Source organism: Pseudovibrio ascidiaceicola, from assembly GCF_900114245.1.
GTDB classification, from domain to species: domain Bacteria; phylum Pseudomonadota; class Alphaproteobacteria; order Rhizobiales; family Stappiaceae; genus Pseudovibrio; species Pseudovibrio ascidiaceicola.
On the sequence record NZ_FOSK01000008.1, the window covers coordinates 227,004 to 283,857 of the forward strand.

Sequence of the window (56,854 nt, forward strand, 5' to 3'; positions counted from 1 at the left end):
AGCGGGTGTAGCTCAGTTGGTTAGAGTGCCGGCCTGTCACGCCGGAGGTCGCGGGTTCGAGTCCCGTCACTCGCGCCACTTTTTCTTAGGAAGAGTGGTGCAGGAAAGCAAAGTGTTGTTGAAGGTAGTTTGGATTGAGCGGGTGTAGCTCAGTTGGTTAGAGTGCCGGCCTGTCACGCCGGAGGTCGCGGGTTCGAGTCCCGTCACTCGCGCCACTTTTTCTTAGGAAGAGTGGTGCAGGAAAGCAAAGTGTTGTTGAAGGTAGTTTGGATTGAGCGGGTGTAGCTCAGTTGGTTAGAGTGCCGGCCTGTCACGCCGGAGGTCGCGGGTTCGAGTCCCGTCACTCGCGCCACTTCCCTTGGGAAGAGGTGTTCAGTCCAAGCAAACTGTTATAGCTGCGGGTGTAGCTCAGTTGGTTAGAGTGCCGGCCTGTCACGCCGGAGGTCGCGGGTTCGAGTCCCGTCACTCGCGCCACTTTCATTTTACTTACGAAAAGCACGGTGTTCGCTTTAAATAGCGCGCCGTGCTTTCGTGTATTCTGGCTCATCTTCTCTGGATTTTATTGCATTATCTACCCATGTTTTCTGCTGAAGCTTTGTTGTCTTATATTTAGGGTAGGGGAGCTGCCGAATATGGCAGATTTAGCGGACAAGCTTTAGTGGGCAGGGGCTTAAAACAAAGCGCATTATGGTGGCCTATGGGTATTGCCCTGCGACTCTTCAATTGAGACGTTTTGACTATTTACGCAGAACTACGCAGGAAAATGCACCAATTTTATTGTCCGATTTTAAGTCTTGAGTAGTTTTCCCAAGCAATTGTTAGAAAACGTCATTTTTCTATTTTAATATGAGTATTTTACTCATAATATATATCTCTAGGTTTTTAGCGGCTTTTTAGTGCCCGCCTCTCGAGAATGTGATCTTCTCGTGGCGTAAGGCACTCTTTCCGATCCGATTTACTCCGTTGTAAGGTCTTGCGCAGATGGTGGGGCTAAGCTAATCGTGCGTTGCGGTGCGACTAGATACACCGGATCCTAGGGTGTCCTTCCAAATCTTACGCCCTACTTTCTGCCGTGTGTGCAGTGCACCAAGAGTTTTATTGGTCGCATGACCTGTTACGTCCAGGGACGGATATACAAATGGAAGACCTCCTCAGGGAGTACATCCCGATTGTCGTCTTTATCGGTGTTGCCCTCGTTATTGGCCTCGCGCTTCTCATTGCCCCGTTTATCGTTGCTTTCAAGAATCCAGATTCTGAGAAGCTTTCTGCTTACGAGTGTGGCTTTAACGCCTTTGATGACGCGCGTATGAAATTCGACATCCGGTTTTATCTGGTATCGATCCTTTTCATCATCTTTGATCTCGAAGTTGCTTTCCTCTTCCCATGGGCTGTTGCTTATGGTGGGCTGGGCTGGTTTGGCTTCGTCTCCATGATGATCTTCCTTGGCGTGCTCACGATTGGGTTCATCTATGAATGGAAGAAGGGAGCGCTGGAATGGGATTGATCTCTGACGGCTCCAAGCCTCTTGTCTCTGAAGCTCCAAAAGGGATCATTGATCCCAACACAGGTCGCCCAGTGGGCGAGAATGATCCGTTCTTCATGAATGTGAACAACGAGCTTTCTGATAAAGGTTTTCTGGTTACTTCCAGTGAAAGCTTGATTCAGTGGGCACGTACCGGTTCGCTTATGTGGATGACGTTTGGTCTTGCCTGTTGTGCAGTGGAAATGATGCAGATGTCGATGCCGCGTTATGACGCAGAGCGTTTCGGCTTTGCTCCTCGTGGCTCCCCACGTCAGTCTGACGTGATGATTGTTGCGGGTACGCTGACCAACAAAATGGCGCCTGCACTGCGCAAGGTTTACGACCAGATGCCTGAGCCTCGCTATGTGATCTCTATGGGATCGTGTGCGAATGGCGGCGGTTACTACCACTATTCCTATTCTGTTGTACGCGGTTGTGACCGGGTTGTTCCCGTTGACATCTATGTGCCGGGTTGTCCTCCAACTGCTGAAGCGCTGCTTTACGGTGTGCTGCTGCTGCAGAAGAAGATCCGCCGCACGGGTACGATTGAGAGATAATTTACAGGTCGTGCATCTTCGCGGTGCGCGGCCTTATCGACATTGCTGGCATGGGGTTCCCTTGCCATTTGTGAGATGTCCAACCTATAGGAAACAAGGTAATGGACGAGACGCTTAGCGAACTCGGTGAATTTATCGAGCTAACGCTTGGAGACAAAGTTAAGAGCTGGTCGGTTGCTTATGGCGATCTTGCTCTTAATGTGTCCCATGATCAGATTATCAATGTTTTGCGTTTCCTGCGCGATGACGCGCGGTGCGGCTTTGTGGCATTGGTTGATATTTGCGGTGTGGACTGGCCAGCTCGGGAAAAACGTTTCGACGTTGTGTACCACCTGCTTTCCCCCGTTCAGAACTTGCGCGTTCGCGTGAAGGTTCAGACAGATGAGGCCACTCCGGTTCCTTCTGTCATCTCCATTTTCAAGGGTGCTGAATGGTTTGAACGTGAAGCCTACGACATGTACGGCATTCTGTTCACCGGTAACCCGGATCTGCGGCGTTTGCTGACTGACTACGGTTTTGACGGTTTCCCGCTTCGCAAGGATTTTCCTCTAACAGGTTATGTAGAGGTTCGTTACGACGACACCAAGAAGCGTGTTGTTTATGAGCCTGTGCAGCTTACTCAGGAATTCCGTAGTTTTGACTTCCTCTCACCATGGGAAGGTACTGACTATGTGCTTCCTGGTGATGAAAAAGCATCGAACTGAGGCACGGGTAGAGAATGGCTGAGGCTCAGGTACGAAACTTTAATATTAACTTTGGTCCGCAGCACCCTGCGGCGCACGGTGTGCTTCGTCTGGTTCTTGAACTGGACGGTGAGGTGGTCACGCGCGTTGACCCGCATATCGGTTTGTTGCACCGGGGTACTGAGAAGCTGATCGAGCACAAAACCTATCTTCAGGCTGTGCCTTACTTCGATCGGTTGGACTATGTAGCACCAATGAACCAGGAGCATGCTTATGCTCTTGCTGTTGAACGTTTGCTGGGCATTGAAGTGCCTAAGCGCGGTCAGCTGATCCGTGTGCTTTACTCCGAAATCGGACGCTTGCTGTCACACCTTCTGAACGTGACCACGCAGGCGATGGATGTTGGTGCGTTGACACCGCCGCTTTGGGGCTTTGAGCCTCGCGAAGAGCTCATGGGCTTTTATGAGCGCGGTTGTGGTGCACGTATGCACGCGGCTTATGTGCGTCCGGGCGGCGTGCATCAGGATCTTCCTGCTCAGTTGCTTGAGGATATGTGGAACTGGTGTGATCCGTTCCTCAAAACCCTCGACGACATTGAAGGCCTTCTGACTGACAACCGTATCTTCAAACAGCGTAACGTTGATATCGGCGTTGTTGATCTTGATGAAGCCTGGGCTATGGGCTTCTCCGGTGTGATGGTTCGTGGTTCCGGTGCGAAGTGGGATTTGCGCAAGTCGCAGCCTTATGAGTGCTACGATGAGATGGAATTCGACATTGCAATCGGTAAGAACGGTGACTGTTATGACCGTTACCTGATCCGCATGTTTGAGATGCATCAGTCTGTTCGCATCATTAAGCAGTGTCTGGAGATGCTGGGTAAGGAAACTGGCCCTGTTTCTTCAACCGATGGTAAAGTGGTTCCACCAAAGCGCGGTGAAATGAAGCGCTCTATGGAAGCTCTGATCCATCACTTCAAGCTTTACACCGAGGGTTATAAAGTCCCTGAAGGCGAGATTTATGCAGCCGTTGAGGCGCCAAAAGGCGAATTCGGCGTGTATCTCGTTTCTGATGGAACCAATAAGCCTTACCGCTGCAAGATCAAGGCTCCTGGCTTTGCTCACCTGCAGGCGTTGGATTACCTGTGCCGCGGCCATATGTTGGCTGACGTTGCCGCTGTCATCGGTTCCATCGATATCGTATTTGGGGAGATTGACCGGTAATGTCAGTGCGTCGTCTTCATCACGAACAGCCAGAGTCTTTTGAGTTCTCTCCAGAAAATCTGGAATGGGCGAATAAAGTTATCGCGCGTTATCCAGAAGGGCGTCAGGCATCTGCTGTCGTACCAATTCTGTGGCGTGCGCAGGAGCAGGTTGGTTGGGTGACCGAGCCAGCGATCCGCGTGATCTCTGAAATGCTCGATATGCCTCGCATCCGTGTTCTGGAAGTGGCAACCTTCTACACCATGTTCCAGCTGCAGCCGGTCGGTAAAAAAGCACACATTCAGGTGTGTGGCACGACCCCTTGTCAGCTGCGTGGTTCTGAAGAGCTCATCAAAGTTTGTAAAAGCAAGATTTCCGAGACCCCTCATACCATTTCCGAAGACGGAAACTTCTCTTGGGAAGAGGTTGAGTGCCTTGGTGCATGTGTAAATGCGCCGATGGTGCAGATCTTCAAAGACTTCTATGAGGATCTGGATGTTGAGAAGTTTGAAAAGCTTCTTGATGACATTGCAGGCGGAAAGCCGGTTCTACCGGGTCCTCAGGGTGTTGACCGCATCTTCGCGGCACCGGAGGGCGGTCCAACCACATTGCTGAACATTGAGGACACCACAAAAGGTGCGCCTCAGGAAGCTATCGTTGTTGACGGTTCCGATGCAGCGTCACGGCACCATGCAGGTGCTGCTCTGAATACTGGCGGTGCTGGTTATACTGGTGTTCCTCGTCCAGCTGAGGCTGGTGTTGCGGAGTTCTTGGAGAGCCACCGCAAAGCGCAAGAAGCCAAAGCAAAGGGTGAGGGGTAAGCGATGCTGAACGATTCCGATCGTATCTTCACCAATATCTATGGTCTGCATGACTGGGGGCTCGAAGGAGCTCGTCAGCGCGGATCATGGTCTGGTACCAAAGACATTATTGAAAAAGGTCGCAGCTGGATCATCGACGAAATGAAGACTTCCGGTCTTCGTGGTCGTGGTGGTGCGGGCTTTCCGACTGGCCTGAAGTGGTCCTTCATGCCGAAGGAAAGCGACGGCCGTCCAGCTTATCTCGTGGTCAATGCAGATGAGTCCGAGCCGGGCACCTGTAAAGACCGTGAAATCATGCGTCATGATCCTCACCATCTGGTTGAGGGCTGCTTGCTTGCTGGTTTCGCGATGGGTGCGATTGCGGCGTACATTTACGTGCGCGGCGAGTTCATTCGTGAACGTGAGCGTCTGCAGGCTGCGATTGATCAGGCTTATGATGCTGGCCTGATCGGCAAGAACAACAAGAACGGCTACGACTTTGATATCTACGTGCACCACGGTGCAGGGGCTTACATCTGCGGTGAAGAAACTGCACTGCTGGAAAGCCTTGAAGGTAAAAAAGGTCAGCCGCGTCTGAAGCCTCCGTTCCCTGCGAACATGGGTATCTATGGCTGCCCAACCACAGTGAACAATGTGGAGTCCATTGCTGTTGCCCCGACCATCTTGCGTCGCGGTGGTGCATGGTTCTCCGGTATTGGCCGCGAAAACAACGCTGGCACAAAGCTGTTCTGTGTTTCCGGACACGTGAATAAGCCTTGTACCGTTGAAGAATCCATGGGTATTCCGTTCAAAGAGCTGATTGAAAAGCACTGCGGTGGCATCCGCGGCGGCTGGGACAATCTGCTGGCGGTTATTCCGGGTGGTTCCTCTGTTCCTTGTGTGAAGGGCGAAGAGATCCGCGACGCCAAAATGGACTTTGACGGTCTGCGCGAAGTTGGCTCTTCCCTGGGTACTGCTGCTGTGATCGTGATGGACAACTCCACGGACATCATCAAAGCGATTGCGCGTCTGTCCTACTTCTACAAACACGAAAGCTGCGGTCAGTGTACGCCGTGCCGTGAAGGTACGGGCTGGATGTGGCGCGTGATGGAGCGGATGGTCAAGGGCGAGAGTTCTTATGAGGAAATCGACATGCTGTTCAAAGTAACCAAGCAGGTGGAAGGTCATACGATCTGCGCGCTTGGTGATGCGGCGGCATGGCCTATTCAGGGTTTGATCAAAAACTTCCGCCCTGTGATTGAAGACCGGATCGATCAGTACGTTGCTACGCAGCGCACACCGACCGACAAGATTGCAGCGGAGTAGGGGATATGAAGATCAGCAATGAGAAAAAGCGTCTGAATGTGAGCGAAAGCGACCTTTCCGGTTCTTTGTTTGTGGATTGCAATCTGTCTGGTTGCTCTTTCACGAATGTGAATCTGTCCGGTGGCCGCATCAACGACGTTAATCTCTCAGGCTGGTCTATCCTTGATGCAAACCTTTCTGGTTGGTCAGTCGAGAAAGTCAATCTTTCTGGGCTGATCCTTGAAAATGCCAATCTGGCTGGCGCTAAACTCAAAAGCTGCCGGCTTGAGGGCATGACCATCGATGGAATTGAAGTGACTGAGCTTCTTGAAGCTTATCGGGCTAAAGAAGCTAAGGGTGAGGATGCCAACGCATGACCAAGCTTGTCGTCGACGGCAAAGAAATTGAAGTTCCTGCGGAATATACCGTTATGCAGGCCTGTGAAGAGGCCGGCGCGGAAATTCCTCGGTTCTGTTTTCATGACCGGCTTTCAGTAGCCGGCAACTGCCGCATGTGCCTTGTAGAAGTAAAAGGCGGACCGCCAAAACCGGTTGCCTCTTGTGCAATGGGCGTGCGCGATCTACGTCCGGGACCAGAAGGCCAGCCACCAGAGATTTTTACAAAATCTCCTATGGTGAAAAAGGCGCGTGAAGGTGTGATGGAGTTTCTCCTGATCAACCACCCGCTGGACTGCCCTATCTGTGACCAAGGCGGTGAGTGTGATCTTCAAGATCAGGCCATGGCTTACGGTGTAGATAGTTCCCGTTATGCGGAAAACAAGCGCGCAGTTGAAAATAAATATGTCGGTCCGCTTGTTAAGACGATCATGACACGCTGCATTCACTGCACGCGCTGTGTTCGCTTTACGACCGAGGTTGCCGGTGTTTCCGAACTGGGCCTGATTGGCCGTGGTGAAGACGCCGAGATTACCACTTATCTTGAAGAGGCGCTTTCCTCCGAGCTGCAGGGCAACGTGATTGACCTTTGCCCGGTTGGTGCTCTGACTTCTAGGCCCTACGAGTTCAATGCTCGCCCATGGGAACTGGTGAAGACAGAAAGCGTCGACGTGATGGACGCTCTTGGCTCCGCTATCCGTGTGGATACACGCGGTAAAGAAGTCATGCGCATCATGCCTCGCCTCAATGAAGAGGTGAACGAGGAATGGATCTCCGACAAAACCCGCTTTATCTGGGATGGTCTGAAGACACAGCGTCTGGATCGCCCATATGTGAAGCAGAACGGCAAGCTGGCTCCTGCGAGCTGGACTGACGCGCTGAATGCGGTTGCGTCAAAGGTGAAAGCGGCTGGTGGCGCGAAGACTGCTGCGATTGCTGGTGACCTTGCTACTGTTGAAGAGATGTTCGCTCTGAAGGCTCTGATGGAGAGTGTTGGTTCAGCCAACATGGATTGCCGTCAGGATGGTGCTCAGCTCGATCCGTCTCTTGGTCGGACAACCTATCTGTTTAACTCTTCCGTGGAAGGTATTGAAGACGCTGATGCAATTCTGCTCGTGGGTGCTAATCCACGTGTTGAAGCGCCAGTTCTCAATGCGCGCATCCGTAAGGTTTGGCGTCATGGCGGTGCAAAAGTTGGTTTGATTGGCCAGCCTGCGGATCTGACCTACGACGTGGACTACCTCGGTGCCGGCCCGGACACTCTAGCGGATGTTGCTTCTGGTAAGAACGCTTTTGCAGACGTGCTGAAAAACGCGAAAAACCCAATGATCATCGTTGGTGAAGGCGCGATTGCCCGTGAAGACGGCGCTGCTGTGCTCGCTGCTGCTGCCAAGCTTGCTGAAAGCGTTGGTGCTGTGAGCGATGAGTGGAACGGCTTTAACGTTCTGCACACCGCTGCTAGCCGCGTTGGTGGTCTGGATATCGGACTTGTTCCGGGTGAGGGTGGTCTGGATACCGGTGGTATTCAGGATGCAGCTGCTAAAGGCGACCTTGATGTTGTGTTCCTGCTTGGTGCAGATGAACTGGACATGTCTGCCTTTGGTGATGCGTTCGTTGTTTATATCGGTACCCATGGTGACCGCGGCGCACACCGCGCTGACGTTATTCTGCCAGGTGCTGCTTACACCGAAAAGCCAGGGACCTTTGTGAACCTGGAAGGCCGTGTACAGCTGGCAAACCGCGCTGCATTCCCTCCTGGTGATGCACGTGAGGACTGGGCGATCATTCGTGCGCTTTCTGGTGCACTTGGTAAGCCGCTTTCCTTCAACAGTTTTGCGCAGTTGCGCGGTGCTGTTGTCGAGGCAGTTCCTCATATGGCGAATGTAAATTGCATCGCGACCGGTGTTGCTTCGGATGTTTCCAAGCTTGCCGCACGCGGTGGTGACATGAATGGTGCCGGTTTCGCACAGGCATTCAGTGATTTTTATCTAACCAACCCGATTGCCCGAGCTTCAGCGGTGATGGCCGAGTGTTCTGCACTTGCCATGCAGCGCCGAGCTGAGGCGGCGGAATAAGGGGACGGTGAGCATGGAAGCTTTTTTCTGGGATTATGGCTGGCCGCTGATCATCATGCTCTTCCAGAGCGTGCTCTTGATGGTCGTGCTGCTGCTGATCGTTGCTTACATTCTATACGCTGACCGTAAGATCTGGGCTGCTGTCCAGATCCGTCGTGGTCCTAACGTTGTTGGCCCCTGGGGCTTGCTGCAGAGTTTTGCGGATCTTTTGAAATTTGTTTTGAAAGAGCCAGTGATCCCATCGGGATCTGATAAGTTCCTGTTTTTGTTTGCGCCGCTGATTACAGTGGTTCTTTCTCTCGCTGCATGGGTGGTTATGCCTGTTGCGGATGGCTGGGTGATTGCAAACATCAACGTGGGTATTTTGTATGTGTTCGCGATCAGCTCCCTTGGAGTTTACGGCGTGATCATCGGTGGTTGGGCATCCAACTCCAAATATCCGTTCCTGTCAGCTCTGCGTTCTGCAGCTCAGATGGTTTCTTACGAAGTGTCTATCGGCTTCGTGATCGTGACTGTTCTGCTCTGTGTTGGCTCGTTGAATCTGACTGAGATCGTTTATGCGCAGCAGGCTCGCGGGCTTGCTCACGTGCTGGGCGTTCCATGGTTGTCCATTTTGAACTGGTACTGGTTGCCGCTGTTCCCGATGTTCGTGGTGTTCTTTGTTTCTGCACTTGCTGAAACAAACCGTCCTCCATTCGATCTGGCAGAAGCGGAATCCGAACTGGTTGCGGGCTTCATGGTTGAGTACGGCTCCACCCCTTACATGATGTTCATGTTGGGTGAGTATGTGGCGATCTCCTTGATGTGTGGTCTGATGACCATCCTCTTCATGGGTGGCTGGTTGCCTCCATTGGATATCGCACCGTTCACATGGGTGCCTGGCATCATCTGGTTCCTGCTTAAGTGTCTGTTGGTGTTCTTCTTCATCTCCATGGCGAAAGCAATGGTTCCACGGTACCGCTATGACCAGCTGATGCGTCTGGGTTGGAAAGTCTTCCTGCCGCTGTCACTGGCAATGGTGTTCATCGTGGCCTTCGTGCTGATGTTCATGGGCTGGACCCCACCAGTGGGTGGGTTCGGAGCATGATTTCCATCGCCGGGTTAATCGGCGGTGTAATGGGAATTTACCTTGGATGGCTGAACTACCGTCTCCTTCTTGGATTTATGGAGGCAGCCATCAACAAAGGAAAAGAGCGCAACCCAGCTGAAAAAGGTTGGGTTGAGCTGGCGGAACCGACGATCCGCAAAGTCATTTTTACCCTGACGATAATCGGGATTCCGATTATCGGATATCTCGCCGGAGCTAGCATTGCTCCTTAATTCGAGAGGAAAGGGTAACGAGAACCTAGTATGACTTCTTAGAAGTGCTCATAGGTTCTCTTGGATTGTAATCGATCTTCCATGCCGGTGGCATGTTCGATCAAGAAAGGGCTGTAAAGGCTATGGGACTGGGACAGGCCGCAAAGTCGTTGCTTTTGAAGGAGTTCGTATCGGCGTTTTTTCTTGCCATGCGTTACTTCTTCAAGCCAAAGCCGACGATTAACTATCCCTTTGAGAAGGGTGCTGTAAGCCCGCGTTTTCGCGGTGAACACGCCTTGCGCCGGTATCCGAATGGAGAAGAGCGCTGCATTGCTTGTAAGCTGTGTGAAGCGATCTGCCCTGCGCAAGCCATTACGATTGAAGCTGGACCTCGTCGTAATGACGGAACACGCCGTACCACTCGCTACGATATTGACATGACCAAGTGCATTTACTGCGGGTTCTGTCAGGAAGCGTGTCCAGTGGATGCGATCGTGGAAGGCCCGAACTTTGAATTTGCTACCGAGACGCGGGAAGAGCTGTTCTACGACAAGGACAAGCTGCTTGCGAATGGGGAGCGTTGGGAGCGTGAAATTGCTCGCAACATCGAATTGGATGCTCCGTACCGTTAAGGTAACGGGAGTGGATTGTGTCCGGTTGGGGTTTTGCACTGACCGGGCGAGACAATAGGACAAAGGCAACCTAAAAATGGTTTTGCAGGCCCTGTTTTTCTATCTGTTTGCCGCACTTGCGGTGGCCTCTGCCTTCATGGTGATTGCTTCTCGCAATCCGGTTCACTCAGTGCTGTTCCTCATCCTGTGCTTCTTTAATGCAGCCGGGTTGTTTGTGCTGATTGGTGCCGAGTATCTGGCGATGCTTCTGGTTGTTGTCTACGTGGGTGCGGTCATGGTGCTGTTCCTGTTCGTGGTCATGATGCTGGATGTTGACTTCGCCGAAATGCGTCAGGGGTTTTTGCAGTATTTGCCGATCGGCGCGCTGATTGGTGCAATTCTGCTGGCTGAACTTTTGATGGTTGCCAGTGGCTGGTACATCGCTCCTGGCATGCTAGGTGAAGGGTCCGCCCCGACACCTCCTGTTGAGCAGACACAAAATATCGCCGCTATCGGTGAATTGCTTTACACCCGCTACATTTACTGGTTCCAGGTTTCTGGTCTGGTGCTGCTGGTTGCAATGATCGGTGCGATTGTATTGACCCTCCGCCATAAGCCGGGCGTACGCCGTCAGAACATCTCTGAGCAGGTTGCCCGTCGTCCTGAAACTTCGATCGAAGTGGTCAAAGTTGAAAGAGGCAAGGGGTTGTAAGGCGCGTTTGTAACGGGTCTTCATCATTAATTCGTGCCGGAGAAAAGACCTTCCTCCTGAAGGTTCCTTCTCCGGAATTTGAATAGAACACGGGGAGCACTGAGAGGCGCCCATGGAAATTGGCATAGCGCACTATCTCGGGGTCGCAGCGATCCTATTCACCATCGGGATCTTTGGCATCTTTCTCAACCGGAAGAACGTCATCGTGATCCTGATGTCTATCGAGCTCTTATTGCTCGCAGTTAATATCAACCTGGTGGCATTTTCCTACTTCATGCAGGACATGGTTGGTCAGATCTTTGCGCTCCTGGTTCTTACCGTTGCAGCAGCAGAGGCGGCCATTGGTCTTGCTATTCTGGTTGTTTACTTCCGTAACCGCGGCTCTATTGCCGTGGAAGACATCAATATGATGAAAGGCTGAGGGGCGGATGTTTTCAGCAATCGTTTTTCTGCCGTTGCTTGGCTTCCTGATTGTCGGAATGTTCGGCAATCGGCTTGGGGTCAAAGCCAGCGAGTACATCACCAGCGGCTTTATGATTGTCGCAGCCCTTTTGTCATGGGTGGTGTTTTTTCAATACGGCCTTGGGTCGGAGAGCACGCAGATTGTGACAATTTTCCGCTGGATCACCTCTGGGGATCTGTCGGTTAACTGGACAATTCGTGTTGATACACTCACCGCAGTGATGCTGGTGGTTGTGAACTCCGTTTCCTGTCTGGTTCACATCTACTCTATCGGGTACATGCACCACGATCCGCATCGTCCGCGGTTCTTTGCCTACCTGTCCTTCTTTACCTTCTCAATGTTGGCACTGGTCACCTCTGATGACTTGCTGCAAATGTTCTTTGGTTGGGAAGGCGTTGGTCTGGCATCCTACCTGTTGATCGGGTTCTGGTACAAAAAACCTTCTGCCAATGCGGCTGCGATGAAAGCCTTCATCGTCAACCGTGTCGGTGACTTTGGTTTTGCTCTGGGTATCTTCGGTGTTTTCTACCTTTATGGTTCCATCGACTTCACAACGATTTTCAGCAGCGGTCCTTCTCTTCTTGAGAATAAAGAGCCTGTCCTGAACTTCCTTGGCTATGAGTTGATGCCTGAAGCAGCGCTGACAGTTGTCTGCCTGTTGCTCTTCATGGGTGCCATGGGTAAATCAGCTCAGTTCCTGCTTCACACCTGGTTGCCGGATGCGATGGAAGGCCCAACGCCTGTTTCCGCGCTGATCCACGCAGCGACCATGGTGACGGCTGGTGTGTTCATGGTTGCGCGTCTTGCGCCAATCTTTGAACTTGCGCCAACGGCCCTGACTGTTGTGACCTTCTTTGGTGCGACGACTGCCTTCTTTGCAGCGACCATTGGCTGTGTGCAGAACGATATCAAGCGCGTGATTGCATACTCCACCTGTTCTCAGTTGGGTTACATGTTCGTGGCGCTGGGTGTTGGTGCGTTCGGTGTTGGTATCTTCCACCTGTTCACACACGCATTCTTTAAAGCACTGCTGTTCTTATGCGCTGGCTCCGTCATTCACTCTGTGTCTGATGAGCAGGACATGCGTAAGATGGGTGGTCTGCGTAAGCACATTCCATGGACCTACTGGACCATGATGATTGGTACGCTGGCACTGACTGGTTTCGGTATTCCGTTTACCTACATCGGTACAGCTGGCTTCATCTCCAAAGATGCGATCATTGAAGCTGCTTATGTTGGTCACAACATGTTTGCTTCCTATGCCTTCTGGGCAACTGTGCTTGCAGCCGCGCTGACCAGTTTCTACAGCTGGCGCCTGGTGTTCATGACCTTCCACGGCAAGACCCGTGCTTCTGTTGATGTGATGAAACACATCCACGAGAGCCCATGGGTTATGCTTGTGCCGCTGCTGTTGCTTGCACTTGGTGCAGCTTTTGCCGGTATGGTGTTCAAGGAAGCGTTCATCGGTCACGACTACCTCCATTTCTGGAAGAACGTCTTTGGTGGTACGAACAGTGAGCTCGCAGTTATTGAAGAAATGCACCACGTCCATTGGCTCGTGAAGCTTTCTCCATGGCTTGCAATGGCTGGCGGTTTCATCATTGCTTACCTCTTCTACATCGCTAAACCAGACATGCCGAAGGCTCTGGCAGAGCGTCATAAGCCTCTGTACCTGTTCCTCCTGAACAAGTGGTACTTTGATGAGCTTTATGACTTCCTGTTTGTGAAACCTTCCCTGGCTCTTGGCCGCTTCCTGTGGAAGCGCGGTGACGGCACTGTGATTGACGGACTTGGTCCTGACGGTGTTGCTTCACGCGTTCAACAGGTTACCGGTTGGGTCGTTCGCCTGCAGTCTGGCTACATCTATCACTACGCATTCGCCATGTTGATCGGGGTTGCCTTCTTCGTGACCCTGGCCATGTTCTCCGGTGGGGGAGTTCATTAATGAACGACTGGTCCATCCTTTCCATCACAACATTTCTCCCACTGGTCGGTGTGTTCTTCATCCTGCTGGTGCGGGGAGATGACCCAGATGCGAAAACGAATATTCGGCGTGTTGCGCTGATTACGACGAGTTTCACATTTATCGTCTCCTTGTTCATCTGGGGCGGGTTCACCAACGAGAACCCTGGCTTCCAGATGGTGGAGAAGCACAACTGGTTTGGTGATACCTTCACCTACCACATGGGCGTTGACGGCATTTCCATGCTGTTCGTGATCCTGACTACTTTCCTTATGCCGCTATGTATTCTGGCGAGCTGGGAAAGCATTCAGACCCGCGTCAAGGAATACATGATCGCTTTCCTCGTACTGGAAACACTGATGATCGGTGTGTTCTGTTCGCTGGATCTGGTGCTGTTCTACGTGTTCTTTGAAGCTGGCCTTATTCCGATGTTCCTGATCATCGGTGTATGGGGTGGTCCGCGCCGCGTTTATGCAAGCTACAAGTTCTTCCTGTACACCTTACTCGGCTCTGTGCTGATGTTGGCGGCTATCATGGCCATGTACTGGCAGGCTGGTACGCTGGATATTCCAACTCTTCTTAATGAGAGCGAATTCCCGGCAGCGATGCAAACGTGGTTGTGGCTGGCCTTCTTTGCAAGCTTTGCGGTGAAGATGCCAATGTGGCCGGTTCACACCTGGTTGCCAGATGCTCACGTGGAAGCGCCGACTGCTGGTTCTGTTGTTCTGGCTGCGATCCTGCTGAAGATGGGTGGTTATGGGTTCCTTCGGTTCTCATTGCCAATGTTCCCAATCGCCAGTGATATGTTCGCACCGTTCATCTTTACGCTGTCTGTCGTGGCGATCATCTACACCTCACTGGTGGCGCTGGCGCAGGAAGACATCAAGAAGCTGATTGCATATTCATCCGTCGCTCACATGGGCTTCGTGACCATGGGTATCTTCTCTGCCAATGCGCAGGGTATTGAAGGAGCGATCTTCATGATGCTGGCTCACGGTCTGATCTCTGGCGCACTGTTCCTGTGTGTTGGTGTGATTTATGACCGGATGCACACCCGTCAGATTACGGCCTATGGTGGCCTTGTGAACAACATGCCTCGTTATGCGGTGGCGTTCATGATCTTCACCATGGCAAACGTTGGTCTGCCAGGAACTGCCGGCTTTGTGGGTGAGTTCCTTACAATGATTGGTGTGTTCCGGGTGAACACCTGGGTGGCGTTCTTCGCTGCGACTGGTGTGATCTTGTCCGCTGCTTACGCTCTGTTCCTTTACCGCCGCGTTGTGTTTGGTGCGTTGGAAAAGGAAAGCCTCAAGTCCATGCTGGACCTGACAGGCCGTGAGAAGCTGATCCTCGCTCCGCTGATCATTTTGACTATCTTCTTCGGGTTCTACCCAGCAGCAGTGCTGGATGTGACGTCCGCGTCCGTTGGTGCCCTTATCGAAAACTACAATGCCGCGCTTGATGCAGGGGGCCTTGCCCATGCTGCCGCTGCAGTGTCTAGCCATTAACAGGGGAGCGGTGCACTCATGAATGCTGAGCTTCTAGCTATTCCTGATCTAATGCCGGTGTTGCCCGAGATCCTTCTGGTTCTCGGCGCAATGGTCCTGCTGATGGTTGGAGCTTTTGGTGGAGAGAAATCCACTCCACTGGTAACGGGTATTTGCGTTGCGTTGCTCACCGTTGCGGGTCTGATCCTGCTGGTGAGCCCGCATTACGGCACAACATTTGACGGCGCATTCGTACAGGACGCTTTCTCTCAGTATATGAAAATACTGGTGCTGATCGGGTCCGGCTTTGCGATTGCGATGTCCGTTGCTTACGCACGTTCTCAGAACTTTGATCGCTTTGAATACCCAATCCTCATCGTGATCGCGACCGTTGGTATGATGCTGATGCTTTCAGCCAACGATCTGATCTCCATGTACCTGGGTGTTGAGCTGCAGTCTCTGGCTCTTTACGTGGTTGCTGCGATTAACCGTGACTCTGTTCGCTCTACTGAGGCTGGCCTGAAGTATTTCGTCCTTGGGGCGTTGTCTTCCGGTATGCTGCTTTACGGTATGTCCTTCATCTACGGCTTTACCGGCCACACTGACTTTTCTGGCATCGCGGCTGCTCTGACAGACGATCGCGCATCCCTTGGTCTGGTGTTCGGTATCGTGTTCATGCTGGCAGGTATTGCCTTCAAGATCTCTGCGGTTCCATTCCATATGTGGACCCCGGATGTTTATGAGGGTGCACCAACACCGGTTACTGCGTTCTTTGCAGCAGCACCTAAGATTGCTGCGTTCGGTATGCTAATCCGTGTGCTGGTTGAGCCTTTGGGCAATGTGACTACTGACTGGCAGCAGATCGTTGTGTTCATCGCTATTGCATCCATGGGTCTTGGTGCCTTTGCGGCGATTGGGCAGAAGAACATCAAACGTCTGATGGCATACTCTTCCATTGGTAACATGGGTTACGCTCTGGTTGGTCTGGCAGCTGGTACTGAAGCTGGTGTCCACGGTCTGATCGTGTTCATGACAGCTTACCTTGCGATGACACTGGGTGCGTTTGCTTGCATCCTGTCCATGCGCCGCAAGGAAGGTATGGTTGAAGAGATCTCCGATCTTGCTGGTCTTTCAAAGACCAACCTGCCAATGGCAGTGTTGCTTGCAGTGATCATGTTCTCCCTGACCGGTCTGCCACCACTCATCGGCTTCTTTGGTAAGTTCTACGTATTCATCGCTGCGATGGATGCAGGTCTTGCTCCATTGGTCGTGATTGGTCTGGTGACCAGCGTTGTGGCTGCTTACTATTACCTGCGTGTGATCAAGGTCATGTTCTTTGATGATGCAACTGGCGAGTTCCTGCCAATGTCTGGTGAAATGAAAATTGTGCTTGGTCTTTCCAGCGCGGTTGTCGGACTGTTCTTCATCATGCCGGAACCAATCATGAATGCGGCTGCCAATGCGGCTGGCGTTCTGTTCTAGTTTCCTATGATGAACCTTGGACAATTAAAAGACGAAGGCCCGGTGCGATCTGCACCGGGCTTTTGTTTTGAGTACTACGACCAGATCGGGTCCACCAATACCCACGGCTTGCACAAGGCGCGGGAAGGGCATCCGGGTAATCTGTGGGTCCGCTCCGATATTCAGCTGAGCGGGCGCGGCCGTCGTGGGAGAGCGTGGACTTCGGAGACTGGCAATCTGTTTGCCTCGGTGCTGCTGCGCGTGGGTGTACAGAACGAGAAGATCGTTCAGCTGCCTTTCGTGGCAGCTCTTGCTCTTGGAGAGGCTATTGAACGGGCAACTGGTGCGCACAATCTGGTGCAGCTGAAGTGGCCGAATGATGTGCTCATCGACGGACAAAAAGTCTCTGGCATATTGCTTGAGAGCGAAAGTGGGCCTAATGGTGAGCTGTGCCTTGTGTGCGGTTTTGGCGTCAACGTGTCTCATCATCCGGATCTGGGTGATTATGCTGTTACAGATTTACGCAGCATGGGGTACATGTGTGAGCCGCAACAGGTCTTTGATGCCCTTGCGCAAAGTTTTGCACGATGGCTGGAAACGTGGAAAGCTGCCAGTGGGTTTGAAGAGATCAGATCTGCATGGCTGCGACGCGCCGTAGGGCGCGGGAAACCGATCCGTGTCCGCCTGAGCAATGAAGAGTTTTCCGGTGTCTTTATGGACATCGATCAAATGGGCCGCCTGATCGTAAAAATGGATCATGGGGGCGAGCGGCTGGTGACAGCCGGAGATGTTTTCTTTTCCTGAAGACGTGCAAAGCATGTTCTGCTGGCTTTTTTGATTATTGAAGCCACATGTCTGTCGGGACGTAGAGCAAGTTGCGTTCATTCGTATTCACGCATCTCGTTCTCAGTTCTTTTGTTTGAGCGAATTCTTGTCGCTTGATTGAAGCCAATCAAACGGAACGCGCTCTAGAGTTTATACGCGTATTCTTGTTTTCGAAAATGGAAGCATGTTTAGGAATACGCTTTGAAGGAGTCTTAGATGTCGAGCACTCAAGAGCTCGTATTCCTGCCTTTGGGCGGTGTTGGCGAAATTGGAATGAACCTTGGTCTTTATGGATATGGACCTGAGGACGACCGTCGCTGGCTGATTGTTGATTTTGGTGTCTCATTTGCCGGACCGGAGATGCCGGGTGTTGATCTTGTTCTGCCAGATATTCGTTTTCTGGAAGAAGAACGTTCCCGCATTGATGGCATCGTCATCACGCATGCTCATGAAGATCATTACGGCGCATTGTCCTATCTTTGGAAGCGGTTGGAACTGCCGGTCTATGCGACCGAATTCACTGCTCGCCTTCTGGAAGCCAAGCTGATTGGTGATGGTGCTGATTATCAGATTCCGGTGACCGTTGTTAATCAGGGAGATCGTTTCAAAGCCGGTATCTTTGATATTGAGATGGTGACCATGACCCACTCGATCCCGGAGCCGTGTGCTTTGGCTATTCGTGTTGGTGGTCAACTGGTGTTGCATTCCGGCGATTGGAAGATCGATCTGACACCGGGCATTGGTAAGGCGATCGACCTTCAGCGTTTGCGTGAGCTGGGAGATGAAGGCGTTGATGTCTTTGTCTGTGACAGCACCAATGCAGTCCGTGACGGGGTTAGCCCCAGTGAAGCGGATGTGAAGGAAGAGCTGACGCGGATCATCAAAGACGCACCGAACCGCGTTGCTGTGACCACGTTTGCCTCCAACGTTGCACGTATGCGTGCAGTTGCTGAAGCGGCAATGGCGGCAGAGCGTGAGATTGTTGTGATTGGCCGCTCGATGCAACGTACCGTCGAGATTGCACGTGATCTGGGCTATCTTGATGGGCTGGCGCCGTTCCGTGATGAAGAGACTTATGGATCTTTGCCGCGTGATAAAGTCGTCGCTCTTTGCACCGGGTCTCAGGGCGAGGCACGTGCTGCTATGGCACGCATTGCTGGTGATCAGCACCGCCAGGTCGCGCTGTCTGCTGGGGATATGGTTATCTTCTCCAGCCGTACCATTCCAGGTAACGAAAAGGCTGTTTCCAACATTATCAACCAGCTAACCCACGAAGGGTTGCAGGTGGTAACAGACCGTGATGCGCTGGTGCATGTGTCTGGCCATCCGCGTCGTGGTGAGCTGGATCAGGTTTACAATCTTGTGCGCCCGAAGAAGGTTCTACCTGTTCACGGTGAGCCGCTGCATCTGCAGTGTCATAAGGACTTTGCTGTCAGCAAGGGCGTGAAGGACGTTAAGATCATCCGTGATGGCGACATGGTGCGCCTGCATCCGGGTGGGCTTGAGGTCATTGATGAAGCGCCTGCCGGTATTCTGGTTCGCGATGGCCATTTGATTGCTGCGCCAGAAGAAACTGGTGTTCAGGAACGCCGGAAGCTTTCTTATGGCGGCTGCGTGACGGTTTCGCTGATCGTGGATGGTCGCGGCGAGTTGCTTGGCGATATCGACGTGGTTTTGTTTGGGATGCCGGATGAGACTGAGAACGGGACACCGTTTGAGGATGCCGTTCGTGATGCCGTTTATGGAGCGGTGATCTCCATTCCAAAGAGCCGTCGCCGTGATGTGGAACTGGTGCGTGAAGCTGCCAGACGGGCGGGGCGCTATGCTGTTGTAGAGCATTGGGGCAAGAAGCCGCTTTGTAAGGCATTGGTGCAACGCGTCTGATCCTCAGGCCCATTTTTCGAGATAATCAAAGGCCGCAAGTGAGCATATCATTTGCGGCCTTTGACTTTTGATCCAATGGACTTTGTGAATGAAATCTGTTCCTTAGAACTCATAAGCGTTCATCTGCAGATACGTGCTGTGCTCTGACATTTTGTTTGAGCAGCTTCTTGTCATTTGATTGTGTGCAATCGAATGGAACGCGCTCTAGAACAAAGAGTTATTGGGAGGACCGTCATGATTGGACGATTGAACCACGTTGCGATTGCCGTGTTGGATATGGAAGAAGGCCTGAAAGTGTATCGCGATGCACTTGGCGGCATTGCCTCAGAAAAAGTGGCGCAGCCGGAGCATGGTGTTTCGACCGTGTTTATCGAGCTTCCAAACACGAAGATCGAACTGCTGGAGCCGCTTGGCGAGAACTCTCCGATCTCCAAGTTTCTGGAGCGTAACACGCAAGGTGGTATCCATCACATCTGTTATGAAGTTGATGACATTCTTGCCGCACGCGATCAGCTGGTTGCCAATGGCGCCCGTATTCTGGGTGATGGTGAGCCGAAGATTGGCGCACATGGCAAGCCGGTGTTGTTTTTGCACCCAAAAGATTTTCTTGGAACATTGACCGAGTTGGAACAGGCTTAAGTTTGCAGTGAAAGACTTGTGGTTTGAGAAAACTGGAAGGCTTTCGGTTCGGGCCTAATTCTTGTAGGTAAAAACCTGTAGTACGCTGGTTGCTTTGTGATACAAGAGTAAGGTGACCAGCCGCAGAAGAAACAAGAACGTTCCAGGAGCACATTTATGGCTACGCCGCTACTCGTTGCACTCTATTTCATGATGTGGTGGATTTTGTTTCTGGCCATTTTGCCATTTGGTGTTCGCACCCAGGCGGAAGAGGGCGAAGTGGTTCCGGGAACGACTGAGAGCGCGCCCAAGAATCCTCAGATGCTGAAGAAGGTGATCATCAACACGATTGTAACGACAATTGTGTTCGTTGCCTTCTATTGGTTCCTTGAGTCCGGACTTGGTGCGCATCTGTTTCCACTTGTTGATCAATTAATGGGCAACGCTCCTTCCTGATTTTGGTTTTGCACATCAATTGTGTGGCGTAAAATCAGCGAGTTACAGAGCAAAACCATCAAGTGCCAAAAAAGCGATTCTCAGGAATCGCCTTTTTTGCGTTTAGAGGAGAGTATTGGAGAGGGCACTTGTCCCTGCTGTGTTCAGGATCTGCTGGGTATTTTGATATGAGTAACCTGAATGCGTCATTCATAGAATTCCATTCAGTGAAAACGGCAGAAATTGGCGAAAAAAAAGCAAGGCCGAAGCCTTGCTATTAGAACGAGTTCCGCGTCTAAATGTTCTCTTTGCACTTGCGTAGAGTGCCGGCTGCAACCAAACGGGCGCCCGAGAACCTTCCTCCCAAGACTAAAGATCGCGATACCTTGCAACACCGCTTAAGGGTGTTGTTTTTGTTGTTGAACAGACACTAACGTAATCACATTAGTTTGTCATCATTTTGTATCAATTCGCCGCAATTTTTTGCTTGCCTAAAATTTTAGCTATAATTTTTCGGAGAATCCGTGAGCTGAACCCAAAGGTGTAGGCAAAAAGCTGCGTGTATGGGGAAATATGTCTTAGAAAATTGGCATATAGCCATGTTGGCAGTTACAACAGGCGTTCTGCTTGCTAAGAAGACATGGAAATGATGCTTGGTGGTGAGCCAGAGCTTGCGTGCCTTAAAACCTGAAGAGTTAAACTAATGCGTTTGTCCCGATATTTCCTGCCTATTTTGAAGGAAACTCCGAAAGAAGCCGAGATCGTATCGCACCGCCTGATGCTGCGTGCGGGTATGATCCGTCAGCAGTCAGCCGGGATTTATGCATGGCTGCCGCTTGGCCACCGTGTGCTCAACAAGATTCAGCGTATTGTTGAAGAAGAGCAGAACCGCTCCGGTGCCGTCCAGCTGCTTATGCCAACCATTCAGCCTGCAGACCTGTGGCGCGAAAGTGGCCGCTATGATGCATACGGCAAAGAAATGCTGCGCATTGAGGACCGTCATGAGCGTGAAATGCTTTTTGGTCCAACTAATGAAGAGATGATCACTGACATCTTCCGCAGCTATGTGCGCTCCTATAAAGACCTGCCGCTGAACCTTTATCATATACAGTGGAAGTTCCGCGATGAAGTGCGTCCTCGTTTTGGCGTGATGCGCGGTCGTGAGTTCCTGATGAAAGATGCTTATTCTTTCGATCTGGACAAAGAGCGGGCAACAGAAGCCTACCGCCGCATGTTCGTGGCTTACCTGCGTACCTTTGCGCGTATGGGCCTGACAGCAATTCCTATGAAGGCTGACACTGGGCCTATCGGCGGCGATCTGTCTCACGAGTTCATCGTGCTGGCAACTACCGGTGAGAGCGAAGTGTTCCTTGATAAGGACATCCTTGGTCTGCCAACGCCGGCTGAAGACATCGACTTTAATGGTGATCTTTCCGGTATTATTGAGCAGTGGACCACGCCTTACGCTGCCACTGATGAAATGCATGATGAGGCTGCCTTTGAGGCTGTTGCAGAAGACAAGAAAGTTTCTGCACGCGGTATTGAAGTTGGTCATATCTTCTACTTCGGCACCAAATACTCCGAGCCGATGGGTGCGAAGGTGATGACTGCTGAAGGCAAGGAACAGCCTGTTCACATGGGTTCCTATGGCATTGGTGTATCTCGTCTGCTGGGTGCGATCATTGAAGCGTGCCATGATGATGATGGCATTGTCTGGCCGAAAGAAGTTGCGCCGTTCCATGTTGGCTTGATCAACATGAAGGCTGGTTCTGAGTGCGATGAAGTTTGTGAGAGCGTTTACGCTGAGCTGGAAAAGGCTGGTGTTGAGGTTCTTTATGATGACCGCAAGACCAGTGCGGGCCAGAAGTTTGCAAGTATGGATCTGATCGGGCTGCCGTATCAGCTGGTTGTTGGCCCACGTGGTCTGAAGACCGGTGAAGTGGAAGTTAAAGACCGTGCAACTGGTGATCGCGAAATGTTGACCCCGATTGCTGCTGTTAACAAACTGATTTCTGCCTTAAAAGGCTGATATCAGCGAAGCTTGGGGTAACTCAGTAGCTTCAATGGTATGTTAGGTGCCGGCGGCCTTTCCGCTGCCGGGCCTTTTTGCCAGAGCTTATGGCACTTGCTCTTCATGCTCCCTATATTCCACGGGGTAGTTGAACAGGCGGAAACGGAGAATAGTCTAGTATGACGGCAGAGATTCAGGCGGCTCATCCCGGAAAGAACCGGTGGTTTGCACCCTTTGAGTGGATGCTGGCAGGGCGCTATCTGCGCTCCAGACGCAAAGAAACTTTCATTTCTATTATTGCCGGTCTGTCCTTTTTGGGCATCACTTTGGGCGTCGCAACTCTGATCATTGTTATGGCGGTGATGAATGGGTTCCGTACAGAGCTGCTGACCAAAATTCTTGGCATCAACGGACACGTCCTTGTGCAGCCCATCGATAGCCCGCTCAATGACTATGAGGCGACCTCGGTCAAGTTGGCTGGCATCGACGGTGTTGATTTTGCTATGCCGTTTGTTGAAGGGCAGGCGATGATCTCCGGACCAAGCGCTGATCTGGGTGCTTTGTTCCGTGGTGTTCATAAGGCTGATCTTGATAAGCTGGAGCTGGTATCCGGGAACGTTCTGCTTGGAACGCTGGATGGATTTGATGATGGCGACGGTGTTGCTATTGGCTCCCGTCTCGCGCGCCAGTTGGGTGTTACTGTTGGTGATACGGTGCGCGTGATTACTCCGCGTGGCAGCATCACGCCGATGGGGATGACCCCGCGGGTGAAGGGCTATCCCGTCTCTGCGATCTTCCAGATTGGCATGAGCGAATATGATGGCACGATTGCCTTCATGCCGTTTAATGAGGCGCAGCTTTATTTCAACAAGGAAGGTCTGGCGACGGGCATTGAGGTCTATGCTGATGACCCGGATGCTGTTGGTCCGCTGCGGCCTGTCATTGAAGAAGAGGCCGGGCGTCCTGTGTTCGTTTCTGACTGGCGTCAGCGCAATATGACGTTCTTCTCAGCGCTTGAGGTTGAGCGTAACGTGATGTTCCTGATCCTCACGCTGATTGTTCTTGTGGCCGCTTTGAATATCATTTCCGGCATGACCATGCTGGTAAAGGACAAGGGCCGTGACATTGCTGTGCTGCGTACCATGGGTGCTACCCGCGGCGCTGTGATGCGGATTTTCATTATCACAGGAGCCAGTATTGGAACCATCGGCACGTTTGCCGGGTTTATTCTGGGTACTGTGGTGTGCTGGAACATTGAGAGCATTCGGCAGGGGATTTCCTGGCTCACTTCAACTGAGCTGTTCTCGCCTGAGCTTTACTTCCTTTCAAAGCTGCCGGCTGAAATGAATCCAAGCGAGACGACCAGTGTTGTTATTATGGCTTTGGTCTTGAGCCTGCTTGCTACGATTTACCCTGCCTGGCGCGCAGCCCGGCTCGATCCTGTTGAGGCTTTGCGCTACGAATGATGAATAAACCAACAAAACCGGTTGCTGGTGTTTCGCTTAAGGGTGAGGAACGTGTTCCTGTTCTGAGTTTGAAGAATGTTGTCCGCGGTTATGTGGAGGGCAACAGCCAACTGGAAATTCTGAAGGGCGCTGACCTTAATCTCTATGAAGGGGAAATGGTTGCGCTTGTGGCGCCGTCTGGTGCTGGTAAATCTACGCTGATGCATCTAGCTGGTCTTTTGGAAATGCCGCAGAGCGGTGAAGTGCTGATTGGCGGGCGGGAATGCTCCAAGCTCAATGACGATGCGCGCACTGCCATTCGGCGTACTGAGGTGGGCTTTGTCTACCAGTTCCACCAGTTGCTGCCTGAATTTACTGCGCTTGAGAACATTGCGCTGCCGCAGATGATTTGCGGACTGAAGCGTCAGGATGCAGAAGAGCGTGCACGCCAGTTGCTTTCTTATATGCGCCTTTCTGAGCGTGAAACTCATCGTCCAGCAGAGCTTTCCGGTGGTGAGCAGCAGCGTGTTGCGATTGCACGTGCGGTTGCCAATGCACCGCGTGTTCTACTGGCCGATGAGCCAACCGGAAACCTCGATCCAAACACCTCTCAGTATGTGTTTGAAGCGCTGACTGCACTGGTGCGTGCGTCTGGTGTGGCGGCCTTGCTGGCAACCCATAACTTGGAAATTGCAAAGCAGATGGATCGTCGGATTACACTGCGCGAGGGCAAGGTGGTGGAGCTTCCCTGATAAGGAAATGAGAAGCCGTCCTATTAAGAATCAAATGCCAGCGATCTGTTCGCTGGCATTTTTTGTTTTGGGGGAAAGTTCTTGTTTTGATACCTGTTGTTCCCCCTACCTAGCAGCTCAGGTGAGGTCAGTCTTCTGTGATGCGCACCACCTCTGTTAACCCTGACTAATTTCTCAACTCATTGAGTTGCTGAGGGAAATGCCTTGCTGTGTTCGAGCAGTGGTATTGGAAGAGGATAAGCGTATACCACTCATTAACTATGAGTTTGACCCCGCCAAATTTAGGGTTGAAAGAATGAGAACATTAATAGAACATAACAGATACAAATAGGGTTCAAATTAAGGGTGTTTGTTATGTCATTTGTATTTCGTGAAGCAGCAGCATTCGGTTCTATCGTTCTTTTTGCAAGCAGCTGCCTGATGTGGGGTGATGCGCTGACCCAGATGCTTCCTTAGAAAATACTGAGGAAGAGAGGTTGGGAAACTCGGGATAACCGGTGGTGCGATTTGTCAGGCAATTGCATTTTGCTTTTGGGTCCTCCAAATGAGGTGCTACTGTCGCACACACCTTGCGAACCAAAAGGCTCCAGATGTCATCTCCAGGATTCGTCCACCTCCGTGTTCACTCGGCTTACTCCTTGCTGGAAGGCGCTCTACCAATTGGAAAAGTGCTTGATCTTGCTTCCAAGGATGAGCAGCCGGCGCTGGCTATTACTGACAGCGGGAACCTTTTCGGGGCGCTCGAATTTTCTGAAAAAGCATTTGGCGCGGGTATGCAGCCAATCATCGGTTGTCAGGTATCGGTGAACTTTGAAGACCAGCCTGATGCAGTTGGAGATGAAGCCGTCAGCGATTTGGTTTTTCTGGCAACAAATGAGGCAGGTTATGAAAACCTCATGGATCTTGTTTCAAGAGCCTTTCTTGATACAGAGCCGGGATTCAAAGCCAATGTTCCTCTTTCTCGTGTGCTGGACAAGTCCGATGGTCTGATTGCGCTGACTGGTGCTAGTGATGGCCCGATTAACTCGCAGTTGCGAGAAGGGCATGTTGATCTTGCCAAGTCTCGTCTGGCACTTTTGCAAGCCACATTTGGTGATCGTCTTTATGTGGAATTACAGCGCCACAACATGAAAGGTGAGGAAGATGTTGAGCCTGCGCTCCTGAACCTTGCCTATGAGCTGAATATTCCAATCGTTGCGACCAACGAGGCTTATTTCCCCAATCCGGATGATTATGAAGCGCACGATGCGCTGATCGCGATTTCCGAAGGCCGTGTTCTTGTCGAGACCGACCGCCGCCAGCTGACACCGGATCATTGTTTCAAAACCCGTGAGCAGATGATGGAGCTGTTCTCCGATCTTCCGGAGGCGCTTGAGAACTCTGTGACGATTGCGCGGCGTTGTCATTATCGCCCGCTGAAGCGAGATCCTATCCTGCCGCGCTTTGCAGGTGCGGATGCTGATGCTGGGGAGGCGGAACGCGCCGAAGCGGAAGAGCTGACGCGGCAGGCGAAGGAAGGCTTGCAGGCACGTCTTGATCTGCATGGTCTGGCGCCGGATCTTGAAGAGAAAGATTACTGGGACCGTTTGGATTATGAGCTTGGCATCATTATTCGCATGAAGTTCCCTGGGTACTTCCTGATCGTTGCGGACTTCATCAAGTGGGCGAAGAACGAGGACATTCCTGTTGGGCCGGGGCGTGGTTCCGGTGCCGGGTCGCTTGTTGCTTGGTCGCTGACCATTACTGACCTTGATCCGATGCGGTTCTCGTTGCTGTTCGAACGCTTCCTGAACCCGGACCGTGTGTCCATGCCGGATTTTGATATCGACTTTTGCCAGAACCGCCGTGAAGAAGTGATCCGGTATGTGCAGCGCAAGTATGGCCGCGAGCAGGTGGCGCAGATCATCACTTACGGAACGCTGCAGGCCAAGGCGGTGCTGCGCGATGTGGGCCGCGTGCTGCAGATGCCATATGGACAGGTGGATCGCTTAAGTAAACTGGTGCCCGGCAACCCGGCCAACCCGTGCACGCTGCCTGAGGCGCTGGAGCAGGAGCCACGGCTGCGTGAAGCTGCCAAGCAGGAGGAGGTTGTCGACCGCCTTTTGAAGATGGCACAAAAGCTGGAAGGCCTTTATCGTCACGCGTCTACGCACGCAGCGGGTGTGGTGATTGGTGACCGCCCGCTTGAACAGTTGGTCCCACTGTACCGAGACCCTCGCTCAGACATGCCCGTTGCTCAATTCAACATGAAATGGGTTGAAGCTGCCGGTCTGGTCAAATTTGACTTCTTGGGTCTGAAGACCCTGACGGTTATTGATACTGCGGTTTCGCATATCAAGAAGCGCGGCATTGAAGTTAAGATCGAAGAAATACCGATTGATGATCCAGCGACCTATAAGCTTCTGGCTGCCAGTGAGACGGTTGGTGTGTTCCAGCTGGAAAGTCAGGGCATGCGCAGAGCTATTGCTGGTATGCGGCCTGACCGGTTTGAGGATATTATTGCTCTGGTGGCGCTTTATCGCCCGGGCCCGATGGACAACATCCCGATCTACAACGCGGTAAAACATGGAGAGCAGGAGCCTGATTATCTCCACCCGTTGCTGGAACCAATCCTGACTGAGACAAACGGCATTATTGTTTATCAGGAACAGGTGATGCAGATCGCTCAGGTGCTGTCTGGTTACTCTCTTGGCGAAGCGGATTTGCTGCGCCGTGCGATGGGTAAGAAGATTGCCGCTGAGATGGAGATCCAGCGCGCCCGCTTTGTTGAGGGTGCGGTTGCGCAGAAGGTCGATAAAGATCAGGCGGGGATGATCTACGATCTGGTGGCCAAGTTCGCGAACTACGGCTTTAACAAATCCCACGCGGCGGCTTATGCGCTCGTGGCCTATCAGACTGCATGGCTGAAAGCGAATTATCCGGTTGAGTTCCTTGCTGGTATCATGACGCTTGATCTGGGCAATACAGATAAGTTGAGTGACTTCCGTCAGGAAGCTGTGCGTATGGGCATCGAGGTGGTGCCGCCTTCCGTCAACAAGTCTGGTGTTCATTTTGATGTGCAGGATGGCAAGATCGTTTATGCCATGGGTGCGATCAAAGGTGTGGGCGAGCAGGCAGTTGAGCACATTGTTGATGTGCGCGGAGATGAACCGTTTAAGGATCTGGGCGACTTTGCGACGCGCATCAGCCCCAAAGTTCTCAATAAACGCACAATCGAGAATCTCATTGCTGCTGGTGCATTTGATGAACTTAATCCAAACCGTGCGCAGTTGCTGGATGGTCTGGATCGCATCATTGGCATGGCGCAGCGGACGGAAGAGAACAAGACGTCTGGTCAAAATGATTTCTTTGGCGGAGATAACGCGCCTGAGCCTTTGATCCTCAATCCAACGGATCCATGGCTTCCCTCAGAACGGCTGCAAAAAGAGTATGCTGCGGTCGGCTTTTATATTTCTGCTCATCCGCTTGATGAGTACCGTGAATTGTTTACCAAGTTGCGCGTGCAGCTTTGGAAGGATTTTGAACGCTCGGTGAAGGCAGGGTCTTCAGCTGGGCGTCTTGCCGGAACTGTAACGGCAAAGCAGGAACGCAAGACCCGTACGGGCAACCAGATGGGCATCGTTCGAATTTCTGATCCGACCGGACAATATGAAGCGGTGATGTTCTCTGAAACGCTGAACCAGTGCCGTGATCTGTTAGAGCCTGGGCAATCTGTTGTGCTTCTGGTGCAGGCGGATATGCGTGATGAGGAAGTCAGTGTCCGCATTTCACAGGTGGAGCCGCTGGAGAAAGTAGCGGGCAGGGTGCATCGGACCCTGCGGATCTTCCTGGGATCTAGCGAGCCAATCCAGAGCTTGCAACGCCAGCTGCGTCGTGGTGGTGATGGTGAGGTGAGCTGTGTTGTGCTGCTGGATAATGGTCAGCGCGAAGTCGAGGTCAAGCTTCCGGGCAACTACCAGCTCTCACCACAACTCTCTGGCGCGTTGAAGACACTGCCGGGTGTGATGGACGTTCAGATGTCCTAGGATGCTTCGGCATATGCAAAAAAGAACCCCGCTGAAGATGTTCGGCGGGGTTTTCTATTTTAGAGCATGTTGCGTTTATTGGTGTTCATGCCAGCCGCTCTGATACTAAAAGATTTTCTGTATGACCTGTTCAGCGCAGGAGTAACCAAGGTTTCTCGCGAAGCGGTCTACCCTCTTTTGTCCTTTCTCAGCCAGATCAGTTAAATCGGCATGATCAGTAACGTTGCAGGTTGAGGCGGCGAGGATTTTGCCATCCTTGGCGGAAACCAGGAGTGCGCGTCCGCGATAGCGGTAAGCGAGATTTGCGAACCAGCCTGCGCCCTGCATTTCTGACTGATAGGCGACTGTTGAGACATCCAAGTAATAACCAGAGTAACCGGTTTCTCTGGCGAGCTTTGTGAGAGCTTTTGCGCGTTTTTCCTCGCTGATGGTCGGTTTGCTATATGGGCCCTTGATCGTGCCATTAAAGCGGAATTTGTGGGTGCTCTGCAGATATTTGGTCAATCGGTCGCGCATGGCGGTTTGTGGATCGTGCTTCGCGGCTGGAATGGAGGCTATCTCGCCATAGGCGCCAGAGGCTGCATTCATTGCTGTGGTCACAACAATACCCAGTAGGCCATGCTGGATGCCATGGGTGTTGATGTGGCCTTCTCTTACATGTCGGTTTTTGACGGGCTTTACTGAGGATTTGGAGATCGTCTTTGCATCAATGTCCGAGAGCTTGACGGTTTTGGCGCAGCCACCCAATGTCAAAGCCACAAGTGCTGCTATTATCAGTTTGTTTGGTGTCATTTTAAATGTGTCCGAATTGAGTCTTTTTGTTGGTAATTTGTTAATCATGATTTTTTTGGAAAATATAATGTGTAATGCGCATACCCACAGTTTGATTTAGTGGCTGGTTGCTGTGGTTGAGATGGTGAAATTTTAAGTTGCGCCAACAGGGCTGGAGGGCATCTGATTTACTAATTGAGGCCTATGTGTTGATCTTAATCCTTGAGTGCTTGATCTTCTTGAAAAGGGGTTCTATAAGCGCCCCATCCCGCACGCAGGGCGGGGTTTGTCCTTGTGGCGAGCTCCATCCGGTTAGAGAGTTGCACGGTTGTGCTGCCCTGCGGAGGATTAAACCGGAAAACTAAGGAGAATAAAGGCATGGCTTTGCCTGATTTTACTATGCGTCAGCTTCTTGAAGCAGGCGTCCACTTTGGTCACCAGAAGCACCGCTGGAACCCAAAGATGAACAACTACATCTTCGGTGTTCGCAACAACATTCACATTCTTGATCTTGGTCAGACAGTTCCGCTTCTGCACCAGGCTCTTAAAGCTGTGTCTGACACTGTTGCTGCTGGTGGTCGCGTGCTTTTGGTTGGTACCAAGCGCCAGGCTCAGGAAGCTGTTGCAGAAGCTGCTCGCAACTCTGCTCAGTACTACGTAAACGCTCGTTGGCTCGGCGGCATGCTGACCAACTGGAAGACGATCTCTCAGTCCATCCAGCGTCTGCGTAAGGTTGAAGAGCTGCTCGATGGTGGTGATGCAAACCGCATGACCAAAAAAGAGCGTCTGTTCCTTGACCGTGAGCGTCAGAAGCTTGAGCGCAACCTTGGTGGTATTAAAGACATGGGCGGTATTCCCGACCTGATCTTTGTTATCGACACCAACCGCGAAGCTAACGCAATTCAGGAAGCTCGTCGTCTGGGCATTCCGGTTGCTGCGATCCTGGATTCTAACTGTGATCCAGATGGCATTACTTACCCTGTACCGGGTAACGATGATGCTGGTCGTGCAATTACTCTTTACACAGACCTGATCGCACGCGCTGCTATTGATGGCATCGCACGCGCATCCGGTTCTATGGGTATCGATCTCGGCGAATCTGAAGAACTCCTTGAAGAGCCTGTTCTTGCTGAAGAAGCTGCTCCTGCAGCTGAAGCTGACAAGAGCGAAGGCTAAGGTTTTCTCTCGGGAAGCGCATTTATGCGCTTCCCCTCCAGTTTCTATGTGATTTTTCGTCTGTTTTACTGCGAAGGGTCACGGTCGCTATGCGATAAATCGGATGAATCCGCAGGGAAGTCGGCTTCCTCTGATTTTTTTATGACACACTCCCGTCCATGAGGCGTACGATGAGCATTACCGCTGCTATGGTAAAAGAGCTCCGCGAAACAAGCGGTGCTGGCATGATGGATTGTAAAGCTGCCCTGAAAGAAACAGGCGGCGACATGGAAGCAGCTGTTGATTGGCTGCGTACCAAAGGCCTTGCAAAGGCTGCTAAGAAGGCTGGCCGCGTTGCGGCTGAAGGTCTTGTTGCAGTTGCAGCAGATGGCAACAAAGCTGTTGTTGTTGAGGTTAACTCCGAAACAGACTTCGTTGCTCGTAACGAAAACTTCCAGAAGCTGGTTCGCGATATCGCTGCAACCGCGCTTACTGTTGATGGTGACGTTGAGAAGCTTGCTGCAGCACCTTACCCAGGTTCTGACAAGAGCGTTGAAGGCGAACTGAAGGAAGCTGTTGGCACCATCGGTGAAAACATGACCCTTCGTCGTTCTGCTGGTCTGTCTGTTTCTGAAGGTGTTGTTGCTTCTTACATGCACAACGCTGCTGGTGACGGCCTTGGCAAAATCGGTGTTCTGGTTGCTCTTGAATCTGCAGGTGATGCAGACAAACTGGCAGCTTTGGGTAAGCAGATTGCAATGCACGTTGCAGCGACCAACCCAATGGCACTGAACACTGATGAGCTGGACGCAGACGCTGTTGAGCGTGAGCGCACTGTTTACATGGAACAGGCTCGTGAGTCTGGTAAGCCTGAAAGCATCATCGAGAAGATGGTTGAAGGTCGCCTGCGTAAGTTCTATGAAGAAGTTACACTAGTTAAGCAGTCTTTCGTTATCAACCCTGATCTGACTGTAGAGAAGGCCGTTGAGGAAACAGCTAAAGAAATCGGTTCTCCAATCAAACTCACCGGCTTTGTTCGCATCGCCCTTGGTGAAGGTATTGAAAAAGAAGAATCAGACTTCGCAGCTGAAGTTGCTGCTGCTGCTGGTAACTAATTTATTGAGGGCGTCGACTCAGTCGACGCCCTCTTTGTATCTGGATGCATGAAAAGAGGTTTACTATGTCTGAGGGTGTTCGCTGGAAAAGAGTTCTTCTGAAACTTTCAGGGGAAGCGCTGATGGGCGACCAGGACTTTGGTATTGATCCAAAGGTGGTTGAACGGGTAGCAGCGGAAATTTCAGAGGCTGTAAATCTGGGTGCCCAGTTCGGCATCGTTGTTGGTGGCGGTAACATCTTCCGCGGTGTGGCTCTGGCAGCCAAAGGCGCAAACCGTGTTACTGGCGACCATATGGGTATGCTGGCAACCATTATGAATTCGCTCACGCTTGCCGATGCGCTTCGTCAGCGCGGTATTCAGGCGCGTGTGCTTTCCGCCGTTCCGGTGCCGTCGATTTGTGAGAGCTTTACTCAGCGCGGCGCAGAGCGTTACATGGAAGACGGGGACGTTATTCTATTTGCCGGTGGTACGGGCAATCCGTTCTTCACCACTGATTCTGGTGCGGCGCTGCGCGCAGCAGAGATGCAGTGTGATGTGTTCCTCAAGGGTACCAGTGTTGATGGCGTTTATGACGCTGATCCAAAGCTTAAGCCTGATGCAAAGCGTTTTGACACGCTTACACCGGGGGAAGTTCTTGAAAAGAACCTTAAAGTCATGGATGCGACCGCGATTGCACTTGCCCGAGACAACTCTATTCCTGTAGTTGTCTTTTCCATCAAGACCTCCAGCGCGCTTGTTAATGTGCTGCGCGGGCAAGGGCTGTTTACGGTCATTGAAGACTAACAGGCATCAGCTGGTGTCTTAACTGTCGGATTTTGACCCGGGCCGGTTTTTTCGTTTTGGAATGCCGGTCCGTTAAAATGATAGGTGAAAGAGGAAATTATGTCAGAGCTGGACTATGACGATCTTGACCGCCGCATGAATGGTGCGATCACAGCTTTGAAGCATGAATTTGCTGGTCTTCGTACTGGTCGTGCTTCTGCAAGTATGCTGGACACAATCACTGTGGAGGCTTATGGCGCTCCAATGCCGATCAACCAGGTCGCGACAGTCAGTGTTCCAGAGCCGCGCATGATTTCTGTTCAGGTCTGGGATCGTTCGATGATGCAGGCCACTGAAAAAGCTATCCGTGAATCCAGCCTTGGTCTGAACCCGGTTGTAGACGGAATGGTGCTGCGTTTGCCAATTCCTGAGCTCAATGAAGAGCGTCGTCAAGAACTTGTCAAAGTTGCGCATAAATTTGCCGAGCAGGCGAAGATCGCTGCACGTCATGTTCGCCGCGATGGCATGGAAACCATCAAAAAGCTCGAAAAAGCTGGTGAGATGGGGGAAGATGATGCGCGTTCAGCTTCTGACATGGTTCAGAAGATGACTGACGACATTATTGGTGAAGTTGATTCTGTACTTGCCAAAAAAGAACAGGAAATCAAGCAGGTTTAATCCTGTTTGCATGCGGGGGCTATATGGCGGCGAGCGTTGAATTTGAGGCAGTTGATGCAAATTCCGACATCGGACTTTTGAGTGTGCCTCGTCACGTCGCCATCATTATGGATGGTAATGGCCGTTGGGCAACTCGCCGAGGCCTTCCGCGTACCGAAGGGCATCGGCGCGGTGTGAAAACACTGCGCGAAGCCGTTAAACACGCACAAAAGCGCGGAATCTCCTACCTGACGCTTTTTAGTTTTTCTTCTGAAAACTGGGCGCGCCCGCAACAGGAAGTCTCGTTCCTGTTGGCACTGCTGCGCCGGTTTGTGCGCGATGACATTAAGGAACTCACCAAGACTAACGTGAGAGTTCGTGTCATCGGGTCCAAGGAAAATCTCGATAAATCCATGCTGGCCCTGCTTAATGATGCGGAACGAGAGACTGCTCATTGTACAGGGTTGGTGCTGGTTATTGCTTTTAACTACGGAGCGCGGGACGAATTCGTCCGAGCTGCACGGCAACTGGCGCAGCGCGTGGAAGCTGGTGAGTTGAGAGCTGCTGACATTGGGGAGGATGATGTCAGCACTTGTCTGGATACCCGTGATATTCCGGATCCAGACCTCATAGTCCGCACAGGGGGAGAGCAGCGACTTTCCAACTTCCTGTTGTGGCAGGCTGCTTATGCCGAATTTTATTTTGCTCCTACGCCCTGGCCTGAGTTTAACTCAGATGCTTTTGATGATGCTTTGCTGGCGTTCTCTAACCGTGACCGGCGGTATGGGGGTTTGAGCTCTGACGCGACTGGGACGTAATGCCTGACAAAAACAATCAGAACAATTCTGAAGGCGCTTCCGGAGGAATTATCCGGCGCGTACTTAATGCAAATCCTGATTTGCTGGTACGCGCTCTTTCTGCAGTTATTCTTGCTCCTGTCGCGCTAGCGCTGACATGGGCAGGTGGTTTCTGGTTTGCTGGCCTCGTGCTTGTTGGCATGCTGATTGTTTACTGGGAATGGTACAAGATCATTTTGCAAAACGCTCAGCGACCTGTTGTGCTGCTGGGCTATGTGTTTCTTCTCTTCATTGGCTTTAGTTACTTTCAAGCGCAGCCGCTCTGGATTGCCGGAGCACTGATTGCTGGTGCTGCGGTACTTTACGGTGCTGGTGGCTTTGACCGGACGGCGCGCTGGGTGAGTGAGGGTTACGTTTACGCTGGCCTGACATTTGTTTCATTGCTCGCGCTGCGGGAAGGGGATGAAGGGCTGTTCTTTATCATCTATCTCTTCCTTGTGGTCTGGGGGACCGATATTGCGGCCTATGTGTGTGGTCGCAGCTTTGGCGGACCTAAGCTTTGGCCTGCCGTTTCTCCAAATAAGACCTGGAGCGGTGCTATTGGCGGCGTGGTCTTTTCTTCGCTTTTAGGAATGGGCTTTGTTGCTGTTGCCGGCGGCTCTCAGTTGGTCTGGGCGTTTGGGCTTGCTGTTGTTCTTTCTGCAGTCTCTCAGCTTGGAGATTTGTTTGAAAGCTCCATGAAGCGCCGCTTTAAGGTGAAAGACTCTAGTCGCCTCATTCCCGGGCATGGTGGGTTGCTTGATCGCGTTGATGGCCTTGTCGCCGCCGCTGTGTTTGCCTATGTGGTTGGTGTAGTGTTTGGCGGTCAGCTGTTTGATCCAAATGCAGGGTTGATGCTGTTTGCATCCTGAAGCTGCTGATTTTCGTGCTTCGCCACGGTTCTGTTGATTTGCAAGGGTTGTTGATATGACAAAATCTCTCACGGTGTTGGGAGCAACCGGATCGGTTGGAGCCAGTACGCTCAAAGTTATTGCGCACAGCCCTGAACGTTATGACGTCAATGCACTTGTTGCAGGCCGTAATGTTGATGCACTTGCAAAGGCGTGCAGAGAGACCGGGGCAAAGCGCGCTGTCATTGGTGATGCTTCTAAATACGAAGATCTTAAAACAGCGCTCGCTGGCACAGGCGTAGAGGTTTCTGCAGGTCGTGAGGCTGTTCTGGAAGTGGCCAGCCAGAAGGTGGATGTGCTGGTTTCTGCCATGGTCGGAGCCGCAGGGCTGGAGCCGACCATTGAGGGGATCAAGGCCGGTAGCAATATCGCCCTTGCCAATAAAGAAACCATGGTCTGTGCGGGCACGATTGTGTGTGAGCTGGCTGAAAAGCATGGCTCCAAACTGCTGCCGATGGATTCAGAGCATAATGCGATTTTTCAGGTGTTTGAGCAGGATGATCCCAAAGCTGTCGACAAAGTGATTGTCACAGCTTCCGGTGGGCCGTTCCGAACTTCTACACTGGAAGAGATGCGTGTTGCGACGCCTGAGGTGGCGCTGAAGCATCCGAACTGGTCCATGGGGCAGCGGATTACTATCGATAGTGCTTCGATGGTGAACAAAGGTCTTGAGCTGATTGAGGCCTATCATCTGTTCCCTATTACCGCTGATCAGCTGGATGTGGTTGTCCATCCACAATCAATTGTCCATGGTATGGTTAGATATTGTGATGGGTCATTATTGGCCCATATGGCTGTTCCAGATATGTGCGGGCCAATTGCTCATTGCCTGGCTTACCCAACCCGAAAGACAGCTCCGATTGCGGATCTCGATCTGGGGATGATTGGGCGTCTGGACTTTGAAAAGCCCGATTTTGAGCGTTTTCCTGCGCTGTCACTTGCACGTAAAGTGATGGAGCTTGGCGATGGAGCAGGGACGATTTTTAACGCAGCTGACGAAGTGGCGGTGGAAGCCTTCCTTGGACGGAAGATCGGTTTCCTCCAGATCCCAGAGCTTCTTGAGGATGTTCTGAATCGGCTTCATACGCAAAATATGCTAGATTGCTCAGATCAGCTGGAGGAGATTCTTCAGTTGGATCAGGTAGCGCGTCGAGTTGCAAACGAAGTTATTGGGAAGATGGCCGCCTAATCCGGCGCTTCCTTTAAAAATAAGGTAAGGCTGTTCGCATGGACGTTCTGAGTTCAGTTCTTGGTGGTTCGCTCGGAGTCATCATTCCCTTCTTGGCTGTGCTTACTGTGGTGGTTTTCTTCCATGAGCTAGGACATTTCCTCGTCGCGCGTTGGTGCGGGGTGAAGGTTCTTGCATTCTCGGTCGGATTTGGGCCGGAGCTGTTGGGTCGCAATGACAAGCATGGGACGCGCTGGAAGGTCTGTGCCATTCCGCTGGGTGGTTATGTGAAGTTCTCAGGGGATGAGAATGCTGCAAGCGTGCCGGACCGTGACGAGCAAGCCAAAATGGATGAGGAGATGCGCCGGACTGCGTTCTTTGCGAAGAACCCGTGGCAGCGCTCCGCAATTGTGGCCGCAGGGCCTATTGCTAATTTTATCCTCGCTATTCTTATCTTTGCAGGAATGTTTGGATTTTTAGGAAAATTCGAAACATTGCCGCGTGTGGATCAGGTTCGACCTGGTAGTGCAGCAGAAATGGCCGGCATCTTGCCGGGAGATTTGATCCTCTCAATTGATGGCAATCCTGTAGAAAGTTTCAATGATGTGCAGCGGGTCGTGACGGCGAGTGCGGGCGTTCCCATGCAGATCGATGTGGAACGCGGGGATGCGGTCGAGCGCCTTACTGCAACGCCAGAACTACAGGAAATCAGTGACGGTTTTGGCAATACGCAGAAGGTTGGAATTCTCGGAATTCAGCGAAATACTTCCCAAGAAGATGTCATAGTCAAGCGTTTTGGCCCACTGGAAGCCGTGGGTGAAGGGGTAAAAGAGACATGGTACATTCTTGATAGGACATTAGGTTATATTGGCGGTCTTTTCCTCGGTAAAGAAGATCCGGACCAACTAGGTGGTCCGATTCGCGTAGCGCAAATTTCCGGGCAAGTTGCGACCCATGGTATTTTACCGCTAATTAACCTTACCGCAGTTTTGTCAATTTCTATTGGTTTACTCAACCTTATGCCTGTTCCCATGCTGGATGGCGGGCATTTGCTGTACTACATCATCGAGATCGTAAGGGGTAAGCCGTTGAGTGAAAAACTGCAGGATTTCGGGTTCCGGATAGGAATCACTCTGGTTTTGCTTCTGATGGTTTTTGCGACCTGGAATGATCTGCGGTCGATAATCGGCTCTTAGGTAAGTTGCGTAACCGAAGGTTGGGCAAAGGATTGGGCAAATTGCATTAAATCCAGTTGTGTCGCCTTGCTTTACTCTGAAAACCTTGTACAAAGTTCCTAGGTGTTTCAGATTCTATCCATTACCCTGAGGCGCATTAGTGATCTGAGGATCAGGGGACTAATGCAACTTTAGGCTGAAAATAAAAGGCATAGCAGTTCTATGCAGTCATTTAAGAACCTGTCACGTGTGTCGCTTTTGGCAATGGCCGTTGCAGCTACTAGTACAGTTGCTCCGGTTGGGGTTCCGTTCATCGGAGCAGGGGTTGCCGAGGCCGCGGTGGTTAACAAGATTGTCGTTAACGGTGCAACACGCATCGAAGACGAAACAGTTCGCAACTACCTGACTATCCGTCCAGGAAAATCGTTTTCTGCAATTGATATCGACGAGAGCTTGACCACGCTTTATGCGACCGGTCTGTTTGCTGATGTTTCCATCGAGCAGCGCGGTGGTACTCTTGTTGTTGACGTTAAAGAAAATCCAGTTATCGGCAAAATCTCCTTTGAGGGTAATAAACGACTGACAGACGAAGCTCTGCAATCAGTTGTTCGTTCCTCTGAGCGATCCATGCTGACACGTGCACGTGTTCAGTCTGATGCTCAGAACCTTCTGGAAGCTTATCGTCGCTCCGGTCGCTATCGTGCGTCTGTTGAGCCGAAGATCATTGAGCGCGCTAATAATCGTGTGGATCTGGTTTTTGAAATCGAAGAAGGTGATAAAACGGGTGTGGCCCGTATTTCCTTCATCGGTAACCAGGCATTCTCCGACGGTTATTTGCGAGAGCAGATTCAGACCCGCGAAAGTGGCTTCCTTGGCTGGCTGCGTACGACCGATGTTTATGATCCTGATCGTCTTGATGTAGACGAGGAATCTTTGCGTCAGTTCTACTACCAGAAGGGTTACGCTGACTTCCGCGTTGTTTCTGCTGTTGCAGATCTGGATCGTGAGCAAAACATCTTCTACGTGACTTTCACTGTTGATGAAGGCGAGCAGTACGAGTTCGGCGATATCGAAATTGATACGTCTTTGTCTGCTGTTGACCCAGAGGCGATGCGTCAGTATCTGCGCACTCAGCCTGGTGATACCTACAACTCTTTGGAAGTTGAAAAGACGCTTGAAGCTCTGACTCTGGAAGTTTCCAAGGCAGGTTATGCGTTTGCTCAGGTTCGCCCTCGTGGTGAGCGTGATTATGAGAACAAGACAGTCTCGATTACTTACCTGATCGAAGAAGGTCCTCGCGTTTATGTTGAGCGTATTAACGTTCGTGGTAACGACCGTACACGTGAGTATGTGATCCGCCGTGAATTCGATCTCGCTGAAGGTGACGCTTACAACCGTATCCTTCTGGATAAGGCTGAGCGTCGTCTGCGCAATACGCGTTACTTCCAGAATGTGCGCATTACGCGTCAGCAGGGTAGTGCTCCTGACCGAGTGATCATCAACGTGGATGTTGAAGAACAGCCAACTGGTGAAGTTTCATTCGGTGTGGGTTACTCCACCTCTGACGGTGTGATTGGTGATATCTCCATCACCGAGCGCAACTTCCTTGGTCGTGGCCAGTACGTTAAAGCCGCTGTTGGTGGTGGTACCGACAATCAGAAGTATGAGTTCAAATTCGTTGAGCCATTCTTCATGGGTCGCCGTATCTCTGCAGGTCTGGATGTGTACCGCCGTGTGTATGATCAGAACAGCTCGCGTGCTTACGAAGAGCAGACAACTGGTGGAGCAGTTAACTTCGGTCTTCCGCTTCGCGAAGACGAGCTGACGCTCAATCTGTTCTACAAGCTTTACCAACGTGATCTGACACGTAGTGACTCAACCGGTATTAGCGATTGTGAACCTGGTGTTTCACTTGGTGTTTGTGACTCTCTTGGGCAGTACACGACTTCGCTTGCAGGTTTCTCTCTGGTCTACAACACTCTTGACAACAATCTGAACCCGCGTGACGGCTATGTTGCTTCCTATGAGCAGGAAATTGCTGGTCTCGGTGGAGAGTCTCAGTATGTTCGTGGTCAGGTTAAGGGTAGTGCATTCGAAGAGCTCTACGCTGAGTGGGGTCTTGTTGGCTTCGTGAAGGGTTCTGCTGGTTACATCGAATCCATCGGTAACCGTCTGCGTGTGACTGATCAGTTCCAGGGTTCACCTGACAGAATTCGTGGTTTTGCGACCAATGGTTATGGCCCTCGTGATGAAAACGGCGGCGATGCTTTGGGTGGTAAATACTACGTTGCAGGTACCGTTGAGGGCCAGTTCCCATTCCCTGTCTTCCCTGAAGAACTTGGTTTGTCGGGCGCAGTCTTCGCTGATGCAGGTTCTTTGTGGGGTGTGGATAGCGAATTGTCTTCTGTTATCGGAAGCGGTATCCAATCTGAAGACTTCGATCTTCGTGCCTCTGTTGGTGTCGGTGTGTTGTGGCAGTCGCCGTTTGGGCCGCTGCGTGCTGACTTTGCTTGGCCTGTGCTTAAAAACGATGTTGATGAAACGCAGGTATTCAAGCTCAGTGGTGGTACACGCTTCTGATCTAGCGAAAATTTGATTATAATCGGTCGCCGATACCCTCGGCGGCCGTTTTTTTGTAGGATCCTATGACAGAACCATCAAATCAATCTGAAGTTAGCCCGGTTTTCTTCCCTGAAGCTCGATCAATAACAGTGAAACAAGTTGCTGAATGGGCTGGGGCGGAGATTGTTCGTGGTGACAGTGAGCTTGCCATTACTGGTGTTGCTCCACTGGATGAAGGCGTTCCCGGAACGCTTGTGTTCATCGATAATCCGAAATATCTGGATCAGCTTGAGAACACGAAGGCAACAGCTTGTCTCGTGAGTAAAAAGCATGTCGACAAGGTGCCTGACGGTGTCGTGCCTTTGCTTGCCAAAGAGCCGTACCGCTCGCTGGCGAAAGTTCTGGCTGAGCTTTATCCGACCGCAATGCGGCCACTTCCCGTAACTGGTGAAACCGCGATCAGTCCGCGTGCTTATGTGGAAGAGAGTGCGCAGCTGGGTGAGGGTGTCGTTGTTGAAACTGGAGCCGTCATTGGCGCGCATGTGGTGATCGGAGCTGGATCTCGTGTTGGTCCTAATGCTGTGATTGCTGCCAATTGTCAGCTGGGTGATGACTGCTCTATCGGAGCAAATTCCAGTTTGCAGCACGCTGTGCTTGGTGATCGTGTCATTATTCACCCAAGTGTTAGCATAGGGCAGGATGGCTTCGGGTTTGCGATGGGGCCAGGCGGTCACATCAAGGTTCCCCAGATGGGCCGAGTTGTGCTAGGGAATGATGTTGAAATTGGCGCTGGCTCCTGTATAGACCGCGGTGCAAACCGTGATACGACTGTGGGCGATGGGACCAAGATTGATAATCAGGTTCAGGTTGGTCACAACGTTAATATCGGCAAGCATTGCGTCATTGTTTCTCAGGTGGGGATTTCTGGAAGTTCTACTCTTGAGGATTATGTGGTTCTTGGCGGACAGGCGGGTGTTTCCGGTCATGTTCGCATTGGAATGGGTGCGCAAGTTGCCGGTGTGAGTGCTGTGCACGACGATCTGGCGCCAGGTGGGCGTTATGGTGGTGTGCCAGCGCGGCCGATCCGTGAGTGGTTTAAGGAAATGACGGCGCTTCGTCGCCTGACCGCTCAAGGCGGCAAGAAATAACAGATTAGACCCGGGATCTGATCCCGATAGTTAACTAGATTGGCTGGTGAAAGAGGAGGGCGTGTCCTCAAGATCTCTAAGTGAGACGTTTACCAGTCAAACCGATATTGCTGAGGCATTATTATGAGTGATGTAGAGACCAGAACACTTGAAAGCGCTGATATCATGCGGGTTATGGAGCTTCTGCCCCATCGTTATCCGTTTTTGATGATTGACCGTATCGTTGATATGGACGGCGACAACTCAGGTGTTGGTATTAAGAATGTAACCATCAATGAGCCACATTTTCAGGGGCATTTTCCAAGCCAGCCTGTAATGCCAGGTGTGTTGCTTATTGAGGCGATGGCGCAGACCGCTGGTGCTCTTTGCGTCCATGGACGTGAAAAGAAAGACGTGCCTTCTCTGGTTTACTTCATGACCATTGATAAGTGTAAGTTCCGCAAGCCTGTGGTTCCTGGTGATCAAGTTCACTTTCATGTGAAAAAAGTCCGTAATCGCGCCACCATCTGGAAGTTTGAAGGTGTTGCGATGGTAGGCGGGCAGAAGGTTGCTGAAGCGGAAATCAGCGCAATGCTTGTCGATTCTGACGAGGCGAATTGAGGTCACTGATGCAACAGATTCATCCCACCGCGATTATCGAGGATGGGGCCGTACTTGGAGAAAATGTCAAGATCGGTCCTTACTGCATGGTGGGTCCCAAGGTCACACTTGGCGATGATGTAGAGCTTGTTTCCCATGTGGTGATCGCTGGACGGACAACGATCGGCGCCCGGTCGAAGGTCTACCCGTTTGCCAGCTTGGGGCATCAGCCGCAGGATCTGAAGTTTTCCGGCGAAGATACGCTTCTGGAAATCGGCGAAGACAACCAGATCCGCGAGCACTCAACCATGAACCCGGGTACTGCCGGTGGTGGTGGTGTGACGCGTGTTGGTAATGGTGGCCTGTTCATGATGGGAACCCATGTTGGGCATGATTGTCTGGTGGGTAATCATGTCATTCTGGCAAACAATGCGACGCTGGCTGGACATGTTGAAGTTGAAGACCATGTGATCTTCGGCGGTCTGTCTGCTGTGCGTCAATGGTGCCGTGTGGGTGCTCATTCCATTGTTGGCGGCCTGACCGGGGTTGAGTTTGATGTGATCCCTTATGGATCTGTGATTGGTGATCGTGCGCGTTTGGCTGGTCTGAACCTGATTGGTTTGAAGCGCCGCAATTTCTCTCGCGAAGAAATCCACGCCCTGCGCGGTGCGTATAAGGAAGTCTTCAACAGTGAAGATGGCACGTTGCGTGCCCGTGCGGAGGCTGCGCGGACCAAGTATGCTGAGTTTGAAGGTGTGCAGACGATGACGTCCTTCATGCTGGAAGATGAAAAACGCCGGTTCTGTACACCGCGCAACAACGGCGAATAAGGGTCTGTTTTGAATTCATGGTGAAACAGGCACCTATTGCTGTGATTGCTGGTGGCGGTGATCTGCCTGGTCTGGTCATTCGGTCCGCTATGGCACAAGGACGCGATGTGGTGACTATCGCAATCAAGGGGGAGGCAGATGCCTCCCTTTCTGCGTTTAATCCGGTAGAGCTTGGCTGGGGGCAGATTGGCAAACTGTTCTCAACGCTGAAATCCAAGGGCGTTCAGGATGTGGTGTTGATCGGTGCTGTTCAGAAGCGGCCTGATTTTACATCGATCCTTGGCGATTTTGGAACGATTTGGCGGTTGCCGCGTATCATCAAGGCCGTTGTTGGCGGTGATGATCATTTGCTGGTGAAAGTGGCCGGACTATTTGAACGAGAGGGATTGCGCGTGGTTGGTGCTCATGAAGTTGCTCCGGGGTTGGTTGCCAGCCCGGGACATGTGGCGGGGCCGAAGCCGGATGCCAAGGCTCTGAGTGATATGAAGCTTGCCATTGAGGCGGTTGATGCCTTGGGGCGACTGGATATCGGGCAGGGTGCTGTTGCCATTGGAGCGCGCGTTGTGGCTGTTGAAGGTGCAGAAGGCACGGATGCCATGCTTGAGCGTGTAGCCGGCTTGCGTGCCAATGGCCGGGTCCGGTCTAAAGGGGCTGCAGGTGTGCTTGTAAAGTGTTCTAAGCCGCAACAGGACCTTCGTCTTGATATGCCGACTGTCGGGCCGGAAACTATACAGAAAGCTTCTGACGCGCAGTTAAAAGGTGTGTGTGTTGAGACGGGGCGTGTTTTGGTTGCTCATCGCGATGAGGTTGAGCGGCTTTGCAATGAACTTGGTGTTTTTCTTTATGGGTGCACACGTGATGAAGACTTTGAAGCTGGTGAGCGCTGAGATATGAGCGAGTTGGAAGCTGTCAAACCCTTCAAGATTTTCTTTGTTGTTGGCGAAGAGTCCGGTGATCAGCTCGGTGCAGAGGTTATAAAAGCCCTGCGTGCCTCAATTGGTGATCGTCTTCAGGTCTGTGGTCTGGGCGGTGAGCGTATGGCGGCTCAAGGCGTGCAGTCGATCTTTCCGCTGCATGATATTGCCGTGATGGGCATTACTGCGGTGTTGGAACGTTTGCCGACTATTATTCGCCGTGTGCATCAAACTGTTGACGCGGTTATTGCTGAGCAACCCGATTTACTGTTGATCATCGACTCTCCTGATTTCACTCACAACGTGGCAAAGCGCGTACGCAAGAAAGCGCCTCATATACGGGTGGTGGACTATGTGAGCCCATCTGTTTGGGCGTGGCGTCCGGGGCGGGCGAAGAAGATGGCCGCTTATGTGGATCAATTGCTTGCTTTGTTGCCGTTTGAGCCTGAGGCTCACAAACGCCTCGGCGGTCCCCCTTGTGACTATGTGGGGCATCCGTTGATTGAGCGGCTTGCGGATTTGCGTCCTGCACCGGGGGAGCGGGCAGAACTTGGCACAGGCAGAAAGCAACTGGTGGTGCTTCCGGGTTCCCGAACCAGTGAGGTTTCGCGGTTGCTGGAGCCGTTTGGTGAAGCAGTTGCCTTGATTTGCGCGCAAGACCCGGATGTAGATGTGATCATTCCTGCTGTGCCGCATCAGGAGCAGCGTATTCGCGACGGTGTGGCTACCTGGAAAGTGCGGCCACGTATTGTGACAGGTGAAGCGGAAAAGTTTGCGGCTCTGCGACAGGCGAATGCAGCGCTGGCGGCCAGTGGTACTGTCTCCTTGGAACTTGCGATTGCTGGTGTGCCTATGGTCATTGCTTACAAGCTGGATTGGTTCTTCCGCCGTTTGAAGCAGGTCAACCGGTTCATCAAGATTGTTGCGGTGGACACCATCGTGCTGCCTAATCTGGTGCTTGGGGATCACAGCATCAAAGAATATATCGAAGACGAAGCGCATCCTGAGGCCCTCAGTCAGGCCGTGCTCGCGCTGCTTTGCGACAGTCCTGAGCGCCAAGCACAGCTGGATGCGTTCTCTCGAATTGACGAAAAAATGCGTTTGCCTGAAGGGGAAAGTCAGGCTGGGAAAGCGGCAAGGATCATTCTGGAAACGGCAGGATACTCAGTTTAAGTGCTTTTCAAAGTGATTCAGTAAGCGGGTATACCTCTTTGAAAACTCAGAGTCATTTTGCGTTACGCTTAAAGTGATGCTTTAAGTTGTGTTTCAGAGACAAGCTGAAAGATATGCTCTAGTTGGTCTGCTTGTTCTGGACGTAAATGGATCCTCTGCACGTGCCATCCGAAAACAGGCCTGAGGCATCTGAATCTCCAATTAATCCAGTGATGGATACATTCAGATTAACTGGTGTCTTGCTCGCATCATCAGGGAAGATGACCTCATATTGGCTTTCGATTGAGAAGATGCCATTGGTCACGTCAACATTTCGCGAGATCACCGTAATATCATGCCCCTTTTCCGTTGTGCGTTTGACTGAAAGGTCGGTGGTGTCAGGGGCATTGGTTGTCGTGAAACTGGTGCCATATCGTTTTTGGCAAAGATCAGTTTTTTGTGTTCTGGCATCAATGAGAGAGAGATTGGAAAAGGTGATTATGTGATCACCGAAATGCAACTTCTCAATAATTGCCATAGCAGAAGTGCTGGCTATAGCGAGAGCCAGAACACTCAGGGTGATGGCGAGAGTGGGCCTTAAGCACCGATCCATTGTGCATGATTGAGATGTTAAGGCACTGGGCAATCTCATTGATCTTCTACCTTGATATGGAGCGTTCCGCGGCAGGTGCCGTCGGAGAAGACGCCGGAGGCTTCCATTGTTCCGACCAGGCCTGTTGCGGCAAGTTCCACATCAATGGGTGTTTTGCTTTCGTCTCCCGGGAAGATAATCTCGTACTCATTCTCGATTGAGAAAATGCCCTCACTGACGCTGCCACCAATGGAGATGACCAGAATGTCGTGGCCTTTGTCGGTGCCGCGCTTGAGGGCGTCATTGGTGGAATCCGGGTGGTTCTTTGTTGTAAAACCTTCGCCGTAACGCTTTTGGCAGGTTCCGTCATCCGGGCTGCCATCTGTCATAGAAAGATTGGAGAAGGTGATTGTCTTGTCGCCGGGCCCCAACCTTTGTGCGACAGCCAATGCGGCGGTGCTGGTGATTGCCAGCGCCAGAACACTGAGGGTGGTCAGGAGCAATGTTTTCATTGTTTTATCCGTCCCGTATCGTTGGGTGGTATGAGGCGATGTTGTATCATTGTGCTGCTGTGTCTTTTGCGAGCGTGATACTTAAGGTTCCCCGGCAGGTGCCGTCGGAGATGACGCCGGACGCTTCGTGACTGCCAACCAGACCAGTTGCGGCAAACTCAACATCAACGGGCATTCTGCTTTGGTCATCAGGGTATATGACCTCATACTCGTCTTCGATGGAGAAGATGCCGGTGTTGACGCTGCCTCCAATTGATAAGATCAGAATGTCTGGCATCATATCCGTGTTGTTTTTGAAGATGTTGCTGGTTGAAACTAGGTGGCTTTGAGCTGCGAAACTTTCGCCGTAGCGCTGCATGCAGGTTCCATCGTCCGGACTCCCGTCAGCCATCGAAAGATCAGAGAAGGTGATAATCTTATCGCCGGAGCCTAAGCGTTGTGTGACGGCCATTGCAGAAGAGTTAGTGATGGCTTTTGCCAATGTACTCTCAGTGCCTGCCATGTCGCTGGCAGGAAGCTCTTTTGCGATAGCCATTGCTGCGGTGCTGGTGATGATCAGCGAGAGAGCACTAAAGGTGGTCAGGATCAATGCGTTCATTGTTTCATCCGTCCCGTATCATTGTAGCTGTGTTTTCTTCATCAGGGTCATCGCGATCAAACCTCGATAGGTTGCGTCCGAGCAGACCCCGGTTGATTGTGTCTCACCTATTGTTCCTGTTGCCATCAGCTGAAACCTGACAGGGTTGATTTGCGTGGTGTCAGGGAAGGTGATGATGTACTCGTTCTCCACCGAGTACAGGCCCGTTTCCAAGCTGCCACTTACATGGGGCATTTTGATCTCATGCCCTTCATAGGTGGTGAAACTGCGCTGCTCTGCCAGGGAGTTGGGATGTTTCTTGACGGTGAAGTCGTCGGCATATCTTCTTGCGCAGATGCCATTGTCAGGGCTTCCGTTAACCAGTGACAAGTCGGAGAAGGTGGTGGATTTATCGCCGTGCCCTAGTCGCAGGCTCATCGCGTCCACACTGATGCTTGTGAGCGCCAGAGCGGTTAGAGATACTGCTGTGCAAAGGGCCGTTTTCATTGGGTTGGAGTTCCTACTGCTGGGCAGATTGGATGGTGACCTTGCCACGACAAGTGCCATCTGAGAACACGCCGGAGGCTGTGCCGCTGCCGATCAGGCCGGTTGCGAACATTTTCACATCAATGGTTTCTTTGTGCTCGTCATTGGGGAAAATGATTTCGTACTCATTTTCAATGGACAAGATGCCGTCACCAATGGTGCCTCCAGTGGAGGAGATGATGATATCGTGGCCTTCTGATGTCGTTTTCTGAGCCTCTTTTGAGGATGTGTCGGGATGGTCTGCGGTTTTGTAGCCTGTCCCGTAGCGTTTTGCGCAGGTGCCGTCGTCTGGCGTTCCATCTGCCAATGTCAGGTCGGAGAATGTGACAGTCTCGTTGTCGGTGCCCAGACTGTGGTCGTCTGCCAGCGCCATGCTGCTGAGATATGCGATTGCGCCAAGACTTGCTGCTGCACAGAGAAGTTTTTTCATGGGGGTGCCACCACTTGTTACTTTTTCAGGCTTAAAGCCGCGCAAAGAGTAGTCCTGTTCCGTTAACGTGAAGGGTCTTGTGGTTTTTGATTTTCTTTAGGATGAAGAATACGTTTTGTAGGTGTGTTGGGATTTAAGTGGTTTCTAATGCACTTCGTATAAACATCTGTGAAAACTAGAGAATTGTTATGTGTGGAGGCTGGTGTTTTTGGAGATTGTGATAGGCTCTGTTTCTACTTACATTGATGTATTAATCTTTTCTCGCCTGTCTTGATTGGTAAGATCATGGTGTGCAGGTCAGCTACAAGTTTTGAGGTTTTTCATGAAAGTCAGAGAGGCGGTTCTGGCCGATGCGCAGGAGATCAGCGGTTTTTTGCAGGAGCTTGCTACGCTGGGAAAGCGGAGTTTGCCGAGTGATGAAGCGTATGTGCGCGCTCACTACATTGCGCATGCTGATAATATCCGCTGTTCTGTGGTTGAGGATGTGGATGGGGCGCTGCTTGGATTGCAGATCCTGAAGCGGGCCTCGCAGGACAATGCCTACGGTGTGACGCCGGGCTGGGGTATCATCGGCACCCATGTGCAGCCAAGTGCAGGACGCCGCGGTGTGGGGCGGGCCTTGTTTGCTGCGACGCTTGAGGCGGCCAGAAAAGCCGGGCTTGAGAAGATTGATGCAACGATTGGTGCCTCTAACCCTGAAGGGCTGGGGTATTATGAGGCGATAGGCTTTCGTACCTATAAAACAAACGAGAGTTCTGTCAGTAAATGTCTTGAGCTTGCTGCGTGATTTGCGTTTGATCCATGATTGATCATTTGGCGTTTACGACGGAGAATTTTCCGGAGCAGACGCCATCTGAGAAGACGCCGCTGAACATTTTCGAGTTCACAAAGCCGGTTATGAACTGGGTTGTCTCGACTTCGACATCTGGATCATTGGGGAATGTGATGAGTACCTGTGAATGTTCGGCGTAGATGCCGTCACCGCGTAGCTCGCTGCGGGCGTAGAGGGAGAATTTGTGTCCCTTATCGCTGACAAACTGGCCGCGGCGTCCGTTTGGGGCGGGATACACATTGTACCCATTTCCATAGCGCTCTTTACAGAACTCGACCCCTACGGCATCTGTCAGGACTGTCAGGTTCTGAACGGAAATTTGCCGAGATGCGGACAGACGTTTCAGGTCGGTGAAGGGGTTGCCTCGGTTGTCGCGATGGGTGATCTGACTGTTGGCTGGCCCCAGCATTCCCAAGGTAAGGATGAGAGCCACACCGGATCGCTTTAGTTTTGTAAGGCGCATGTACACTCCCATTTTAAGCCTGCTGTGCCTGACCTTTCGTCTCGGACCTGATGGCGATTGCGCTGAGACCTGTTGCTGCACAGAGAAACGTCTTCATGGGATGTTACCACTCGTTACTTTTCAGGCTTCACGACCCTCAAAGAATAGTCCTGCGGTGTTAATGTAAATGTTCTGAGTTCAATTTGATTTTCTTTAGGGTGAAGAATGTGTTTTGAGCGGCTGGCTGGATTAAGTCAATTTTGAATGCTTCAAGACCTACGAGATCTGAGTTTAGTTTTTGGGGCGGTTACTTGGTGTCTGTGATGGAAAAGTGCCCGGCGCAGGTGCCATCTGAAAAGACGCCGCTGAATAATCTAGAGTTCACGAAGCCGGTTATGAATACGGTGACTTCGACTTCCACATCAGGATCATTGGAGAAAGTAATTAGCATTTGTGAGTGTTCTGCATAAATGCTTTCTTCGCGCAGCTCGCTTCGGGCGTAGATGGTGAGCGTGTGACCTTTATCGGAGACAAACTGTTTCTGTCCTCCACTTGGGGTGGGATAAAGGATGTAGCCGTCGCCATAACGTTCTGTGCAAACCTCAAGTCCCACAGCATCTGTCTGCACAGTCAGGCTCTGAATTGAAACTTGTCTTGAGGGGGAGACCCGCTTCATATCGGTAAATGGATTGGCTCTGTTGTCGCGATTGATGATTTGGCTGCTGGCTGGCCCCAGCATTCCAAGGGTGAGGAGGAGGGCTACTCCAGATTTCTTTAGTTTTGGAAGGTGCATGTATACTCCCGTTCAGGGCCTGTGCAGTTGTTGTGGCGGGTTTTTATTTGTACTCCAGAGGGCCAACGGAGACCTTGCCTGTACAGGTGCCGTCTGTGAACACGCCGCTATAGCTTTCGCCGCCGATCAGGCCTGTGACAAACTGAGTGACCTCAATCTCTTCCTCTCCATTGCCAGGGAATGTCATCACGAAGCGGTCGTGCTCTGCGAAAATGCCTTGTCCCAGAATTTCGCTTCTGTCGACCAGTGTGACTGTATGCCCTTTGTCGCTGATGTAGGTGCGTTTGGGGGCCTCCTTAGAGGGAGAGACCGTGTAACCGTCGCCATAGCGCTCAACGCAGATGGAATTGTCTGACGTGCCATCCTGCATGCTCAGGTTTGAAAAGACGACGTCCCGGGAGGCTTGTGGGGGTTCTGTATCTGTATTAGCGGAGGAAGTGGTTGCCAGGCCAGCAAAGAGGAGCGCGAACGCTGCAAAAACTGGGAGGGGAACAAGGCGCATCAATACATCCTTTTCTGATGCCGGTGGCTGAACTCGAGCATCAAAGATAGGGATGTGGTGAGGCATGAACAGGATTATGCGGCCTCATGGTTTGTGCGTGCTGAAAGCAAAGGGTGCTTTTCAAATAAAAAAGGAGGCAAAATGCCTCCTTTTTCTGAAGTCTAGCTTCTCAGCTCAAACAGCTTCGCTGCATTTCCCGAACAGCGGTGTCCGCTTTCGGGGAAATGTTTTTAACGACGCTGGTCGATTGGCTGATAGTCACGCTCGGAATAGCCGGTGTACAGCTGGCGTGGACGACCGATACGCTGGGAAGGATCTTCAATCATTTCCTTCCACTGTGCGATCCAACCTACTGTACGAGCCAGTGCGAAGAGCACTGTGAACATGGTGGTTGGGAAGCCCAGAGCACGCAGGGTGATGCCGGAGTAGAAGTCAATGTTTGGATAGAGCTTCTTCTCAACGAAGTAAGGATCGGTGAGAGCAACTTTTTCCAGTTCCATTGCCACTTCAAGAAGCGGATCGTCCTGGTGGCCCAGCTCTGCAAGCACTTCATGACAGGTTTTCTGCATGATGCGTGCGCGTGGGTCGTAGTTTTTGTAGACGCGGTGACCGAAGCCCATGAGGCGGAACGGATCATTCTTGTCTTTTGCACGTGCCACATACTCAGGGATGCGGTCAACAGAACCGATCTCGGAGAGCATGTTCAGAGCTGCTTCGTTCGCACCGCCATGAGATGGACCCCACAGACATGCAATACCAGCTGCAATACATGCAAATGGATTTGCGCCTGAAGAACCAGCAAGACGTACGGTGGATGTGGAAGCGTTCTGCTCGTGGTCAGCGTGCAGGATGAAGATACGGTCCATGGCGCGTGCCAGAACCGGATTTACTTTATATTCCTCACATGGAACCGCGAAGCACATGTGCAGGAAGTTGGATGCGTAGTCCAGATCGTTTCTTGGGTAAACGAATGGCTGGCCAACGTGGTATTTGTAGGCCATTGCAGCAATGGTCGGCATCTTTGCGATCATGCGCAGGGATGCAACCATGCGCAGGTGTGGATCGGAGATGTCGGTGCTGTCATGATAGAAGGAAGAGAGAGCTCCAACGGTACCGGTCATGACTGCCATTGGGTGGGCGTCACGACGATAACCCTTGAAGAAAGAGCTCATCTGATCATGAATCATGGTGTGATAGGTTACACGATGAACAAAATCGTCCTTCTCTGCGCGTGTTGGCAGTTCGCCGTACAGCAGCAGATAGCAGCTTTCCAAAAAGTCGCCGTGTTCGGCGAGCTGTTCAATCGGGTAACCGCGGTAAAGCAGAGTACCTGCGTCACCGTCGATGAAAGTGATCTTGGATTCGCATGAGGCAGTTGATGTGAAACCAGGGTCCAGTGTGAAGTGATCAGTTTGCTTATAAAGCGAACCGATGTCCAGAACATCAGGGCCCATGGAGCCAGAGTGGACGTTAAAGTCCCAGCTGTTGTCTCCAATAGTCAGTTTCGCTGTTTTGTCGCTCATATCAGGCAACCCCCATTTTGTATCTCCTCATGCGACTTGCTTCATTTGTGTACAAATGAATACACTGCATGATCTGACGTTTCCGCCCGGAGGAGAGTGTTGTCGTGGAACTGCCTATATCATTTGCCGCGATGGGGCAAGCGCCCGCAACCAATGCTTTTAGCTATAAGTGTAACTACCGCTACGAATGACTAGTATTTGCAGCGGTAGTTTCTTTTAGAATTCAGCGGATTAAGCTGAAAGATCACGAATGCGTGCGCAAGATTCGTCTTTTCCGAGCACTTTGAGCACATCAAAGATGCCTGGGGATGTGCCACGACCAGTGAGTGCAGCGCGCAATGGCTGAGCAACTTTGCCGAGTTTTAGCTCTTCTGCTTCAGCAACTGCCTTAACGGCATTTTCAGTGCTTTCCACGGTCCACTCGTCCAGTGCTTCAAGGGCAACCAGAACCTTGCCAAGAACAGCGCGTGCCTCGTCAGACAGGATCTTCTCAGCCTTTGCATCGAGATCCAGCGGACGCTGAACCCAGAGGTAACGTGCAGATTCCTGCAGTTCTACGAGGGTCTTTGCACGCTCTTTCAGGCCAGGCAGTGCTTCAACCAGTTTGTCCTGGTTGCCATCACCAGCAATCCACGCCATGACGTCTGCGCCGCCTTCCACGTCCATCAGATAGGTGAGGAAGTGGCCGAGCAGCTCCTCATCGCTTTCTGAGCGCATGTAGTGGGCGTTCAGGTTCTCCAGTTTCTTGAAGTCGAAACGAGATGGGGACTTGCCAACAGCGTCCAGACCAAACCACTCGATCATCTGATCGGTAGAGAAGATCTCGTCATCGCCGTGAGACCAGCCGAGGCGTGCCAGATAGTTGCGCATTGCGGATGGCAGGTAACCCATAGCCCGGTAGGCTTCTGCGCCAACTGCGCCGTGGCGCTTGGAGAGCTTTGCGCCATCTGGCCCGTAGATCAGCGGAATGTGCGCCATGACCGGGACATCCCAGTTCAGGGCTTTGTAGATGAGGGACTGACGCGCGGCGTTGGTCAGGTGATCATCGCCGCGAACGATATGGGTCACGCCCATGTCGTGATCGTCGATGACAACGGCCAGCATATAGGTTGGGTTTCCGTCAGAGCGTACAAGGATCAGGTCGTCCAGATTCTCGTTTGCGAACTTGACTGTGCCCTGAACCTGATCTTCGACGATGGTGTCGCCTTCCAGCGGAGCTTTCAGGCGAATAGCAGGAGCGATGCCTTCCGGTGCTTCAGAAGGGGCACGGTCACGCCAGGTGCCGTCATAACGCGGCGGGCGACCTTCTGCGCGGGCCTTCTCACGCATCTCGTTCACTTCTTCCGGAGTGCAGTAGCAGTAATAGGCAGTGCCGTCCTTGACCATCTGCTCAGCAACTTCACGGTGGCGGTCAACGCGGCCATACTGGGAAATCGGCTCGCCGTCCCAATCCATGCCCAGCCAGGACAGGCCGTCCAGCAGCGCGTCTACAGCTTCCTCAGTGGAGCGGGAGCGATCGGTGTCTTCGATACGCAGCAGCATTTTACCGCCGCTGTGTTTTGCCAGAAGCCAGTTGAACAGGGCTGTACGGGCGCCGCCAATATGCAGGTAGCCGGTAGGAGAAGGCGCAAAGCGCGTCACAACAGGTTTAGTCATAGGTGTTCCGGAAAAGTTTCAAGTTACTTCGAATAGTTTGGGGTAATTACGGCGGGGCGCCGTACCTCTGCGGGCTGTGTACCATAGCATTGAAAAGTTCCCAAGTGGCAGAAAGGGACTTAAGGGTGCGCGAGGGGCAATCATCCTCAGACAAGACGCAATCTGGTGGCTGTGCTTCCAGAATAGGAGAGCTTTGCCTTGAGGAGGATAAGTTTTCTTCTGTGCCGTTTGAGGGGGATGCAGGGCTGCAGGAGCGCGTGACACAGCAACGCACAAAAACGCAAACCAACGCAAAAAACACACATAGCAACGCAAACACGAATTTTACGGAGGAAAAACAGCGCGTTGGGTTTCTTGAGGTTAAGCTGGGGTTGCTGAGACTGTTGCGTTTTATGCTGAGACCAGATTGGCCTGCGGTCATGACTTATGCCCGTTCAGCCCTTGTGCAGGATTGGAACCGTGGGCAGGGCCTCCTCTGGTATGCGCTGTGCCATCTGGCTGGGGTGTTGGTTTACTTCTCACTTCCTGCTGAACCTTATAGTGTTTTAAGCGGAATTCCTTATATCTTATTGCTGTTGTTTGCTTTTCGACGTTGGAGTTCTGGACGGTTGACGGTTGGCCTGACTGCGATTTTGTTCTTCGCAACCGGATTTTTTCTTGCTGACTTACGCGTGGAGTATGCGCGCGGTGACCCGCTGGAGCGCCCTGTTACACGCAAAGTGGAGGGCGTTGTTGCCGGGGTGAAGCATTCTGGAAAAGGGGCATATTCGGTTGTTTTTGCAGATGTCAAAGAAGTTTCCCAGAAGGGCATAACTCCTCTTTCTTATCGTATCCGCCTCAGCATCAAGGGGATGAAAGAGCCGCCAGTGATGGGGAACAGGATGCAGCTGAAAGCTCGGCTGTTGCCGCCGGGAGGTGCGGTGCGCCCCGGTGGGTATGACTTTGCCCGAACAGCGTTTTTCAGCGGGATTGGTGCGGTTGGCTATGCGCTTTCCAAACCGGTTGTTGTGGCGCGTCTGGAGGGGACAAGTTTTCTGCAAGAGGTCGAAGGCGTACGGAGTGGGATAGCGCAGCGCATTCGGCGGGTGTTGGATAACAGCCCGGAAAGTGCGTTCGCTGTTGCGCTTCTGGTGGGCAAGCGGGACTATCTTGCCGCCGCAGACAAGGATGCCTTGCGCAATGCAGGGCTTGCTCATGTGCTTGCTATATCCGGCATGCATATGGGTCTTGTGACCTCTCTGGTCTTCCTCGGTGCTCGCTTGATCTTATCCCTCAGTCAGTCGCTTGCGCTGAAAGGACATATTCACGTTTACGCCAGCGTGGCGGCGCTGATTGCGGCAACTGTTTATCTCGGTTTGTCAGGTGCTTCTGTCGCAACGCAGCGAGCTTTTCTCATGGCGGCAATGATTTTATGCGCGGGGCTGATTGGGCGGCGAGCGTTCAGTTTGCGCGGTCTGGCGTTGGCCTGCCTTGTGCTTTTGAGCCTGAGGCCGGAGGAGCTTCTGGCTCCCGGGTTTCAGATGTCCTTCATCGCAGTTCTCGCCTTGCTCTCAGCTTATACACTTGGGAAGGACTGGTTCGTTGGTAACCGCAATAGACCTAGAAGGCGGAATGTCTCATGGTTTCATAGGGTTAGTCGTAAAGGGTCGAAGTGGGTGCTAGCGTGTGCACTGACCTCGCTGATTGCAGGTGCGGCTACGGGACCTGTTGCAGCGATGCATTTTGAGCAGGTTGCGCCCTATGGTGTGCTCGGGAATATCCTTGCCATGCCATTGGTGACCTTTGTGGTTATGCCCCTTGGGCTGTTGAGCCTGCTGGCGATCCCGTTTGGTGCGGATGCGTTCTTCCTGCAGGGGATGGAGGCTGGGTTGGCGCTGGTATTAAAGGCTGCCTACTGGGTGAGTTCTTTGAGTGAAGGGCTGACCAGTCTGGGTGTTGCCAGTGCACCCGGTTATCTGCTCATGATCTTTGCGATTGTGGTGCTGTGTGTGATGCCGCTGCGCTTGAAATGGCTTTCACTCCCGGCATTTGCGGTGAGTGTCCTGATGTTTGCGGGTGGGAGTGCGCCTGACCTGATGATTGCGGATGCGGGCAAGCACATTGCTTACTACGGGGCGGATGGCCGGTTTCGGCTGACATCTTCGCGCATGTCGTTTGCCGCTGACAGTCTGTTGCGTGCTGGAGGGATTTCGGCGGGGGCGTTCAAGCAGCACAAGGTGAGGGCCTCAGATCGGTCCTGCGATGATCGCGGCTGCGTGATTGAGATATTCCCGCAGCTGCCTTCAAAGGGGGAGAGGATAAGTTCAGAGCCTGTCTTGTTGGCGCAGTCCAAGGTGGCTGATGTTTTGGAGGTCGATTGCCGTCTTGCGACCATCGTCATCACACAGGCGCAGGCACCTCCTGCTTGCCGTGCTGAGCTGGTGATTGATCAGAAGATGTTCGGCGAACGTGGCTCTGCTTATGTATGGCTTTCTGCAGGTTTTGAGGGCGGGGAAAGAATAAAAAAAGTGCGCTGGGCATATCATGCTCAGCGCAGACCTTGGAATCCGAAATTGCCTCAGGCAACCAATGATTTAATAGCGGCGGAAGAGCGCAATCATCTTGCCCTGAACGCGGACGCGGCCCGGGCCGAAGATGCGAGTTTCGTAGGCGGGATTGGCCGCTTCCAGCGCGACTGAGGCACCTTTTTTGCGCAGGCGCTTCAAGGTCGCTTCTTCATCATCGATCAAGGCCACAACGATCTCGCCGTTATCAGCAGCGTCGCCACGCTTGATCAGCACTGTATCCCCATCGAAGATACCCGCATCAATCATGGAGTCACCTTTGACTTCCAGCGCATAATGCTCACCGCGCCCCATCAAATCAGCAGGCATGGCGATGGAATGGCTTTGAGTCTGGATTGCTTCGATTGGAACACCGGCCGCAATGCGACCCATGACTGGAATTTCCAGCGTTGGCACTTCATCCGGTGATGTGGGGCGTGGTGGCGGAGCTGCAACCTTTTTACTCAGGGAGCCTTCAATTACCTCAGGTGCAAAGCCTTTTTCCTTTGCAGCAGGCTTCAGACCCGGAGAAATTGAGTCAGGCAATTTGAGGATTTCCAGCGCACGCGCTCTGTTTGGCAGGCGGCGAATGAAGCCGCGCTCTTCCAGAGCCGTGATCAGCCGGTGAATGCCGGATTTGGAACGGAGGTCCAGCGCGTCCTTCATCTCATCGAAGGAGGGCGGAACACCGGCTTCCTTCAAGCGTTGATGGATGAACATCAAAAGCTCGTGTTGCTTCTGTGTAAGCATCTTTTATCCCCGTTCGCTCCTAAGGCGCTGATTGAAAGTGAGCGGTCATTCCTGACCAATCGCGGTTTTGTAATTCCAAGAAGCTGAAAGACTTCAACTTCTGCGATTGGAAGGACAAAACACGAACGTACTCTACCTGTTCTCATTGTGTTCTGCAATGGGTTTGTTCAGGTTAAGCCCTGCTAGAACTGGGGGATTTGGTTTCTGGTGGGTGAGTGGACAGGGGTTGGCCACTCCTGACACCTGGATTTAGCGTAGCTTGAGCAGGTCCACTTTTTCACCTGCCTTTGCAGCTGATGCGTGTGGTGGACGAATGATCAGGGCGTCTGCTTTTGTCAGCAAGGCAAGCATGGAGGAGTCCTGTTTGCTGAATGGCTCAGTGATGAGATTGCCTGCATCATCAGTGCTTAGACTGGCGCGCAGGTAGTCCTGACGCATGTCATTGGCTGGCAAATCAGCTGCTAACGTTGCTTTCGTAACGCTTTGATTTGTCACAGAGACCGTGCGGCCCAGCATCTTGTCCAGAAGTGGACCAAGGAAGAGGAGTGCGCATACTAGACTTGAGACTGGGTTGCCAGGAAGGCCGAGGACTTTCATTGGGCCTAGGGCGCCCGCCATGAGGGGTTTGCCCGGACGCATGGCGATGCGCCAGAAGCCAAGCTCCATGCCTTCAGCTCCCAGTACGTCCTGAATGAGATCGTGGTCGCCAACAGAGGCACCACCGAGTGTCACCAGTACATCGGCTTTTGCTTCGATAGCCTGCTTCACGCGTGCTGCGATTTCCTCAGGCTGGTCTGGGGCGATGCCGAGCATCATCGGTGTTCCGCCGCAGTTTCTGACGAACTCTGCGATGCCGACCTGATTGGAAGCTATGATTTGATTCGGACCAGGT

53 protein-coding genes and 4 tRNA genes (1 of these 57 running past the window's edge) are annotated in these 56,854 nt (G+C 52.1%); 44 read left to right on the forward strand and 13 right to left on the reverse strand.

The genetic code is table 11. The features are described 5' to 3' along the window. The first annotated feature begins 1 nt into the window (after position 1). From BM231_RS16500 to dnaE, 28 genes are all read left to right on the forward strand, one after another. Positions 2–78: transfer RNA gene (locus BM231_RS16500), tRNA-Asp, on the forward strand. A gap of 60 nt (positions 79–138) precedes the next feature. After that, a tRNA-Asp gene (locus BM231_RS16505) sits at positions 139–215 on the forward strand. Positions 216–275: 60 nt separating this feature from the next. Continuing rightward, positions 276–352, forward strand: a tRNA-Asp gene (locus BM231_RS16510). A 45-nt stretch (positions 353–397) separates the two neighbouring features. Beyond that, positions 398–474 (forward strand) — tRNA-Asp (locus tag BM231_RS16515). Between the two features lie 664 nt (positions 475–1,138). Then, positions 1,139–1,504, forward strand: a complete 366-nt coding sequence (locus tag BM231_RS16520; protein WP_057465615.1) for an NADH-quinone oxidoreductase subunit A — start codon at positions 1,139–1,141, stop codon at positions 1,502–1,504. Next, positions 1,495–2,079 (forward strand): NuoB/complex I 20 kDa subunit family protein, encoded by a 585-nt coding sequence (locus BM231_RS16525; RefSeq protein ID WP_057465614.1) that lies wholly within the window; start codon positions 1,495–1,497, stop codon positions 2,077–2,079. The genes BM231_RS16520 and BM231_RS16525 overlap by 10 nt, the downstream gene beginning before the upstream one ends. A 101-nt stretch (positions 2,080–2,180) precedes the next feature. Continuing rightward, complete coding sequence (locus BM231_RS16530; RefSeq protein WP_063289024.1) at positions 2,181–2,783, forward strand: NADH-quinone oxidoreductase subunit C; 603 nt, start codon at positions 2,181–2,183, stop codon at positions 2,781–2,783. A 14-nt stretch (positions 2,784–2,797) separates the two neighbouring features. Next, positions 2,798–3,982, forward strand: coding sequence for an NADH-quinone oxidoreductase subunit D (locus tag BM231_RS16535; RefSeq protein ID WP_093521048.1), 1,185 nt, complete (start codon positions 2,798–2,800; stop codon positions 3,980–3,982). Then, positions 3,982–4,782: an NADH-quinone oxidoreductase subunit NuoE gene (gene nuoE, locus BM231_RS16540; RefSeq protein ID WP_093521050.1), complete on the forward strand. Its 801-nt coding sequence runs from the start codon at positions 3,982–3,984 to the stop codon at positions 4,780–4,782. Before BM231_RS16535 ends, nuoE begins: the two co-directional genes overlap by 1 nt. Positions 4,783–4,785: 3 nt before the next feature. Next, complete coding sequence (nuoF, locus tag BM231_RS16545) at positions 4,786–6,087, forward strand: NADH-quinone oxidoreductase subunit NuoF (RefSeq protein ID WP_093521052.1); 1,302 nt, start codon at positions 4,786–4,788, stop codon at positions 6,085–6,087. A 5-nt stretch (positions 6,088–6,092) separates the two neighbouring features. Further along, positions 6,093–6,443, forward strand: coding sequence for a pentapeptide repeat-containing protein (locus BM231_RS16550; protein ID WP_093521054.1), 351 nt, complete (start codon positions 6,093–6,095; stop codon positions 6,441–6,443). Beyond that, positions 6,440–8,536 carry an NADH-quinone oxidoreductase subunit NuoG gene (gene nuoG, locus BM231_RS16555; protein ID WP_093521056.1) on the forward strand — a complete coding sequence of 699 codons (2,097 nt, stop codon included), beginning with the start codon at positions 6,440–6,442 and terminating at the stop codon, positions 8,534–8,536. Before BM231_RS16550 ends, nuoG begins: the two co-directional genes overlap by 4 nt. A 13-nt stretch (positions 8,537–8,549) precedes the next feature. After that, entirely contained in the window at positions 8,550–9,623 is a 1,074-nt protein-coding gene (gene nuoH, locus BM231_RS16560; protein WP_093521058.1) for an NADH-quinone oxidoreductase subunit NuoH, read from the forward strand. Next, positions 9,620–9,856, forward strand: a complete 237-nt coding sequence (locus tag BM231_RS16565) for a hypothetical protein (RefSeq protein WP_057465606.1) — start codon at positions 9,620–9,622, stop codon at positions 9,854–9,856. The genes nuoH and BM231_RS16565 overlap by 4 nt, the downstream gene beginning before the upstream one ends. Positions 9,857–9,978: 122 nt before the next feature. Next, a complete protein-coding gene (nuoI, locus tag BM231_RS16570; protein WP_057465605.1) occupies positions 9,979–10,467 on the forward strand; it encodes an NADH-quinone oxidoreductase subunit NuoI in 489 nt (162 codons plus the stop codon). A 76-nt stretch (positions 10,468–10,543) separates the two neighbouring features. Beyond that, positions 10,544–11,158, forward strand: a complete 615-nt coding sequence (locus tag BM231_RS16575) for an NADH-quinone oxidoreductase subunit J (protein WP_057465604.1) — start codon at positions 10,544–10,546, stop codon at positions 11,156–11,158. A gap of 112 nt (positions 11,159–11,270) precedes the next feature. Then, positions 11,271–11,579: an NADH-quinone oxidoreductase subunit NuoK gene (gene nuoK, locus BM231_RS16580; RefSeq protein WP_057465603.1), complete on the forward strand. Its 309-nt coding sequence runs from the start codon at positions 11,271–11,273 to the stop codon at positions 11,577–11,579. Positions 11,580–11,586: 7 nt separating this feature from the next. Continuing rightward, positions 11,587–13,566: an NADH-quinone oxidoreductase subunit L gene (gene nuoL / locus BM231_RS16585; protein ID WP_093521060.1), complete on the forward strand. Its 1,980-nt coding sequence runs from the start codon at positions 11,587–11,589 to the stop codon at positions 13,564–13,566. Next, the gene (locus BM231_RS16590) at positions 13,566–15,092 is read left to right on the forward strand and encodes an NADH-quinone oxidoreductase subunit M (RefSeq protein ID WP_093521062.1); all 1,527 of its coding nucleotides are present in this window, start codon (positions 13,566–13,568) and stop codon (positions 15,090–15,092) included. The genes nuoL and BM231_RS16590 overlap by 1 nt, the downstream gene beginning before the upstream one ends. An 18-nt stretch (positions 15,093–15,110) precedes the next feature. Continuing rightward, on the forward strand, positions 15,111–16,553 hold the full coding sequence (gene nuoN / locus BM231_RS16595; RefSeq protein ID WP_093521064.1) for an NADH-quinone oxidoreductase subunit NuoN: 1,443 nt from the start codon (positions 15,111–15,113) through the stop codon (positions 16,551–16,553). 42 nt (positions 16,554–16,595) lie between these two features. Beyond that, positions 16,596–17,336: a biotin--[acetyl-CoA-carboxylase] ligase gene (locus BM231_RS16600; RefSeq protein WP_208860436.1), complete on the forward strand. Its 741-nt coding sequence runs from the start codon at positions 16,596–16,598 to the stop codon at positions 17,334–17,336. Positions 17,337–17,573: 237 nt separating this feature from the next. Further along, complete coding sequence (locus tag BM231_RS16605; RefSeq protein WP_093521066.1) at positions 17,574–19,241, forward strand: ribonuclease J; 1,668 nt, start codon at positions 17,574–17,576, stop codon at positions 19,239–19,241. A 234-nt stretch (positions 19,242–19,475) separates the two neighbouring features. Further along, entirely contained in the window at positions 19,476–19,880 is a 405-nt protein-coding gene (gene mce / locus BM231_RS16610) for a methylmalonyl-CoA epimerase (protein ID WP_063311485.1), read from the forward strand. Between the two features lie 156 nt (positions 19,881–20,036). Beyond that, a complete protein-coding gene (locus tag BM231_RS16615) occupies positions 20,037–20,315 on the forward strand; it encodes a DUF1467 family protein (RefSeq protein WP_057465597.1) in 279 nt (92 codons plus the stop codon). 682 nt (positions 20,316–20,997) lie between these two features. Then, a complete protein-coding gene (proS, locus tag BM231_RS16620) occupies positions 20,998–22,323 on the forward strand; it encodes a proline--tRNA ligase (RefSeq protein ID WP_093521068.1) in 1,326 nt (441 codons plus the stop codon). A 224-nt stretch (positions 22,324–22,547) separates the two neighbouring features. Next, on the forward strand, positions 22,548–23,771 hold the full coding sequence (locus BM231_RS16630) for a lipoprotein-releasing ABC transporter permease subunit (RefSeq protein ID WP_093521184.1): 1,224 nt from the start codon (positions 22,548–22,550) through the stop codon (positions 23,769–23,771). After that, the gene (locus BM231_RS16635) at positions 23,771–24,502 is read left to right on the forward strand and encodes an ABC transporter ATP-binding protein (protein WP_181952045.1); all 732 of its coding nucleotides are present in this window, start codon (positions 23,771–23,773) and stop codon (positions 24,500–24,502) included. The genes BM231_RS16630 and BM231_RS16635 overlap by 1 nt, the downstream gene beginning before the upstream one ends. 590 nt (positions 24,503–25,092) lie before the next feature. After that, entirely contained in the window at positions 25,093–28,527 is a 3,435-nt protein-coding gene (gene dnaE / locus BM231_RS16640; RefSeq protein WP_093521072.1) for a DNA polymerase III subunit alpha, read from the forward strand. Between the two features lie 105 nt (positions 28,528–28,632). Here dnaE and BM231_RS16645 read toward each other — a convergent pair whose 3' ends face one another. Then, positions 28,633–29,319: a hypothetical protein gene (locus BM231_RS16645; RefSeq protein ID WP_093521074.1), complete on the reverse strand. Its 687-nt coding sequence runs from the start codon at positions 29,317–29,319 to the stop codon at positions 28,633–28,635. A 357-nt stretch (positions 29,320–29,676) separates the two neighbouring features. On the opposite strand from BM231_RS16645, the gene rpsB reads away from it, so the two are divergent. The 14 genes from rpsB to lpxB all read left to right on the forward strand — a co-directional run bounded on the left by rpsB (position 29,677) and on the right by lpxB (position 44,285). Then, positions 29,677–30,474, forward strand: a complete 798-nt coding sequence (gene rpsB, locus BM231_RS16650; protein ID WP_057465538.1) for a 30S ribosomal protein S2 — start codon at positions 29,677–29,679, stop codon at positions 30,472–30,474. A gap of 170 nt (positions 30,475–30,644) precedes the next feature. Continuing rightward, on the forward strand, positions 30,645–31,568 hold the full coding sequence (gene tsf / locus BM231_RS16655) for a translation elongation factor Ts (RefSeq protein WP_063289013.1): 924 nt from the start codon (positions 30,645–30,647) through the stop codon (positions 31,566–31,568). A gap of 65 nt (positions 31,569–31,633) precedes the next feature. Then, on the forward strand, positions 31,634–32,353 hold the full coding sequence (gene pyrH, locus BM231_RS16660; RefSeq protein ID WP_057465535.1) for a UMP kinase: 720 nt from the start codon (positions 31,634–31,636) through the stop codon (positions 32,351–32,353). Between the two features lie 99 nt (positions 32,354–32,452). Further along, positions 32,453–33,010, forward strand: coding sequence for a ribosome recycling factor (frr, locus tag BM231_RS16665; protein WP_063299532.1), 558 nt, complete (start codon positions 32,453–32,455; stop codon positions 33,008–33,010). A gap of 23 nt (positions 33,011–33,033) precedes the next feature. Then, on the forward strand, positions 33,034–33,807 hold the full coding sequence (locus tag BM231_RS16670) for an isoprenyl transferase (protein WP_093521076.1): 774 nt from the start codon (positions 33,034–33,036) through the stop codon (positions 33,805–33,807). Then, positions 33,807–34,697 carry a phosphatidate cytidylyltransferase gene (locus BM231_RS16675; RefSeq protein ID WP_093521078.1) on the forward strand — a complete coding sequence of 297 codons (891 nt, stop codon included), beginning with the start codon at positions 33,807–33,809 and terminating at the stop codon, positions 34,695–34,697. The genes BM231_RS16670 and BM231_RS16675 overlap by 1 nt, the downstream gene beginning before the upstream one ends. 55 nt (positions 34,698–34,752) lie before the next feature. Continuing rightward, on the forward strand, positions 34,753–35,925 hold the full coding sequence (gene dxr, locus BM231_RS16680; RefSeq protein WP_093521080.1) for a 1-deoxy-D-xylulose-5-phosphate reductoisomerase: 1,173 nt from the start codon (positions 34,753–34,755) through the stop codon (positions 35,923–35,925). A 38-nt stretch (positions 35,926–35,963) separates the two neighbouring features. Next, entirely contained in the window at positions 35,964–37,100 is a 1,137-nt protein-coding gene (rseP, locus tag BM231_RS16685) for an RIP metalloprotease RseP (RefSeq protein WP_093521082.1), read from the forward strand. A gap of 201 nt (positions 37,101–37,301) precedes the next feature. Then, positions 37,302–39,659: an outer membrane protein assembly factor BamA gene (gene bamA, locus BM231_RS16690; RefSeq protein WP_093521084.1), complete on the forward strand. Its 2,358-nt coding sequence runs from the start codon at positions 37,302–37,304 to the stop codon at positions 39,657–39,659. Between the two features lie 65 nt (positions 39,660–39,724). After that, on the forward strand, positions 39,725–40,789 hold the full coding sequence (lpxD, locus tag BM231_RS16695) for a UDP-3-O-(3-hydroxymyristoyl)glucosamine N-acyltransferase (protein ID WP_093521086.1): 1,065 nt from the start codon (positions 39,725–39,727) through the stop codon (positions 40,787–40,789). A 123-nt stretch (positions 40,790–40,912) separates the two neighbouring features. Next, a complete protein-coding gene (gene fabZ, locus BM231_RS16700) occupies positions 40,913–41,389 on the forward strand; it encodes a 3-hydroxyacyl-ACP dehydratase FabZ (protein ID WP_093521088.1) in 477 nt (158 codons plus the stop codon). A gap of 8 nt (positions 41,390–41,397) precedes the next feature. Further along, positions 41,398–42,198 (forward strand): acyl-ACP--UDP-N-acetylglucosamine O-acyltransferase, encoded by an 801-nt coding sequence (gene lpxA, locus BM231_RS16705; protein WP_093521090.1) that lies wholly within the window; start codon positions 41,398–41,400, stop codon positions 42,196–42,198. 17 nt (positions 42,199–42,215) lie between these two features. Next, entirely contained in the window at positions 42,216–43,085 is an 870-nt protein-coding gene (locus tag BM231_RS16710; RefSeq protein ID WP_093521092.1) for an LpxI family protein, read from the forward strand. Positions 43,086–43,088: 3 nt separating this feature from the next. Further along, complete coding sequence (gene lpxB / locus BM231_RS16715) at positions 43,089–44,285, forward strand: lipid-A-disaccharide synthase (protein WP_093521094.1); 1,197 nt, start codon at positions 43,089–43,091, stop codon at positions 44,283–44,285. Between the two features lie 118 nt (positions 44,286–44,403). Here lpxB and BM231_RS16720 read toward each other — a convergent pair whose 3' ends face one another. From BM231_RS16720 to BM231_RS16740, 5 genes are all read right to left on the reverse strand, one after another. Beyond that, positions 44,404–44,802, reverse strand: coding sequence for a hypothetical protein (locus BM231_RS16720; protein WP_208860438.1), 399 nt, complete (start codon positions 44,800–44,802; stop codon positions 44,404–44,406). 110 nt (positions 44,803–44,912) lie between these two features. Beyond that, entirely contained in the window at positions 44,913–45,368 is a 456-nt protein-coding gene (locus BM231_RS16725; protein ID WP_093521098.1) for a hypothetical protein, read from the reverse strand. 46 nt (positions 45,369–45,414) lie between these two features. After that, a complete protein-coding gene (locus BM231_RS16730; protein WP_208860439.1) occupies positions 45,415–45,966 on the reverse strand; it encodes a hypothetical protein in 552 nt (183 codons plus the stop codon). Between the two features lie 18 nt (positions 45,967–45,984). Next, positions 45,985–46,452: a hypothetical protein gene (locus BM231_RS16735; RefSeq protein WP_093521100.1), complete on the reverse strand. Its 468-nt coding sequence runs from the start codon at positions 46,450–46,452 to the stop codon at positions 45,985–45,987. A 13-nt stretch (positions 46,453–46,465) separates the two neighbouring features. Then, positions 46,466–46,921, reverse strand: coding sequence for a hypothetical protein (locus BM231_RS16740; RefSeq protein WP_093521102.1), 456 nt, complete (start codon positions 46,919–46,921; stop codon positions 46,466–46,468). A gap of 322 nt (positions 46,922–47,243) precedes the next feature. On the opposite strand from BM231_RS16740, the gene BM231_RS16745 reads away from it, so the two are divergent. Continuing rightward, on the forward strand, positions 47,244–47,708 hold the full coding sequence (locus BM231_RS16745) for a GNAT family N-acetyltransferase (RefSeq protein WP_093521104.1): 465 nt from the start codon (positions 47,244–47,246) through the stop codon (positions 47,706–47,708). A 22-nt stretch (positions 47,709–47,730) separates the two neighbouring features. Here the strand turns inward: BM231_RS16745 and BM231_RS16750 are convergent, their stop codons facing one another. From BM231_RS16750 to gltX, 5 genes are all read right to left on the reverse strand, one after another. Then, on the reverse strand, positions 47,731–48,216 hold the full coding sequence (locus BM231_RS16750; RefSeq protein WP_093521188.1) for a hypothetical protein: 486 nt from the start codon (positions 48,214–48,216) through the stop codon (positions 47,731–47,733). A gap of 286 nt (positions 48,217–48,502) precedes the next feature. Continuing rightward, complete coding sequence (locus BM231_RS16755) at positions 48,503–48,988, reverse strand: hypothetical protein (RefSeq protein WP_093521106.1); 486 nt, start codon at positions 48,986–48,988, stop codon at positions 48,503–48,505. A 43-nt stretch (positions 48,989–49,031) separates the two neighbouring features. Beyond that, positions 49,032–49,490 carry a hypothetical protein gene (locus BM231_RS16760; protein WP_208860440.1) on the reverse strand — a complete coding sequence of 153 codons (459 nt, stop codon included), beginning with the start codon at positions 49,488–49,490 and terminating at the stop codon, positions 49,032–49,034. A gap of 230 nt (positions 49,491–49,720) precedes the next feature. Then, entirely contained in the window at positions 49,721–51,013 is a 1,293-nt protein-coding gene (gene gltA / locus BM231_RS16765; RefSeq protein WP_093521110.1) for a citrate synthase, read from the reverse strand. Positions 51,014–51,244: 231 nt separating this feature from the next. Then, positions 51,245–52,669, reverse strand: coding sequence for a glutamate--tRNA ligase (gltX, locus tag BM231_RS16770; RefSeq protein ID WP_063311462.1), 1,425 nt, complete (start codon positions 52,667–52,669; stop codon positions 51,245–51,247). A gap of 125 nt (positions 52,670–52,794) precedes the next feature. Here gltX and BM231_RS16775 point away from each other — a divergent pair, with 125 nt between their 5' ends. Then, on the forward strand, positions 52,795–55,347 hold the full coding sequence (locus BM231_RS16775; RefSeq protein ID WP_093521112.1) for a ComEC/Rec2 family competence protein: 2,553 nt from the start codon (positions 52,795–52,797) through the stop codon (positions 55,345–55,347). On the opposite strand, the gene lexA is transcribed toward BM231_RS16775, so the two are convergent. Beyond that, a complete protein-coding gene (gene lexA / locus BM231_RS16780) occupies positions 55,243–55,962 on the reverse strand; it encodes a transcriptional repressor LexA (protein ID WP_093521114.1) in 720 nt (239 codons plus the stop codon). The two genes, BM231_RS16775 and lexA, sit on opposite strands and share 105 nt — an antisense overlap. 249 nt (positions 55,963–56,211) lie before the next feature. After that, positions 56,212–56,854: the 3' portion of a molybdopterin molybdotransferase MoeA gene (locus tag BM231_RS16785; RefSeq protein ID WP_093521116.1), read on the reverse strand. The gene runs 572 nt beyond the window's last position; 643 of the gene's 1,215 nt are visible here — the last part of the coding sequence; its start codon lies off the right edge, out of view — the gene reads right to left on this strand; the stop codon is at positions 56,212–56,214.

Excerpts from the sequence above, each read along its gene's own strand:
- lpxB (WP_093521094.1), top strand. The coding sequence starts at position 43,089 with ATGAGCGAGTTGGAAGCTGTCAAACCCTTCAAGATTTTCTTTGTTGTT.
- BM231_RS16645 (WP_093521074.1), bottom strand. The coding sequence starts at position 29,319 with ATGACACCAAACAAACTGATAATAGCAGCACTTGTGGCTTTGACATTG.
- gltA (WP_093521110.1), bottom strand. The coding sequence starts at position 51,013 with ATGAGCGACAAAACAGCGAAACTGACTATTGGAGACAACAGCTGGGAC.
- BM231_RS16720 (WP_208860438.1), bottom strand. The coding sequence starts at position 44,802 with ATGGCAATTATTGAGAAGTTGCATTTCGGTGATCACATAATCACCTTT.
- tsf (WP_063289013.1), top strand. The coding sequence starts at position 30,645 with ATGAGCATTACCGCTGCTATGGTAAAAGAGCTCCGCGAAACAAGCGGT.
- lpxD (WP_093521086.1), top strand. The coding sequence starts at position 39,725 with ATGACAGAACCATCAAATCAATCTGAAGTTAGCCCGGTTTTCTTCCCT.
- BM231_RS16535 (WP_093521048.1), top strand. The coding sequence starts at position 2,798 with ATGGCTGAGGCTCAGGTACGAAACTTTAATATTAACTTTGGTCCGCAG.
- BM231_RS16710 (WP_093521092.1), top strand. The coding sequence starts at position 42,216 with ATGGTGAAACAGGCACCTATTGCTGTGATTGCTGGTGGCGGTGATCTG.
- BM231_RS16565 (WP_057465606.1), top strand. The coding sequence starts at position 9,620 with ATGATTTCCATCGCCGGGTTAATCGGCGGTGTAATGGGAATTTACCTT.
- BM231_RS16575 (WP_057465604.1), top strand. The coding sequence starts at position 10,544 with ATGGTTTTGCAGGCCCTGTTTTTCTATCTGTTTGCCGCACTTGCGGTG.
- BM231_RS16725 (WP_093521098.1), bottom strand. The coding sequence starts at position 45,368 with ATGAAAACATTGCTCCTGACCACCCTCAGTGTTCTGGCGCTGGCAATC.
- pyrH (WP_057465535.1), top strand. The coding sequence starts at position 31,634 with ATGTCTGAGGGTGTTCGCTGGAAAAGAGTTCTTCTGAAACTTTCAGGG.
- BM231_RS16530 (WP_063289024.1), top strand. The coding sequence starts at position 2,181 with ATGGACGAGACGCTTAGCGAACTCGGTGAATTTATCGAGCTAACGCTT.
- BM231_RS16590 (WP_093521062.1), top strand. The coding sequence starts at position 13,566 with ATGAACGACTGGTCCATCCTTTCCATCACAACATTTCTCCCACTGGTC.
- BM231_RS16635 (WP_181952045.1), top strand. The coding sequence starts at position 23,771 with ATGAATAAACCAACAAAACCGGTTGCTGGTGTTTCGCTTAAGGGTGAG.
- BM231_RS16745 (WP_093521104.1), top strand. The coding sequence starts at position 47,244 with ATGAAAGTCAGAGAGGCGGTTCTGGCCGATGCGCAGGAGATCAGCGGT.
- nuoL (WP_093521060.1), top strand. The coding sequence starts at position 11,587 with ATGTTTTCAGCAATCGTTTTTCTGCCGTTGCTTGGCTTCCTGATTGTC.
- nuoH (WP_093521058.1), top strand. The coding sequence starts at position 8,550 with ATGGAAGCTTTTTTCTGGGATTATGGCTGGCCGCTGATCATCATGCTC.
- frr (WP_063299532.1), top strand. The coding sequence starts at position 32,453 with ATGTCAGAGCTGGACTATGACGATCTTGACCGCCGCATGAATGGTGCG.
- BM231_RS16520 (WP_057465615.1), top strand. The coding sequence starts at position 1,139 with ATGGAAGACCTCCTCAGGGAGTACATCCCGATTGTCGTCTTTATCGGT.
- lexA (WP_093521114.1), bottom strand. The coding sequence starts at position 55,962 with ATGCTTACACAGAAGCAACACGAGCTTTTGATGTTCATCCATCAACGC.
- dnaE (WP_093521072.1), top strand. The coding sequence starts at position 25,093 with ATGTCATCTCCAGGATTCGTCCACCTCCGTGTTCACTCGGCTTACTCC.
- fabZ (WP_093521088.1), top strand. The coding sequence starts at position 40,913 with ATGAGTGATGTAGAGACCAGAACACTTGAAAGCGCTGATATCATGCGG.
- BM231_RS16735 (WP_093521100.1), bottom strand. The coding sequence starts at position 46,452 with ATGAAAACGGCCCTTTGCACAGCAGTATCTCTAACCGCTCTGGCGCTC.
- BM231_RS16670 (WP_093521076.1), top strand. The coding sequence starts at position 33,034 with ATGGCGGCGAGCGTTGAATTTGAGGCAGTTGATGCAAATTCCGACATC.
- mce (WP_063311485.1), top strand. The coding sequence starts at position 19,476 with ATGATTGGACGATTGAACCACGTTGCGATTGCCGTGTTGGATATGGAA.
- proS (WP_093521068.1), top strand. The coding sequence starts at position 20,998 with ATGCGTTTGTCCCGATATTTCCTGCCTATTTTGAAGGAAACTCCGAAA.
- BM231_RS16750 (WP_093521188.1), bottom strand. The coding sequence starts at position 48,216 with ATGCGCCTTACAAAACTAAAGCGATCCGGTGTGGCTCTCATCCTTACC.
- nuoE (WP_093521050.1), top strand. The coding sequence starts at position 3,982 with ATGTCAGTGCGTCGTCTTCATCACGAACAGCCAGAGTCTTTTGAGTTC.
- BM231_RS16755 (WP_093521106.1), bottom strand. The coding sequence starts at position 48,988 with ATGCACCTTCCAAAACTAAAGAAATCTGGAGTAGCCCTCCTCCTCACC.
- lpxA (WP_093521090.1), top strand. The coding sequence starts at position 41,398 with ATGCAACAGATTCATCCCACCGCGATTATCGAGGATGGGGCCGTACTT.
- bamA (WP_093521084.1), top strand. The coding sequence starts at position 37,302 with ATGCAGTCATTTAAGAACCTGTCACGTGTGTCGCTTTTGGCAATGGCC.
- rpsB (WP_057465538.1), top strand. The coding sequence starts at position 29,677 with ATGGCTTTGCCTGATTTTACTATGCGTCAGCTTCTTGAAGCAGGCGTC.
- nuoN (WP_093521064.1), top strand. The coding sequence starts at position 15,111 with ATGAATGCTGAGCTTCTAGCTATTCCTGATCTAATGCCGGTGTTGCCC.
- gltX (WP_063311462.1), bottom strand. The coding sequence starts at position 52,669 with ATGACTAAACCTGTTGTGACGCGCTTTGCGCCTTCTCCTACCGGCTAC.
- BM231_RS16740 (WP_093521102.1), bottom strand. The coding sequence starts at position 46,921 with ATGAAAAAACTTCTCTGTGCAGCAGCAAGTCTTGGCGCAATCGCATAT.
- BM231_RS16615 (WP_057465597.1), top strand. The coding sequence starts at position 20,037 with ATGGCTACGCCGCTACTCGTTGCACTCTATTTCATGATGTGGTGGATT.
- nuoK (WP_057465603.1), top strand. The coding sequence starts at position 11,271 with ATGGAAATTGGCATAGCGCACTATCTCGGGGTCGCAGCGATCCTATTC.
- BM231_RS16760 (WP_208860440.1), bottom strand. The coding sequence starts at position 49,490 with ATGCGCCTTGTTCCCCTCCCAGTTTTTGCAGCGTTCGCGCTCCTCTTT.
- BM231_RS16630 (WP_093521184.1), top strand. The coding sequence starts at position 22,548 with ATGCTGGCAGGGCGCTATCTGCGCTCCAGACGCAAAGAAACTTTCATT.
- BM231_RS16730 (WP_208860439.1), bottom strand. The coding sequence starts at position 45,966 with ATGAACGCATTGATCCTGACCACCTTTAGTGCTCTCTCGCTGATCATC.
- BM231_RS16675 (WP_093521078.1), top strand. The coding sequence starts at position 33,807 with ATGCCTGACAAAAACAATCAGAACAATTCTGAAGGCGCTTCCGGAGGA.
- nuoG (WP_093521056.1), top strand. The coding sequence starts at position 6,440 with ATGACCAAGCTTGTCGTCGACGGCAAAGAAATTGAAGTTCCTGCGGAA.
- BM231_RS16550 (WP_093521054.1), top strand. The coding sequence starts at position 6,093 with ATGAAGATCAGCAATGAGAAAAAGCGTCTGAATGTGAGCGAAAGCGAC.
- BM231_RS16525 (WP_057465614.1), top strand. The coding sequence starts at position 1,495 with ATGGGATTGATCTCTGACGGCTCCAAGCCTCTTGTCTCTGAAGCTCCA.
- nuoF (WP_093521052.1), top strand. The coding sequence starts at position 4,786 with ATGCTGAACGATTCCGATCGTATCTTCACCAATATCTATGGTCTGCAT.
- rseP (WP_093521082.1), top strand. The coding sequence starts at position 35,964 with ATGGACGTTCTGAGTTCAGTTCTTGGTGGTTCGCTCGGAGTCATCATT.
- BM231_RS16605 (WP_093521066.1), top strand. The coding sequence starts at position 17,574 with ATGTCGAGCACTCAAGAGCTCGTATTCCTGCCTTTGGGCGGTGTTGGC.
- dxr (WP_093521080.1), top strand. The coding sequence starts at position 34,753 with ATGACAAAATCTCTCACGGTGTTGGGAGCAACCGGATCGGTTGGAGCC.
- nuoI (WP_057465605.1), top strand. The coding sequence starts at position 9,979 with ATGGGACTGGGACAGGCCGCAAAGTCGTTGCTTTTGAAGGAGTTCGTA.